Annotated in this window: 45 protein-coding genes and 1 pseudogene (1 of these 46 running past the window's edge); 29 read left to right on the forward strand and 17 right to left on the reverse strand. The window is 66.3% G+C overall.

Features of this window, described 5'->3' with window-relative positions; translation table 11 throughout:
- The 11 genes and pseudogenes from AWC27_RS12355 to AWC27_RS12400 form a co-directional block, all read left to right on the forward strand.
- Positions 1 to 14961, forward strand: a pseudogene (locus tag AWC27_RS12355) (amino acid adenylation domain-containing protein); the annotation flags it as partial.
- 63 nt (positions 14962 to 15024) lie between these two features.
- Complete coding sequence (locus AWC27_RS12360) at positions 15025 to 15657, forward strand: ComF family protein (RefSeq protein WP_085670748.1); 633 nt, start codon at positions 15025 to 15027, stop codon at positions 15655 to 15657.
- Positions 15658 to 15985: 328 nt separating this feature from the next.
- Positions 15986 to 16663 carry a ribosome hibernation-promoting factor, HPF/YfiA family gene (hpf, locus tag AWC27_RS12365; RefSeq protein WP_085670749.1) on the forward strand — a complete coding sequence of 226 codons (678 nt, stop codon included), beginning with the start codon at positions 15986 to 15988 and terminating at the stop codon, positions 16661 to 16663.
- A 179-nt stretch (positions 16664 to 16842) separates the two neighbouring features.
- Positions 16843 to 19656 (forward strand): preprotein translocase subunit SecA, encoded by a 2814-nt coding sequence (gene secA / locus AWC27_RS12370; RefSeq protein WP_085670750.1) that lies wholly within the window; start codon positions 16843 to 16845, stop codon positions 19654 to 19656.
- 18 nt (positions 19657 to 19674) lie between these two features.
- Positions 19675 to 20043, forward strand: coding sequence for a hypothetical protein (locus AWC27_RS32000; RefSeq protein WP_245847015.1), 369 nt, complete (start codon positions 19675 to 19677; stop codon positions 20041 to 20043).
- A 124-nt stretch (positions 20044 to 20167) separates the two neighbouring features.
- Complete coding sequence (locus AWC27_RS32005; protein WP_245847017.1) at positions 20168 to 20326, forward strand: hypothetical protein; 159 nt, start codon at positions 20168 to 20170, stop codon at positions 20324 to 20326.
- Between the two features lie 7 nt (positions 20327 to 20333).
- On the forward strand, positions 20334 to 21884 hold the full coding sequence (locus AWC27_RS12380) for an HD domain-containing phosphohydrolase (protein WP_085670751.1): 1551 nt from the start codon (positions 20334 to 20336) through the stop codon (positions 21882 to 21884).
- A gap of 63 nt (positions 21885 to 21947) precedes the next feature.
- Positions 21948 to 22703 carry a methanethiol S-methyltransferase gene (gene mddA / locus AWC27_RS12385; protein ID WP_085670781.1) on the forward strand — a complete coding sequence of 252 codons (756 nt, stop codon included), beginning with the start codon at positions 21948 to 21950 and terminating at the stop codon, positions 22701 to 22703.
- 341 nt (positions 22704 to 23044) lie between these two features.
- Complete coding sequence (locus AWC27_RS12390) at positions 23045 to 24529, forward strand: SulP family inorganic anion transporter (RefSeq protein ID WP_085670752.1); 1485 nt, start codon at positions 23045 to 23047, stop codon at positions 24527 to 24529.
- A gap of 78 nt (positions 24530 to 24607) precedes the next feature.
- Complete coding sequence (locus AWC27_RS12395; RefSeq protein ID WP_085670782.1) at positions 24608 to 25090, forward strand: cation:proton antiporter regulatory subunit; 483 nt, start codon at positions 24608 to 24610, stop codon at positions 25088 to 25090.
- A gap of 4 nt (positions 25091 to 25094) precedes the next feature.
- On the forward strand, positions 25095 to 26252 hold the full coding sequence (locus tag AWC27_RS12400) for a cation:proton antiporter (RefSeq protein WP_085670753.1): 1158 nt from the start codon (positions 25095 to 25097) through the stop codon (positions 26250 to 26252).
- A 39-nt stretch (positions 26253 to 26291) separates the two neighbouring features.
- On the opposite strand, the gene AWC27_RS12405 is transcribed toward AWC27_RS12400, so the two are convergent.
- Positions 26292 to 26768: an Rv3235 family protein gene (locus AWC27_RS12405; protein ID WP_085670783.1), complete on the reverse strand. Its 477-nt coding sequence runs from the start codon at positions 26766 to 26768 to the stop codon at positions 26292 to 26294.
- Between the two features lie 211 nt (positions 26769 to 26979).
- Between AWC27_RS12405 and AWC27_RS31515 the strand changes: the two genes are divergently transcribed.
- The 6 genes from AWC27_RS31515 (at position 26980) to AWC27_RS12435 (ending at position 33753) form a co-directional block, all read left to right on the forward strand.
- Positions 26980 to 28401, forward strand: a complete 1422-nt coding sequence (locus AWC27_RS31515) for a WS/DGAT/MGAT family O-acyltransferase (protein WP_085670754.1) — start codon at positions 26980 to 26982, stop codon at positions 28399 to 28401.
- A gap of 50 nt (positions 28402 to 28451) precedes the next feature.
- Positions 28452 to 29288, forward strand: a complete 837-nt coding sequence (ppk2, locus tag AWC27_RS12415; RefSeq protein ID WP_245847019.1) for a polyphosphate kinase 2 — start codon at positions 28452 to 28454, stop codon at positions 29286 to 29288.
- Positions 29285 to 29782, forward strand: coding sequence for a DUF6912 family protein (locus AWC27_RS12420; protein ID WP_139836959.1), 498 nt, complete (start codon positions 29285 to 29287; stop codon positions 29780 to 29782). The genes ppk2 and AWC27_RS12420 overlap by 4 nt, the downstream gene beginning before the upstream one ends.
- 118 nt (positions 29783 to 29900) lie before the next feature.
- Positions 29901 to 31043, forward strand: a complete 1143-nt coding sequence (locus AWC27_RS12425) for a ferredoxin reductase (RefSeq protein WP_085670756.1) — start codon at positions 29901 to 29903, stop codon at positions 31041 to 31043.
- Positions 31044 to 31130: 87 nt separating this feature from the next.
- Positions 31131 to 32402: a fatty acid desaturase family protein gene (locus tag AWC27_RS12430; protein WP_085670757.1), complete on the forward strand. Its 1272-nt coding sequence runs from the start codon at positions 31131 to 31133 to the stop codon at positions 32400 to 32402.
- Positions 32403 to 32496: 94 nt separating this feature from the next.
- Positions 32497 to 33753 (forward strand): fatty acid desaturase family protein, encoded by a 1257-nt coding sequence (locus AWC27_RS12435; protein ID WP_085670785.1) that lies wholly within the window; start codon positions 32497 to 32499, stop codon positions 33751 to 33753.
- Here the strand turns inward: AWC27_RS12435 and AWC27_RS12440 are convergent.
- From AWC27_RS12440 to AWC27_RS12450, 3 genes are read right to left on the reverse strand one after another with little or no spacing between them, the layout of a single operon-like run.
- Positions 33750 to 34244 (reverse strand): DUF302 domain-containing protein, encoded by a 495-nt coding sequence (locus AWC27_RS12440; protein ID WP_085670758.1) that lies wholly within the window; start codon positions 34242 to 34244, stop codon positions 33750 to 33752. The genes AWC27_RS12435 and AWC27_RS12440 overlap by 4 nt on opposite strands.
- Entirely contained in the window at positions 34231 to 35187 is a 957-nt protein-coding gene (locus AWC27_RS12445) for a nitrilase-related carbon-nitrogen hydrolase (protein WP_085670759.1), read from the reverse strand. The genes AWC27_RS12440 and AWC27_RS12445 overlap by 14 nt, the downstream gene beginning before the upstream one ends.
- A gap of 11 nt (positions 35188 to 35198) precedes the next feature.
- Positions 35199 to 36377, reverse strand: coding sequence for a thiolase family protein (locus tag AWC27_RS12450; RefSeq protein ID WP_085670760.1), 1179 nt, complete (start codon positions 36375 to 36377; stop codon positions 35199 to 35201).
- An 88-nt stretch (positions 36378 to 36465) separates the two neighbouring features.
- Here AWC27_RS12450 and AWC27_RS12455 point away from each other — a divergent pair, with 88 nt between their 5' ends.
- Positions 36466 to 36951, forward strand: coding sequence for a winged helix-turn-helix transcriptional regulator (locus AWC27_RS12455; RefSeq protein ID WP_085670786.1), 486 nt, complete (start codon positions 36466 to 36468; stop codon positions 36949 to 36951).
- A gap of 53 nt (positions 36952 to 37004) precedes the next feature.
- Here the strand turns inward: AWC27_RS12455 and rsgA are convergent, their stop codons facing one another.
- The gene (gene rsgA / locus AWC27_RS12460; RefSeq protein WP_085670761.1) at positions 37005 to 37985 is read right to left on the reverse strand and encodes a ribosome small subunit-dependent GTPase A; all 981 of its coding nucleotides are present in this window, start codon (positions 37983 to 37985) and stop codon (positions 37005 to 37007) included.
- Between the two features lie 3 nt (positions 37986 to 37988).
- The gene (gene aroA, locus AWC27_RS12465) at positions 37989 to 39269 is read right to left on the reverse strand and encodes a 3-phosphoshikimate 1-carboxyvinyltransferase (protein ID WP_139836960.1); all 1281 of its coding nucleotides are present in this window, start codon (positions 39267 to 39269) and stop codon (positions 37989 to 37991) included.
- Positions 39270 to 39313: 44 nt separating this feature from the next.
- Between aroA and AWC27_RS12470 the strand changes: the two genes are divergently transcribed.
- Together AWC27_RS12470 and AWC27_RS12475 are read left to right on the forward strand one after the other, a co-directional pair.
- Entirely contained in the window at positions 39314 to 40072 is a 759-nt protein-coding gene (locus AWC27_RS12470; RefSeq protein WP_085670763.1) for an SOS response-associated peptidase, read from the forward strand.
- Positions 40073 to 40104: 32 nt separating this feature from the next.
- Entirely contained in the window at positions 40105 to 41616 is a 1512-nt protein-coding gene (locus AWC27_RS12475) for a long-chain-fatty-acid--CoA ligase (protein WP_085670764.1), read from the forward strand.
- Here AWC27_RS12475 and AWC27_RS12480 read toward each other — a convergent pair whose 3' ends face one another.
- Positions 41617 to 42477, reverse strand: coding sequence for an SDR family oxidoreductase (locus tag AWC27_RS12480; RefSeq protein ID WP_085670765.1), 861 nt, complete (start codon positions 42475 to 42477; stop codon positions 41617 to 41619).
- 186 nt (positions 42478 to 42663) lie between these two features.
- Here AWC27_RS12480 and AWC27_RS12485 point away from each other — a divergent pair, with 186 nt between their 5' ends.
- Together AWC27_RS12485 and rsrA are read left to right on the forward strand one after the other, a co-directional pair.
- The gene (locus AWC27_RS12485) at positions 42664 to 43314 is read left to right on the forward strand and encodes a sigma-70 family RNA polymerase sigma factor (protein WP_139836962.1); all 651 of its coding nucleotides are present in this window, start codon (positions 42664 to 42666) and stop codon (positions 43312 to 43314) included.
- Positions 43311 to 43613, forward strand: a complete 303-nt coding sequence (gene rsrA / locus AWC27_RS12490) for a mycothiol system anti-sigma-R factor (RefSeq protein WP_085670767.1) — start codon at positions 43311 to 43313, stop codon at positions 43611 to 43613. Before AWC27_RS12485 ends, rsrA begins: the two co-directional genes overlap by 4 nt.
- A 5-nt stretch (positions 43614 to 43618) precedes the next feature.
- On the opposite strand, the gene AWC27_RS33160 is transcribed toward rsrA, so the two are convergent.
- Complete coding sequence (locus tag AWC27_RS33160; RefSeq protein WP_011728008.1) at positions 43619 to 43693, reverse strand: 50S ribosomal protein bL37; 75 nt, start codon at positions 43691 to 43693, stop codon at positions 43619 to 43621.
- Between the two features lie 194 nt (positions 43694 to 43887).
- On the opposite strand from AWC27_RS33160, the gene AWC27_RS12495 reads away from it, so the two are divergent.
- Positions 43888 to 44103: a biotin/lipoyl-binding carrier protein gene (locus tag AWC27_RS12495; protein WP_073876250.1), complete on the forward strand. Its 216-nt coding sequence runs from the start codon at positions 43888 to 43890 to the stop codon at positions 44101 to 44103.
- 16 nt (positions 44104 to 44119) lie between these two features.
- Complete coding sequence (locus tag AWC27_RS12500; protein WP_085670768.1) at positions 44120 to 45622, forward strand: sensor histidine kinase; 1503 nt, start codon at positions 44120 to 44122, stop codon at positions 45620 to 45622.
- 157 nt (positions 45623 to 45779) lie between these two features.
- Here the strand turns inward: AWC27_RS12500 and whiB1 are convergent, their stop codons facing one another.
- Entirely contained in the window at positions 45780 to 46034 is a 255-nt protein-coding gene (gene whiB1 / locus AWC27_RS12505) for a transcriptional regulator WhiB1 (RefSeq protein WP_003874607.1), read from the reverse strand.
- A gap of 271 nt (positions 46035 to 46305) precedes the next feature.
- Positions 46306 to 47280 (reverse strand): diacylglycerol/lipid kinase family protein, encoded by a 975-nt coding sequence (locus AWC27_RS12510; protein WP_085670769.1) that lies wholly within the window; start codon positions 47278 to 47280, stop codon positions 46306 to 46308.
- Between the two features lie 201 nt (positions 47281 to 47481).
- Here AWC27_RS12510 and AWC27_RS12515 point away from each other — a divergent pair, with 201 nt between their 5' ends.
- Complete coding sequence (locus AWC27_RS12515) at positions 47482 to 47913, forward strand: hypothetical protein (protein ID WP_085670770.1); 432 nt, start codon at positions 47482 to 47484, stop codon at positions 47911 to 47913.
- Here AWC27_RS12515 and AWC27_RS12520 read toward each other — a convergent pair.
- From AWC27_RS12520 to AWC27_RS12530, 3 genes are read right to left on the reverse strand one after another with little or no spacing between them, the layout of a single operon-like run.
- A complete protein-coding gene (locus tag AWC27_RS12520) occupies positions 47865 to 48347 on the reverse strand; it encodes a GNAT family N-acetyltransferase (protein ID WP_085670771.1) in 483 nt (160 codons plus the stop codon). The genes AWC27_RS12515 and AWC27_RS12520 overlap by 49 nt on opposite strands.
- On the reverse strand, positions 48344 to 49444 hold the full coding sequence (locus AWC27_RS12525) for an isochorismate synthase (RefSeq protein WP_085670772.1): 1101 nt from the start codon (positions 49442 to 49444) through the stop codon (positions 48344 to 48346). Before AWC27_RS12525 ends, AWC27_RS12520 begins: the two co-directional genes overlap by 4 nt.
- Positions 49438 to 50040: an acid phosphatase gene (locus tag AWC27_RS12530; RefSeq protein ID WP_085670787.1), complete on the reverse strand. Its 603-nt coding sequence runs from the start codon at positions 50038 to 50040 to the stop codon at positions 49438 to 49440. Before AWC27_RS12530 ends, AWC27_RS12525 begins: the two co-directional genes overlap by 7 nt.
- 137 nt (positions 50041 to 50177) lie before the next feature.
- Between AWC27_RS12530 and AWC27_RS12535 the strand changes: the two genes are divergently transcribed.
- Positions 50178 to 50978, forward strand: a complete 801-nt coding sequence (locus AWC27_RS12535; protein ID WP_085670773.1) for a ParA family protein — start codon at positions 50178 to 50180, stop codon at positions 50976 to 50978.
- Between the two features lie 5 nt (positions 50979 to 50983).
- On the opposite strand, the gene AWC27_RS12540 is transcribed toward AWC27_RS12535, so the two are convergent.
- Entirely contained in the window at positions 50984 to 52198 is a 1215-nt protein-coding gene (locus tag AWC27_RS12540) for an Rv3212 family protein (RefSeq protein WP_085670774.1), read from the reverse strand.
- 27 nt (positions 52199 to 52225) lie between these two features.
- Positions 52226 to 53728 carry a DEAD/DEAH box helicase gene (locus AWC27_RS12545; protein WP_085670775.1) on the reverse strand — a complete coding sequence of 501 codons (1503 nt, stop codon included), beginning with the start codon at positions 53726 to 53728 and terminating at the stop codon, positions 52226 to 52228.
- Between the two features lie 255 nt (positions 53729 to 53983).
- Here AWC27_RS12545 and AWC27_RS12550 point away from each other — a divergent pair, with 255 nt between their 5' ends.
- Positions 53984 to 54679, forward strand: coding sequence for a ferritin-like fold-containing protein (locus AWC27_RS12550; protein WP_085670776.1), 696 nt, complete (start codon positions 53984 to 53986; stop codon positions 54677 to 54679).
- A 4-nt stretch (positions 54680 to 54683) separates the two neighbouring features.
- Here the strand turns inward: AWC27_RS12550 and AWC27_RS12555 are convergent, their stop codons facing one another.
- Complete coding sequence (locus AWC27_RS12555; RefSeq protein ID WP_085670777.1) at positions 54684 to 55439, reverse strand: hypothetical protein; 756 nt, start codon at positions 55437 to 55439, stop codon at positions 54684 to 54686.
- 205 nt (positions 55440 to 55644) lie between these two features.
- Here AWC27_RS12555 and AWC27_RS12560 point away from each other — a divergent pair, with 205 nt between their 5' ends.
- Positions 55645 to 55902: a DUF3107 domain-containing protein gene (locus AWC27_RS12560; RefSeq protein ID WP_083111088.1), complete on the forward strand. Its 258-nt coding sequence runs from the start codon at positions 55645 to 55647 to the stop codon at positions 55900 to 55902.
- Here AWC27_RS12560 and fasR read toward each other — a convergent pair.
- The gene (gene fasR / locus AWC27_RS12565) at positions 55889 to 56575 is read right to left on the reverse strand and encodes an HTH-type transcriptional activator FasR (protein WP_085670778.1); all 687 of its coding nucleotides are present in this window, start codon (positions 56573 to 56575) and stop codon (positions 55889 to 55891) included. The genes AWC27_RS12560 and fasR overlap by 14 nt on opposite strands.
- 177 nt (positions 56576 to 56752) lie before the next feature.
- Between fasR and AWC27_RS12570 the strand changes: the two genes are divergently transcribed.
- Positions 56753 to 57671 carry the 5' portion of a DUF3152 domain-containing protein gene (locus AWC27_RS12570; RefSeq protein WP_085670779.1) on the forward strand. Its footprint extends 95 nt past the window's final position, so 919 of the gene's 1014 nt are visible here — the first part of the coding sequence; the start codon lies at positions 56753 to 56755; its stop codon lies off the right edge, out of view.

Genomic DNA, 57671 nt, shown 5'->3' on the forward strand with positions numbered 1-57671 from the left:
GGGGTGGTGGCCGGCACGCCGATCATGGGGTGGTGGCGGGGTTTGGGGAGTTCGGCGGAGCAGTTCAACCAGGCGATGGTGTTGCAGGCTCCGGCAGGGGTGGGTTGGGCCGAGGTGGTGGCGTTGGTCCAGGCGCTGTTGGATCGCCACGCCATGTTGCGGGCGCGGGCGGTCGAGGACGGCAGTGCGGTGGGCCGGCTGTGTGTGCCTGAGCCGGGGGTGGTGCATGCCGGTGCGTGTGTGCAGTCGGTGCCGGTGTGGTGCGATGCGGCGTTGGTGGCTGCGCGTCGTCGGTTGAATCCGGCTGCCGGGGTGATGGTCAGTGGGTTGTGGGTGTGCTCGACGGCTCAGCTGGTGTTGGTGATTCATCATCTGGCCGTCGACGGGGTGTCCTGGCGGATTTTGCTGGATGATCTCAACACCGCTTGGGCGCAACAGCGGGCGGGGCAGCCGATGCGGTTGCCGTTGCAGGGCACGTCTTTTCAGCGCTGGGCGTCGGTGCTGGCCGAGCACGCGCTCAGTACGGACGTAGCCAAGCAGCTGGAAGCCTGGCAGCGGGTGCGCGCGGTCGCACCGGTGTTGCCCGCGGCGGATTCGACCGATACCTACGCCACCGCCGGGCAGTTGGCGCTGTGGGTGGATCGCGACACCACGCATCAGCTGCTCGGTGAGGTGCCGGCGGCCTTCCGCACCGGGGTGCACGAGCTGTTGCTGATCGCGTTCGGGCTCGCCTGGTCGCAGTTCCTGCAGCGTGCGGGGGCGATCGGCATTGATGTGGAGAGCCACGGCCGCCAAGAGGAGTTGGCCGCAGAGATCGATCTGTCGTCCACGGTGGGCTGGTTCACCGCCAAGTATCCGGTGGCGCTGGTGGTGGATCGGCTCGACTGGGCTCAGGTGCGCGCCGGTGCGCAGGTGCTGGGTTCGGTGGTCAAAGACCTCAAAGAACAGCTTCGCGCGCTTCCCGACGGCCTTGGCTATGGGCTGTTGCGCTACGGCAATGCCGAGGCCGATTTGGACGGGCCGGATCCGGTGATCGGTTTCAACTATCTGGGCCGTCTGGGGTCACCGGGCAACAGTGACAGTTGGCAGATCGCAGGCCCGGTGCCCGCCGCGGCCGCGCCGGTCGCCTTGCCGCACACCGTCGAACTCAACGCGCTGACCCTCGACACCGATGCCGGCCCGCGGCTGCAGGCCAGCTGGACGTGGGCGCCCTCGGTGCTGGATCGCTCCCAGATCGAGCGGGTGCACCGGCTGTGGTGTGAGGCGCTGGCCGGGATCTGCACGCACGTGAGCCGCGGCGGAGGCGGCCTTACCCCGTCGGATGTGCTGCCGTTGCACATCAGCCAGGACCAGATCGATGCGTTGCAGCGGCGCTACGCCATCGCCGATATCGTGCCGTTGACCCCGTTACAGCAGGGCTTGTTCTTCCACGCTCGCGCGGCATGCGACGGCGACGAGCAGTATGCCGTTCAGCTGCAGATCACTATCAACGGAGGTCTTGACGCCGACCGCCTGCACGCGGCGGTGCGTACGGTGGCGCAACGCCACCCGAATCTCGCGGCCCGCTTCGTCTACGACGAGCTTGACCAGCCCGTCCAAATCATCCCCGCCGATCCGCAAATACCCTGGAAATACCTGGATCTCACCGAGGCGGAGGTAGCCGCGCTCGTCGCCGGCGAGCGCGCGGCGGTCATGGACCTCGCGCACCGGGCGCCATTTCGTGCCGTACTGATCCGAACCGCACCCGAAGCGTACCGGCTGGTGTTCACTACCCATCACATCGTCTGCGACGGCTGGTCGCTGCCAATCCTGTTGCAGGAAATTCTGGCCGGCTATGACGGACTACCGCTATCCGCCCCGGTTGCGTTCCGCCGGTTTGTGTCCTGGCTGGACGCTCAAGACAAAGACGGCGCCCGAATGGCATGGCGCGAGGTGCTGGACGCAGTAGCGGCACCCACATTGGTGGGCCCCCCGGATCAGCTGGGGCTGGGTGGCAAGCACACGAAAACCATTGTGCTGCCCGCCGATATCACCCGGCAGCTCAGCGCGTTGGCCCGCGCACACCATGCCACCGTCAGTACGGTGCTGCAGGCGGCCTGGGCGCAGCTGCTGGCCTGGATGACCGGCCGGCACGACGTGGTGTTCGGCACCGTGGCCGCGCTTCGCCCCGCCGATGTGGCCGGGGTGGAGTCCATGGTGGGGCTGCTGGTCAACACCGTGCCGGTGCGGGCCCGGCTGACCGCGACTACCACCACCGCCCAGCTGCTGGACCAACTGCGCACCGCCCATCACGCCACCGTGGAACACCAACACCTGCCGCTGGACGAGATTCACCGAATCGCCGGCCACGACAGGCTGTTTGACACGTTGGTCGCCTACGAGAACTACCCGATCGACACCAGCGCGGCCGACGCCCACGCACTGAGCATCAGCGAAATCACCAACCGCGACTTCACCCATTACCCCTTGGCCCTGATCGCGATGCCCGGCCCGCAATTGCGGCTGAGGATGGATTACGCCACCGAGGTCTTCGACGCGGCCGGCATCGACACCCTGATTGACCGGCTCCATAAAACGTTGCAGGCGATGACCGCCGATCCGGCGCAGCCGGTGTCGGCGATGAATCTTCTCGACGCTGCTGAGCGTGCGCGCCTCGATCAAATCGGCAACCGGGCCGCGCTGACGGCGATTCCCGCCGCCCCGGTCTCGATTCCGGAGTTGTTTGCCCAGCAGGTGGCCCGCACCCCGCAGGCCGTTGCGCTGGTATGCGGCGGGCACCGGCTCAGCTACCGCGAGCTGGAAGCGGCGGCAAACCGTCTGGCGCGCAGATTGATTGGCAACGGCGTGGGGCCCGGTGAGGTGGTAGGCCTGGTGTTGCCACGCGGCGCGGGTGCCGTCGTCGCAATCCTGGCCGTCCTCAAAACCGGAGCCGCCTACCTGCCGATCGACCCCGCCGTCCCACCGGCGCGAATGCGGCTCGTCCTCGACGACGCCGCAGCGGTGGCAGTACTGACCACCGCCGAACTGGCCGAAGCAAACCCCTGCTTGGACGCCGGCACGCAGATCATCGACATCGACGACCCCGCCATCGACGCCTGCCATTCCAGCCGCCCGCTGCCTGCCCCGGATGCCGAGAACATCGCCTACATCCTGTACACCTCGGGCACCACCGGTACCCCCAAAGGCGTGGCAATGACCCATCGCAACATCACACAGCTTTTCGGTTCACTGCACGGGGATTTCAGGCCGGCCGGCGGCCAGGTGTGGAGCCAATGGCATTCGTATGCATTCGACGTCTCGGTGTGGGAGATATGGGGAGCGCTCCTGCACGGCGGTCGGCTGGTCGTGGTACCTGAGCCCGTCACCCGCAGCCCGGCGGAGCTGCATGCCCTGCTGATCTCCGAAGGCGTCACCGTGATCAACCAAACGCCTTCGGCCGCAGCGGTATTGCCGTACGAAGGCTTGGATGTGGCGGCGCTGGTGGTGGCCGGCGAGCCGTGCCCCGTCGAGCTGGTGGAGCGCTGGGCTCGCGGGCGGTTGATGATCAACGCCTACGGACCGACCGAAACGTGGTACGCGTCGATGAGTGGGCCGTTGACTCCGGGTTCGCCGACGGTTCCGATCGGTTCGCCGCTGCCGGAGGTTGCGTTGTTCGTCCTGGACGGGTGGCTGCGGCCGGTGCCGCCCGGGGTGGTCGCGGAGTTGTATGTGGCCGGTTCGGGGGTCGGGTGCGCGTACTGGCGACGGCCGGGGCTGACCGCGTCACGCTTTGTGGCCTGCCCGTTCGCCGGTGCTGCGGGCCAACGCATGTTTCGCACCGGTGACTTGGTGTCCTGGGATCCCGACGGGCAGTTGGTTTTTCACGGCCGCGCCGACGAGCAGGTCAAGATCCGTGGGTATCGCATCGAACCCGCCGAGGTGGCCGCTGCCCTGGCCGCGCTCGACGGGGTGGAGCACGCGGTGGTGATTGCCCGCGATGAAGCGCCCGGCGACAAGCGACTGGTTGGTTACTTCACCGGCACCGCCGACACGGTGTGGGCGCGCGCTCAGCTGGCCGCCCAGCTGCCGCACTACCTGGTGCCCGCCGCACTGGTCAGCCTGGCTGAGCTGCCGTTGACGCCCAATGGCAAACTCGACACCCGCGCTCTGCCGGCCCCCCAATACCGGGCAACCGATACCTATCGGGAGCCCCAAACCCCAGCCGAGCACATCGTGGCCGGCATCTACGCTGAGATCCTGGGCGTGGAGCGGGTTGGCGCACAAGACTCGTTCTTCGATTTGGGCGGCAACTCCCTGACGGCGCTGCGAGTGATCAATGCGGTCAACAGCGGCCTGAATACCGTTCTCTGCGTGCGGGATTTGTTCGAGGCCCCGACCGTGGCGCAACTGGCAGCACGGACCGGATCAGGTACGAGCGGGCGTCGGCCCGTGTTGCCCGCGCAGCGGCCGGCAGTCCTTCCGTTGTCCTTCGCCCAGCAGCGACTGTGGTTCCTGGACCAAATGGCGGGACCCTCGCCGGTCTACAACATGGCATGGGCGGCCCGGCTGACGGGCGAGCTGAATGTCGGCGCGTTGCGTCAGGCGTTGGCCGACGTGGTGAGCCGCCACGAGAGCCTGCGCACGGTGTTCGCCTCGGTGCGCGGCATCGCCCAGCAGGTGGTGCTGCCGGCCGACCAGGCAGACCTCGACTGGAATCTCGTGGATGCCACCGGATGGGATACCGGCCGGCTCCTAGCGGCCGTCGAGAACACCGCGGCGCACGCATTCGACCTGGCAAACCGGATTCCATTGCGGGCAAGACTGTTTCGCGTCGCTGAGCGGGAGTATGCAGTGGTGATCGTGGTGCATCACATCGCCGCGGATGGCTGGTCGCTGGCGCCGCTGGCAGCGGACCTGAGCGTGGCTTACGCCAGCCGGTGTGGTGGACGAGCGCCCGCGTGGACGGGGTTACCGGTGCAGTACGTCGACTACACGCTGTGGCAGCGCGAGCGGCTCGGCGATCTTGCCGACGCGCCCAGCGCCATGGCCACCCGGCAACTGGCCTACTGGGAGAAGGCGCTGGCCGGTCTGCCCGAACGGTTGCAGTTGCCGACCGATCGGCCGTACCCGCGGGTGGCCGAGCATCGCGGCGCGAGCATCGCGGTGGAATGGCCCGCGACACTGCAGCAACAGATCGCGCGAGTGGCCCGGGAGAACCATGCGACGAGTTTCATGGTGATCCAGGCCGCGCTGACCGCGTTGCTGTCGACGATGAGCGCCAGCAGCGATGTCTCGATCGGAGTTCCCGTTGCCGGCCGCAGCGACCCGGCTCTGGATGCGTTGGTGGGCTTCTTCGTCAATACCGTGGTGCTGCGCGTACAACTGGCCGGCGACCCCACCTTCACCGAGTTGCTGAATCAGGTACGCGCGCGCAGCCTGGAAGCCTTTGAGCACCAGGATATTCCGTTCGAAGTGTTGGTGGACCGGCTCAATCCAACCCGCAGCTTGACCCATCACCCGCTGGTTCAGGTGATGCTGGCGTGGCAGAACACCGCCGCCGCACAGCTCGTGCTGGGCGATGTGGACATCGCGATGATGCCGGTGCACACCCAGACGGCCCGAATGGATTTGGTGTTCTCCCTGGCCGAGCATTTCACCGATGCCGGTGCTCCCGCGGGGATCAGCGGAACCGCCGAGTTTCGCACCGATGTGTACGACGCATCCAGCATCGGGCTGCTCATCCGCCGATTGGAGCGGGTGCTGGAAGCCGCGATCGCCGACCCGCGGCGCCCGTTGTCGTCGATCGATGTGCTCGACGCCACCGAGCACTCCCATCTGGACGAAATAGGTAACCTCGCGGTGTTGAGCGCCGCACCGCCACAATTGATTTCGATCCCGGAGTCGTTCGCTATCCACGTCGCACGCACGCCCGATGCCGTCGCGCTGGTGTGCAACGGCGACCGGTGGAGCTACCGCAGACTCGACGAGGCCGCCAACCGTCTTGCGCACCTGCTGGTCGATTGCGGAGTGGGCCGCGGCGATGTCGTGGGGCTGTTGTTGGAGCGCTCGGACCAGGCCATCGCGGCGATCCTGGCCGTGCTCAAAGCCGGCGCCGCCTATCTGCCCATCGATCCGGCGTTGCCGCAGCCGCGGGTCGAGTTCATGATCAACGACGCTGCGCCCGTTGCGGTGTTGAGTACCACCGACCTGGCCCGGCGGCTAAGTGGCCACGATGTGGCGGTCGTCGATATAGATGACCCCGCCATCGACAACTGCTACCCGGCCCACGGGCTGCCGTACCCGCACGCCGACGACATCGCCTACATCCTCTACACCTCGGGCACGACGGGTGTGCCGAAGGGCGTGGCGATCGCGCACGGCACCGTCACGCGGCTGATGGACGCGCTGGATCCGGACCTGCCGCCGGCAGCCGTGTGGACGCAATGGCACTCCTATGGCTTCGACGTTTCGGTCCAGGAGATCTGCGGCGCACTGCTGCACGGCGGCCGGCTGGTGGTGGTGCCCGAGTCGATGGTGCGCTCGCCGAAGGACTTTCACGACTTACTCGTCGCCGAACAGGTAAATGTGTTGAGTCAGACCCCGTCGGCGCTGGGAATGTTGTCGCCGCGGGGGCTGGACTCGGTGGAGTTGCTGATCATGGGCGGTGAACCCTGCCCGGCCGAGCTAGTGGACCGGTGGGCCGGGGGGCGAGCGATGATCAACGTCTGCGGCCCGACCGAAACCTCGATGTTTGCCGCCATGAGTGCGCCGCTGGCGCCCGGTTCGGGTGCCCCGCCGATCGGGGCGCCGGTCTCGGGTGCGGCGTTTTTCGTACTGGACTCGCGGCTGCGTCCGGTGCCGGTCGGGGTGGTGGGGGAGTTGTACGTCGCCGGCCGGGTGGGGTGTGGGTATTGGCGGCGGCCGGGTCTGACGGCGTCGCGGTTTGTGGCGTGCCCGCACGGGACGCCCGGGATGCGCATGTACCGCACCGGCGACGTGGTGCGCTGGCGCGCCGATGACCAGATCGAATTGGTGGGACGCGCCGACGAACAGGTCAAGATTCGCGGGTACCGGATCGAACTCGGTGAAGTACGGACCGTGCTGGCCGGGCTGGATGGGGTCGAGCAGGCGGTGGTGGTCGCCCGCGAGGACCGTCCGGGGGACAAGCGTTTGGTGGGTTATGTGACCGGTTCGGTCGATACCGCGCGGGTGCGGACGGACTTGGCGGATCGCTTGCCGCCCTTCATGGTTCCCGCCGCGGTGGTGGGGATAGCGGAGTTGCCGTTGACAGTCAACGGGAAGTTGGATGTGCGCGCGTTGCCGGCCCCCGAGTATGGCGACCTGCGGCGGTACCGGGGGCCGGCTAATGCGGTGGAGGAGGTGCTGGCCGGAGTCTTTGCCCAGGTTTTGGGGCTGGTGCAGGTGGGGGTGGAGGAGTCGTTTTTCGATTTGGGCGGCGACAGCATTTCCTCGATGCAGGTGGTGGCGCGGGCGCGCGAGGCCGGGGTGGTGTGCCGGCCGCGCGATGTGTTCACCGAGCGCACGGTGGCGGGGTTGGCGCGGGTGGCGCGCATCGGGGTTTCTGGTGTGGCCGACGCGGGCACAGGGGCGGTGGCCGCGACGCCGATCATCGGGTGGTGGCTGGGCTTGACGGGATTGGTGGACCAGTTCAACCAGGCGATGGTGTTGCAGGCTCCGGCGGGGGTGGGTTGGGCCGAGGTGGTGGCGTTGGTCCAGGCGTTGTTGGATCGCCACGCCATGTTGCGCGCCCGGCTGGTTCCAGATGGTTCGTTGTGGGTGGCTGAGGCGGGCTCGGTGCACGCCGCTGCGTGTGTGCAGTCGGTGCCGGTGTGGTGCGATGCGGCGTTGGTGGCTGCGCGTCGTCGGTTGAATCCGGCTGCCGGGGTGATGGTCAGTGGGTTGTGGGTGTGCTCGACGGCTCAACTGGTGTTGGTGATTCACCATCTGGCCGTCGACGGGGTGTCCTGGCGGATTTTGCTGGATGATCTCAACACCGCTTGGGCGCAGCAGCGGGCTGGGCGGCCGGTGCAATTGCCGTTGCAGGGAACGTCTTTTCAGCGCTGGGCGTCAGTCTTGGCCGAGCACGCGCGCAGTAGCGATGTGGCCAAGCAGCTGGACGCCTGGCGGCGCATACAGCAAGTGGAGCCGGCCCTGCCTGCCCCGCAACCGGAAACGGACACGTTTGTCACGGCCGGCCAGCTGTCGGTGTCGTTGGATGCCGAGACGACGCGCATGTTGTTGGGCGCGGTGCCCGAGGCGTTCCACAGCGGGGTGCACGACATTCTGTTGATCGCGTTCGCGTTGGCCTGGCGCGAATACCTGGGCAGCAGTGGGCCTGTCGCTATCGATGTCGAGGGCCACGGCCGTCACGAAGACCTGGCACCCGACATCGATTTGTCATCGACGGTCGGCTGGTTCACCGCCAAATACCCCGTCGCACTGGTGATCGATCCGCTGCAGTGGCCCGCCGTGCGCGACGGCGGGTCACGGTTGGAGACGGTGGTCAAACAGGTCAAGGAGCAGCTTCGAGCCGTTCCGGACGGACTCAGTTACGGCTTGCTGCGCTATCTCAACCCCGATGTGGAGTTGGGTGGAGCAGACCCGTCTATCGGGTTCAACTATCTGGGCCGTCTCGGGGCTCCGGGCAACGGTGACAGCTGGCAGATCGCGAGCCCGGTACCGGGTGCGGCGGCGCCGATCGCGTTGCCGCACACAGTCGAAGTCAATGCGCTGACCCTCGACACCGATGCCGGCCCGGAGCTGGTCGCCAATTGGACCTGGGCGGCTTCGGTGCTTGACGAAGCGGCCATCCGACGGGTCAGCACGCTGTGGTTTGAGGCGCTGGGCGGGATCTGCGCGCAGGTGCGCCGGGGCGGCGGTGGCTTCACTCCGTCCGACCTGGCGCCCCTGCACCTGACCCAACAGCAAATCGACCAGTTCGACCGCCGGTACACGATCGCCGACATCTTGCCGCTGTCTGCCCTGCAGCACGGATTGTTGTTCCACGCCGGCAGCGCACCGGGGCCCGACGATGCCTACGCGGTGCAGGTCGACATCGGCCTCGCCGGGGAGATCGAACCCGAGCGGTTGCGCGACGCGGTCCAGGCAGTGCTGCGCCGCCACCCCAACCTGGCGGCCCGGTTCGTCTGCGACGGCGTATCGGAGCCGGTGCAGATCATTCCCGCGGATCCGCAACTGCCATGGCGTTACCTGCGGCTCGCCCATGACGAGCAGCTACAGCAGCTGGCCGCCGAAGAACGGGCCGCAGTGCTGGATCTGTCCGCCGGCACCCCGTTTAGGGCCGCGTTGATTCGCATCACCGCCGGCCGGCACCGGTTCGTCCTGACCAACCACCACATCGTGCTCGGCGGCTGGTCGCTGGCGGTGGTGTTGCGCGAGATCCTGGCCGGCTATGCCGGACAACCGCTGCCGGTTCCGGTCCCCTACCGCCGGTTTGTGTCGTGGCTGAACGCCCAGGATCGCCACAGCGCGCACAGTGCCTGGCGGGCCGTTCTGGAGGGCCTGTCCGCGCCGACGCTGGTCGGCCGGCCTGACGCGCTTGGGCCGGGCGACAAGCGGGTGCGGGCGTGCAGGCTGCCGGTGGCCACCACCGAGGCCTTGACCCGGTTGGCGCGGGCGCAGCACACCACGGTCAGCACCGTGCTGCAGGCGGCATGGGCGCAGGTGCTGGGCTGGTGGACCGGCCGGCACGATGTGGTGTTCGGCAGTGTGGTCGCGCTGCGCCCGGCCGAGCTGGCCGGGGTCGAGTCAATGGTGGGCTTGCTGGTCAACACCGTCGCGGTGCGGGCCCGGCTCACCCCGGCCATCACCACCGCCGGGCTGCTTGACCAACTGCAATCGGCATACAACGCAACCGTGGACCATCAACACCTGGCGCTGAGTGAGATTCACCGAATCAGCGGCCACGCCAAGTTATTTGACACATTGCTGGTCTACGAGAACTATCCGATCGACACCTCATCCGGCGTCCCAGAGGTCGGCATCACCGACATCGAAGGATACGAATTCACCCATTACCCGCTGGTACTCGTCGCCGCGCCCGGACCGCAACTGCGGCTGCACATCGAATACGCCACCGACGTGTTCGAGGCGGCTTGCGTCGACACCATCGTCGATGGCCTCAGCCGCGTCCTGACCGCCATGACCGCCGATCCCGCCCAGCGGTTGTCATCGATCAAACTGCTCGACGAACAGGCCCACGCCCACCTCGATCAGGTCAGCAACCGGGCCGCGGCCGCGGCCGTCCGCGCCGCGCCGGTGTCGATTCCGGAGCTGTTCGCCGCGCAAGTGGCGCGCACGCCCGACGCGATCGCCGTCGTGTCCGACCGGGACCGGATTACCTATCGTGACCTTGACTGCGCCGCTAACCGATTGGCGCACAAACTGATTGGTCAAGGCGTCGGTGCGGGTGCGGTGGTTGCGCTGCTCGCCCCACGTTCGGCTCAGGCCGTCGCGGCGATCTTGGCAGTGCTCAAGACCGGCGCCGGATATCTACCCATCGACCCGGCGCAGCCTGCGGCCCGGACGGCGTTCATGCTGGAAGACGCCGCCGCGGCAGCTGTGCTCACCACCGCCGACCTACGCTCCCGGTTGACGGGACACGCCCTGCTGGTGATCGATATCGACGATCCGCAACTGGCCGCCCAGCCCACCCAGGCGCCGCCGTCGCCGAATCCCGACAACATCGCCCACATCATCTACACCTCAGGCACGACCGGCATCCCGAAGGGCGTAGCGGTCAACCACCGCAACATCATCCAGTTGTTCGGCGCGCTACCCACCGGCCTCACCCCCGCGGCTGGACAGGTATGGAGCCAATGTCATTCATATGCCTTCGATTTCTCGTCATGGGAAATCTGGGGTGCGCTGTTGCATGGCGGACAACTCGTGGTGGTACCGACAACAATCACTCGCTCCCCGGCCGACCTGCACGCCCTGCTGATCGCCGAGCGCGTTAGCGTGCTGAGTCAAACCCCTTCGGCTGCCGCCGCATTGCCCACGCATGGCCTGGAGTCGGTGACGCTGGTGGTAGCCGGTGAGACGTGTCCAGCCGAAGTGGTGGACCGGTGGGCCGGCGCGCGGTCAATGGTCAATGCGTACGGTCCAACCGAGACCACTATCTATGCGTCGATGAGCGCCCCGCTACAACCTGGATCCGGGGCGCCGCCGATCGGGTCTCCGCTGTCGGGGACGGCTTTGTTCGCGCTGGACGGCTGGTTGCGGCCGGTGCCCGTCGGCGTTACCGCAGAGCTGTATGTCGCCGGCGCGGGGGTGGGTTATGGCTACTGGCAGCGATCGGGATTGACCGGAGCACGGTTTGTGGCCTGCCCGTTCGGTGCAGCGGGCAGTCGAATGTATCGCACCGGCGATCTGGTGCGCTGGCGCGCTGACGGGCAACTGGAGTTCCTCGGACGCGCCGACGAACAGGTCAAGATCCGCGGATATCGCATCGAGTTGGGCGAAATCAGCGCGGCACTGGCTGACCTTGATGGCGTCGATCAGGCCGCCGTGATCGTCCGCGAAGATCGCCCAGGCGACAAACGGTTGGTCGGATATGCCACGGGCACAATCGATCCGGCGGCAGCACGCCACGCCCTGTCTACCCGGCTGCCGGACTACATGATGCCCGCCGCGCTGGTGATGGTTCCCGAACTGCCATTGACCGGCAACGGCAAACTCGACACCCGTGCCCTGCAGGCACCCAGCTACGGCAGCACCAATTACCGTGCACCCGGTAGCGCAGCCGAAAAAGTTCTTGCCGCCATATACGCCGAAGTGCTTGGCGTTGATCAAGTTTCAGTCGACGACTCCTTCTTCGAACTTGGCGGGGACAGTATTTCGGCTATCCAGGTTTCGGCGCGGGCGCGTGCCGCCGGTGTGGTGTGCAAACCGCACGACGTCTTAGTTGAGCGGACGGTGGCCAGGCTTGCTCGCATTGCGGGCTCGTTGAGTGCCGAGCAGGGCCCGATCGACGACGCCGTCGGCGAAATGCCGGCGACACCGATCATGAACTGGCTGCACAGCCTGCAAGGCTCGGTTGAACAGTTCAATCAAATGGTTCTGTTGCGCGCTCCGGCCGGGGTGTGCGACGCCGACGTGGTCGATTTGGTGCAGGCGTTGCTGGATCGCCACGCCATGTTGCGGGCGCGGGTGATCGATCAGCCCGGCGGCCGCGGATGGTCGCTGTCGGTGCCCGAACCAGGTTCGGTGCGCGCACAAGCATGTGTGCAGCAGGTGGCGATGATTTCCGACGACGCGCTACTAGCGGCCCGGCGCCGGCTGGATCCCGCCGCCGGCGTGATGGTGAGCGCGGTGTGGGCGTCGGCGACGGCGGAACTGGTATTGGTGGTCCATCATCTGGCCGTCGACGGAGTGTCGTGGCGGATCCTGTTGGACGACATCAACGCCGGGTGGCATCACCGCCGGGCCGGCCAGCCGGTTGTGTTAAAGCCGCAGGGCACATCATTTCGTCGGTGGGCTTCGCTGCTGTGGGCGCAGGCCCACAGCAGCGACGTCGTCGATCACACCGCGACGTGGCGGCGCATTGAAGCGGTCCAGCCGGTGTTGCCGCCCCTTGACCCAACGGCGGATACGTTTGCCACCGCACAGCACCTTTCGCTGGCCCTGGATGTCGCCACGACCCGATCGCTCATTGGCGAAGTGCCCGCGGCGTTTCACACTGGGGTACAAGATGTTCTGCTCATCGCTTTCGCGCTGGCGTGGACGCGATTCCTGAATTGTGCGGGTACGCCGGTGTGCATCGACGTGGAGGGTCACGGCCGCGACGAAGGGTTGGCGGCCGATGTCGACCTGTCCCAGACGGTCGGCTGGTTCACCGCCAAATACCCGGTTGCCCTGCTCGTTGAAAACCTGGAATGGCCGCAGGTGCGAGCCGGCGGATCGGCGTTGGTCACGGTGATCAAAGGACTCAAAGAGCAGCTGCGTGCCGTCCCTGACGGGCTGAGCTACGGTTTGCTGCGCTACCTGAACTCCGATGTGGAGCTCGCCGGCTGTGACCCGTCGATCGGCTTCAACTATCTGGGCCGGTTGGCCACCACAGATCCGGACGCGCCCGCCCGTGCGTGGCGAATGGCAAGTGGCGAAACGCTTTTCAGCGATCATGCCCGCGCGGCGCTGCCCATGCAACTCATGCACAGCGTCAGCCTCAACGCGGCGACCATCGACAGTGGCACCGGCCCCGCGCTACACGCGAACTGGACGTGGGCGCCGTCGTCGGGCCTTGACGGCGCCCAGATTGCCCTCGTCAATCAACTCTGGTTCGACGCGCTGTCGGGCATCTGCGCGGTCGTACAACGCGGCGGGGGCGGGCTGACTCCCGCTGACGTGCCCCTGACCGGCCTGAATCAGCAGCAGATCGACCGACTTGAGAAGCGGTATGAGCTCGCCGACATTCTGCCGCTGACCCCGCTGCAGCAGGGGTTTTTGTTCCACACCAGCACCGGGCACGCGTACGGCCAGGGCCAGGCCGACCCGTACGTGGTGCAAATCAACATCGGCCTATCCGGTCGGCTGGACGCGGGACGGTTGCATGGCGCCGTACAAGCGCTCATTGATCGCCACCCCAATCTCGCGGCCAGGTTCGTTGTCGACCGGTCCCACCCGCCGGTACAAGTCATTCTGGCTGATGCTGTACTGCCATGGCGCTGCATCGATCTGGCCGGCGATTCCGGACAAGACAGCAAGATCGAGCAGATCTGTGCCGGCGAACGTCGCGAGGTCGTGGACCTGGCCCGCTGCTGCCCGGTGCGGGCGACCTTGATCCGCACAGGTGCCGAGCAATATCGGCTCGTGCTGACCAACCACCACATTGTGTTCGACGGCTGGTCGCTGCCGATCATGTTGCGGGAGATATTCGCCGGTTACGACTCGCTGCCGTTGCCCACGCCGGTGCCGTATCGGGGCTTTCTGTCCTGGCTGGCCGCCCAGGATCGCAATGCCGCTCAAGCGGCCTGGGGCCGGCTGCTGACCGGGCTGACGAACCCGACGCTGGTCGGCAAGTCCGATGTGTTCGGGCCGACCGACAAAGATGCCAAGACCTTTTCCTTGTCCGAGCCCACCACCGCTGCGCTCACCGCTCTGGCGCGCTCGCACCACACCACGGTCAGCACCGTGTTGCAGGGCGCCTGGTCGTGCCTGCTGACCTGGCTGACCGGGCAGCAGGACGTGGTGTTCGGCATGACGGTCTCAGGGAGGCCGGCCGATCTGGCCGAAATGCAATCGATGGTGGGCCTTTTCATCAACACCGTTCCGGTACGCGCCACCTTCACCGCGCAAACCACCACCGCGCAACTACTTCACCAACTGCAAAGCGCCCACAGCGCCATGCACGAACACCAGCACCTGTCACTGGTGGACATACACCGCGTTACCGGCCATGCCAGGCTGTTCGACACGCTGTTTCGCTACCAGAACTACCCCTATGACACCGGTACCCAGCCCGAGGGCCGGGAGCTGACTGTCACTGGCAGCACGGGCTACGAGTTCACTCATTACCCGCTGAACCTGATCGCCCTGCCAGGCCCCGAACTCGTGCTGCGGGTCGAATTCGCCACCGACGTTTTCGGGGTGGAGGGCATTCAAATGCTGATCGCTGCGTTGACGCGGGTGCTGGACGCAATGGTTGCCGACCCGGACCGCCCGTTATCGTCGATTGCGCGCACCGACGGCCCGCCCACCCCGGCGAATGGTCGAGCTGCGCCGATTCCGCAGTATCGGGCGCCGACGAGCCGCACCCAGGAGATTCTGGCCGGCATATACGCCGAGGTGCTCGCCGCGGGCCCGGTCGGTGTCGATCACTCCTTCTTCGACCTGGGTGGTGATTCGATTTCTGCGCTGCGAGTAGTCGCTGCGGTCAACGCATCTCTGGATGCCCGGCTGACTGTGCGCGACTTGTTCGAGGCGCCGTCGGTGCGAGATCTGGATTCGCTCGTGCACGCAGCCGGCTGAGGACAATCTGTCAGGGGTGCCGGCCACACTGCATATGTGCTGGATCTCGTTCTGCCGTTGGCCTGCGGCGGCTGCGGAGCGCCGTCGACCCGCTGGTGCGACGGGTGCGCCGGCGAGCTGGCGGCGGCCGCCGGCGAACCGCGCGTGGTGACTCCCCGCATCGACCCGCAGGTTCCGGTATTCGCGTTGGGCCGCTACGTCGGCGCGCGGCGCCAGGCGATCCTGGCGTTGAAGGAACACGGCCGTGGCGACCTCGTCGTGCCGCTGGCGCGCGCCCTGGCCCTCGGCGTGCACCGATTGCTGTGCTGGGGCATGCTCGACACCCCGCTGACCATCGTGCCGGCACCGACGCGGAGGTCGGCGGCGCGGCGGCGTGGCGGCGATCCCGTCGCCCGCATCGCGGCGACGGCAGTCGCCGACCACCCGAAGATCGCGGTCGTCCGGGCACTGCGGATGCGGGCGCTGGCCCGCGATTCGGTGGGCCTGGACACCTCGGATCGGGAACGCAACATCGCCGGGCGGGTGCTGCTGCGTGGTCCGCGGCCGCGCCACGAGGTGATGGTCGTCGACGACATCGTCACCACCGGGGCAACGGCGCGCGAGTCGGTGCGGGTGCTGCGGGCTGACGGTATTCGGGTTGCCGCGGTGCTGGCGATCGCGGCGGCATGAACAGATCAGCATGAACCAAAAACATCGAACCAAAGAAGTTGCCAAGAGAACGCCAAGAACTCCCAAACAGGTGTGCCAAATTGGTGGCACGGGACGGCGAACACGAGCTAACGTCGGAAACAACATTTACTGACTCACGGTCGCGATTTCGCAGGTTGCAGTACAAGTTGATGTACACCCGCGCAAGGAGGTGAGTATTCGAAATCTTGCTCCGGCGGGCAGCCTCGGCGATGACTTTCGCAGCACCGCTCCAACCCCGTCGGCGCGTAGTTGAATGCCGTGCACGCAGGGCGCGTGTGACGTGAGAAAGAGAAACGAGTAGTCACGTATGTCAAGACTTTCCGTGGGCTCCGGGCAGGCTCTGGACCAAGAACCGGCCGATTCTGAAGCGACGCCCAATGCCGAGGTCGTCGTCAAAGGCCGCAACGTCGAGATTCCCGACCACTACCGCGTTTACGTCTCCCAAAAACTCGCCCGGCTGGAGCGGTTCGACCGAACTATCTACCTGTTCGATGTCGAACTCGATCACGAACGCAACCGACGTCAGCGCAAGTCCTGTCAGCACGTGGAGATCACCGCTCGCGGCCGCGGGCCGGTGGTCCGCGGCGAAGGCTGCGCCAACAGCTTCTACGCCGCATTCGAGTCGGCGGCCGCCAAACTGGAAAGACGGCTGCGCCGCGTCAAGGATCGGCGCAAAGTGCACTACGGCGACAAGACTCCGGTTTCCCTGGCCGCCGCGACCGCGGTGATGCCGCCCCTCGATAAGGCGTTCGCCACCGAAAATGCCGAGATTGGCGAACATGACGGCTCCGTTGTGGACCACGAGCCGGGGCGCATCGTGCGAACCAAGGAACACCCGGCCAAGCCGATGACCGTCGACGACGCGCTCTATGAAATGGAGCTGGTCGGGCACGACTTCTTCTTGTTCCACGATAAGGACAGCGACCGGCCGTCGGTCGTCTACCGCAGGCACGCGTACGACTACGGCTTGATTCGCTTGGCTTAGCGGGGCGTCACCTCGTCCGATGGGTCGCGACCCGCGGCGCCCGGCTACGCCGCGCTAGCGATCGCTCCTAGGTCCGATGGTCGCGACCCGCCGCGCCCGGCTACGCCGCGCTAGCGATCGCTCCTAGGATGGGAGTCGCTTACCAAAGAAGAAGACTCCTACCCACAAGGGACATTGCTGTGCTGTCGAAGTTGCTGCGCCTTGGTGAAGGTCGCATGGTCAAGCGCCTCCGGAAGGTCGCCGACTACGTCAACACGTTGTCTGACGACGTCGAGAAGCTCACCGACGATGAGCTGAGGGCCAAGACCGGAGAGTTCAAGAAGCGCCTGGAAGACGGCGAAGACCTCGACGACCTGCTGCCTGAGGCGTTTGCAGTGGCCCGCGAGGCCGCGTGGCGGGTGCTCGACCAGCGGCCGTTCGACGTTCAGGTGATGGGTGCTGCGGCGCTGCACCTGGGCAACGTCGCCGAGATGAAGACCGGTGAGGGCAAGACCCTGACCTGTGTGTTGCCGGCCTACCTCAATGCGCTGAGCGGCAAGGGCGTGCACGTCGTCACCGTCAACGACTATCTGGCCAAACGCGACAGCGAATGGATGGGCCGCGTGCACCGCTTCCTGGGCCTGGACGTCGGCGTCATCCTCGCGCAGATGACGCCTGAGCAGCGGCGTGCCGCCTACAACGCAGACATCACCTACGGCACCAACAACGAGTTCGGCTTCGACTATCTGCGCGACAACATGGCCCACTCGCTCGAAGAGCTGGTGCAGCGGGGGCACAATTTCGCGGTCGTCGACGAGGTCGACTCCATCCTGATCGACGAGGCCCGCACCCCGCTGATCATCTCCGGCCCCGCCGACGGCGCCTCCAACTGGTACACCGAGTTCGCCCGGCTGGCGCCGCTGATGGAAAAGGACCTGCACTACGAGGTCGACCTGCGCAAACGCACCGTCGGCGTGCACGAAAAGGGTGTCGAGTTCGTCGAGGACCAGCTCGGCATCGACAACCTCTACGAAGCGGCCAACTCCCCGCTGGTCAGCTACCTCAACAACGCCCTGAAGGCCAAGGAGCTGTTCAGCCGCGACAAGGACTACATCGTCCGCGACGGCGAGGTGCTGATCGTCGATGAGTTCACCGGTCGCGTGCTGATCGGCCGCCGCTACAACGAGGGCATGCACCAGGCCATCGAGGCCAAGGAGCACGTCGAGATCAAGGCCGAAAACCAGACGCTGGCCACCATCACGCTGCAGAACTACTTCCGGCTCTACGACAAACTGGCCGGCATGACCGGTACCGCCCAGACCGAGGCGGCCGAGTTGCACGAGATCTACAAGCTGGGTGTGGTCAGCATCCCGACCAACAAGCCCATGATCCGCGAAGACCAGTCCGACCTCATCTACAAGACCGAGGAAGCCAAGTACATCGCGGTGGTCGACGATGTCTCCGAGCGCTACGAGAAGGGCCAGCCGGTCCTGATCGGCACCACCAGCGTGGAGCGTTCAGAGTATCTGTCGCGGCAGTTCACCAAGCGGCGCATCCCGCACAACGTGCTCAACGCCAAGTACCACGAGCAGGAGGCCGGCATCATCGCCGTGGCGGGCCGGCGCGGCGGTATCACCGTCGCCACCAACATGGCCGGCCGCGGCACCGACATCGTGCTGGGCGGCAACGTCGACTTCCTCACCGACAAGCGGCTGCGCGAGCGTGGCCTGGACCCGGTGGAGACGCCGGAAGAGTACGAGCAGGCCTGGCACGAGGAACTGCCCATCGTCAAGGAAGAGGCCGGCAAGGAGGCCGAAGAGGTCATCGAGGCCGGCGGACTCTACGTCCTTGGCACCGAACGCCACGAATCGCGACGCATCGACAACCAGCTGCGCGGCCGGTCTGGCCGGCAGGGCGACCCGGGCGAGTCGCGCTTCTACCTCTCCCTGGGCGACGAGCTGATGCGCCGGTTCAATGGCGCCGCCTTGGAAACCTTGCTGACGAGGCTGAACCTGCCCGACGACGTGCCGATCGAGGCCAAGATGGTCACTCGGGCCATCAAGAGCGCCCAGACTCAGGTCGAGCAGCAGAACTTCGAGGTCCGAAAGAACGTCCTCAAGTACGACGAGGTGATGAACCAGCAGCGCAAGGTCATCTACGCCGAGCGCCGCCGCATCCTCGAGGGCGAGGACCTGCAGAAGCAGGCCACCGACATGCTCGTCGACGTCATCACCGCCTACGTCGACGGCGCCACCAGCGAAGGCTATGCCGAGGACTGGGACCTCGACGCGTTGTGGACGGCGCTCAAGACCCTGTACCCGGTGGGGATCTCCCACGAGACGCTGATCCGTCACGACGACGACTCCGAGCGCGACGACCTCACCCGCGACGAGTTGCTCGACGCGCTGCTCAAAGACGCCGAACGTGCTTATGCCGCAAGGGAAGCCGAGCTGGAGGAAATCGGCGGCGAGGGCGCGATGCGCCAGCTGGAACGCAATGTGTTGCTCAACGTCATCGACCGCAAGTGGCGTGAGCACCTCTACGAGATGGATTACCTCAAAGAGGGCATCGGGTTGCGCGCGATGGCCCAGCGCGATCCGCTGGTCGAGTACCAGCGCGAGGGCTACGACATGTTCATGGCCATGCTCGACGGCATGAAGGAGGAATCCGTCGGCTTCCTGTTCAACGTCACCGTGGAGGCGGTTCCGGCTCCGCAGGTCGAGGTCGCTCCGGTCGAAGCGCCCGAAGGTCTCGCCGAACTGGCGAGTGCAGCCCCGGCTGAAACCAAGCGCGAAGAGGCGCCAAGCACGTTGCGCGCCAAGGGAATCGACGACGAGGCCCCTGCGCTCACGTACTCCGGTCCGTCGGAGGACGGTTCGGCGCAGGTGCAGCGCAACGGTGGCGCCAAGACGCCGGCCGGCGTGGCCGGCGGCGGCAGCCGGCGGGAACGGCGCGCGGCGGCCCGGCAACAAGGTCGCGGCGCCAAGCCGCCGAAGTCGCTGAAGAAGCGCTAGGACCGGCTCGCAGAATTTGTGAGGCACCCGCCTCATGTGCGGGAGGGCGCCAGGCGCGCACCATTCCGCCCAGCGGCTTCCTTCGCCCCGGCCTATCGATCGGTATGGCACCGTGATCCGAACGGCAGCTGGACGTTCTACGCGACGACACCGGGGCCGCAGAGCTGCTCGCGCTACTTCAGCGCGGTCACGCCCAATGCCGCCGTCCAATGCGATATCGACGTCGCGTGGGTCACGCCGTGGTCGCTGTTCGTGGAGATCGCCGGGCTGCTCGAATGGGAGATCGACATCCACGCCACGGCTTCGACGCGGCTGATGACCGCGCTCGGTGGATGGCTGCCGGCCAGAGCGTGGACGAACCGCCTAGAGCTGGGCGCGCTGGGCTGAGCCGCCGGGCCAATGCTGCGTGCGGGACAACTGCGCCTCGCCGGAGCCGCGCCCAACGGCCAGCGCTTCATGATCGCGCCCAGCCGGGTGGGTCGGTGGCGGGCTCGCGCGCGGTGCTGGCGACGTGGACCTCGGACCGGTGGGACCGCTGCCGCAGCAGGCGCGGCTCGCCGGGTTCCGGCCGCCACAGCGTGGTCTGTTCGTAGTGGGCTCGGGACACTTCGAAAATTTCGACGCGGCTCGTCATCATGCCGTCGACAGCGCCGTCAGCTGGGCACAATAGGTTGGTGATGTCCGGCACTTCAGAGTTGCCCACGCGCGCCGAGTTGCTGGCGGCGCTGTCGGTGGCGATCGACCTGGGGTTGGGACAGCCCGCCGAACACATGCTGCGCTCCGCACTCATCGCGACCCGGCTCGCCGATCGACTTGGGCTGAACCGAGAGCAGCGTGATTGCGCTTACTACACGACGCTGATCATGTGGATCGGATGTCACGCCGACTCCCACGAATACGCGCGGTGGTTCGGCGATGACATCGCCGTGCGCCACGACTCCTATCTGATCGACTGGTCCGGCCTGCCGTACTGGCGCTTCCTGGCCGGCAATGTCGGCCGTGGGCAGTCGCTGATGCAGCGGCTCAACGTCATGGCAACGCTGTTCGTCAACGCGCGCGGCCAGCTGTCCCAGATGATCCACTCGCACTGTATGTCGGCTGCACTGCTGGCCGATCGAATTGGCTTGGGCCCCAACGTGCAAGCCGCGCTGGCCTTCACCTTCGAGCGCTACGACGGCGGCGGCTTGCCTACCGGCGCGCGCGGCGATGCGATCCCCGTTCAGATGCGAGTCGCGCAACTGGCGGAGATGGCCGAGGTGCATCACCGCACCTACGGCGTGGAGGGCGCCGTCGCGATGGTGCGCGGCCGCCGCGGCGGGCAGTTCGATCCGGCGGTGGCCGACACGTTCCTCAGCGACCCCGAGGCGATCCTGGCCGGCCCGCTGACCGGCGACGCGTGGGCCGCGGCTCTACAGGCGGCCCCCGATTACCGTCAGCGCCTCGACGACAAGTCGCTGGACGCACTGCTCGTCGCGCTCGGCGACTTTGTGGACCTCAAGTGCCCGTTCACCCTCGGGCATGCGCGCGGTGTGGCACGCCTCGCCGGTGACGCGGCCTCGGCAGCCGGGCTGGATCCCGATGCGGCGGCACTCACCAGGCGGGCCGGTCATGTGCACGATCTGGGTCGCATCGGGGTGTCGAATCAGATCTGGTCCAGGCCGGGGGGATTGACCGCGGCCGAGTTCGAGCGCGTCCGCCTGCACCCGTATTTCACCGTGCGGATCCTCAATCAGGTTCCGGGGCTGCGGAAGCTGGCCGAGGTCGCCGGCAACCACCATGAGTGCCTCGACGGGTCGGGATATCCGCGCGGTCTGGCCGGCACCGCGTTGAGCCTGCCCGACCGCCTCCTGGCCGCTGCCGTGAGCTACCAATCCGGTTGCGAGCCAAGGCCATACCGCCAGCAACTTACACCGGAGTCCGCGGCGCAGCGGCTTCGCGCGCGGGCGCAGGCGGGTGAGCTCGACTCGGCCGCCGTCGAGGCGGTGCTGCATGCGGCGGGACACCGCGCGCCGCGGCCGAAGCTGCGTCCGGACGGGCTCACTCCCCGAGAGGTGGAGGTGCTGTGCCTGGTTGCTCGCGGCGCGTCCAACAAAGAGATCGCGGCACAACTGGTGATCAGCGAGAAGACCGCCCGCAACCACGTCGAGCGAACCTACGCCAAGATCGGCGTCTCCAACCGCATCGGCGCCAGCATGTACGCGCTCGCCAATGGCCTAGTTAGTGCGTAACTCGTCCTGAATTGAGGCATCCGCCCCATGTTCGGAGGGGACTTTCCGGCGGACAATCGCACCATGAAGCGTTACTTGACAATTGGCTACGGCGCGGCGGCCTACCTGATCTTCGTCGTCTCCTTCCTGTATGCGATCGGTTTCATCGGGGGGCTAGTGGTGCCGCGCACCCTCGATCACGGGATCGCCGGGCCTTTGTGGCAGGCGGTCCTGATCAATACCGCGCTGCTCGGCGTCTTCGCGGTCCAGCACAGTGTGATGGCCAGACCGGGATTCAAAAAGTGGTGGACGCGATTGGTGCCGACCCAGATTGAGCGCAGCACGTACGTGCTGTTGTCGAGCCTGGCGCTGCTGCTGTTGTACTGGCAGTGGCGAACGATGCCGGCGCTCATCTGGGACGTGCGCCAGCCATTCGGCCGCTGGGCCATGTGGGTGTTGTTCTGGCTGGGCTGGGCGATAGCCTTCGGCACCACGTTCATGATCAACCATTTCGACCTGTTCGGCCTGCGCCAGGTATACCTGGCGTGGCGCGGAAAGCCTTACACCGAACTGCATTTCCGCACTCACCTGCTGTACCGGCTGGTGCGTCACCCCTTGATGCTCGGCTTCCTGATCGCGTTCTGGGCCACACCGACGATGACCGGCGGGCACCTGTTCTTCTCGATCGGCATCACGGCCTACATCCTGATCGCCCTGCAACTGGAGGAGCGAGATCTGGTGAGCCAGCTGGGTGATACGTACCGCGCCTACCGTCGCGACGTGCCGATGCTGGTTCCAGTGCCGCGCCGGCAGGGCGCCGAAACGGTTGGCAACAACTAGCTTTCGAGCAGGTCGGCGATTCGCTGGTGCTTGTCCTGTGGCACCTTCCGGGTCTCGCGGACCAGCGTTGCCCGTCAGCGACCTGAAGTTCTCCTCGCCCATCGCGCGGGACATCTGCGTTCCGTATGCACTCTGCCTTTCAGCTTGACCCCACTTTGGCTGCCCGCATACTGTCGGGGCAGCAGGTAGGTCAGCACTTCATGAGTAGCCGACCGAGGCGGTACCGACCCATTTTCGGACTGTGCCTCCCAATGCCGGAACGAGGAACGTTAGTGCAGCCCATCGAACGATGCGGCGGCAAGGCCCGAGGCCAGGGCTCGCCAGTGTCGCGAAGGGAGCGAATGCGATCCGTCGTCCGGCACGACCTGCCCGCGTCGATCGTGGTATTCCTCATCGCGCTCCCGCTGTCGGTAGGGATCGCCATCGCCTCGGACGCACCGGTGCTCTCCGGACTCATTTCGGCGGTCGTCGGAGGAATCGTCCTCGGATTCATCCGCGGGTCGCCGTTGTCGGTGAGCGGTCCCGCGAACGGGTTGATGGTCGTTACCGCCGGTCTGGTCGCTCAGTTCGGTTGGCGGGTCACGTGTCTGATCACCGTGGCCGCAGGTGTCCTACAGCTAATTTTGGGGCTCAGCCGGATCGCGCGAGCCGTACTGGCGATTTCACCGGTCGTCGTGCACGCGATGCTGGCCGGCATCGGAATCACGATCGCACTACAACAAACGCACGTTCTACTGGGCGGCGCGCCCCACAGCACGTCGTGGGAAAACGTCGTAGAGCTGCCGGCGCAAATTGTCGGTGCGCACAAGCCCGGAATGTTTCTGGGCGTGCTGGTGATCGTTATTATGGTCGCCTGGCGCTGGGCTCCGGCAAAAGTCGCTGCCGTTCCGGGTCCGCTGGTAGCCATCGTGGTAGTGACAATTATTTCGTTGGTGTTCCCTTTCGACTTGGCCCGGATCACGCTCGCCGGGTCGCCGCTGGATGCGTTCCAGCTGCCGGGCCTTCCCGAGGGCAAGTGGGGCGCCTTCGCGATCAGCGTTCTCACCGTTGCCTTCATCGCCACCGTCGAGAGCCTGCTGGCATCGGTTTCGATCGACAGAATGCACCCCGGGGCCGCCACCAACTTCAACCGCGAGTTGACCGGACAGGGGGTCGCCAACATCACCTCCGGGATGATCGGCGGCCTTCCGATCGCCGCCGCCATCGTTCGCAGCTCCGCGAACGTGCAAGCGGGCGCCAAAACCCGCGCCTCGACGATCATGCACAGCATCTGGATCCTGGTTTTCACGCTGTTTTTCGCGGGGTTGATCCAACAGATCCCCACCGCGGCGCTGGCCGGGTTGCTCGTGTTCGTCGGAATCAGGCTGCTCCAGCCCGCCCATATCGAAACCGCTCTGAGGAACGGCGACCTGGCCGTCTACCTGGTGACCGTCGTCGGTGTCGTGTTTCTCAACCTGATGCAGGGCGTGCTGCTTGGACTTGTTCTGGCTATCGCGCTGACCGCGTGGCGGGTGATGTGGTTCAGGATTCACTCTCAACCCGACGGCGACGAATGGCGCGTGGTTATCGAGGGGGCGTGCACATTTCTGACCCTGCCTCGGCTGACCCAAGTCCTGGCCTCCATCCCGGAGGGCACGACGGTCAACGTCACCATGTCGGTCATCTACCTCGACCACGGCGCGCACCAGGCGATTGCCGACTGGCAGCGACGACATCATGCAAAGGGAGGGGCGGTTCACATCCATGGCGGAGTCCACACGGGTCACCGTGCTCGCCGGGCGATGGACGACCTCATCGACGCCGACGGACCTGAATCGGCTGCCTAGCCTTAGCCGGGCTTAGCCGGTATGAGGTTGGCCGATGCCACTTTGATCTGGTTGGCGTTTCGTCAAGTATGGAACGGTATGGACGTCAAAGAGGTGTTGCTGCCCGGCGTCGGTCTGCGGTACGAGTTCACCAGCCACCAGGGTGAGCGAATCGGCATCATCGCACGGCGAAGCGGCGATTTCGACGTGGTGTTGTATGCCGCCGATGACCCCGACGAGGCGCTGCCGGTTTTTCGCCTCAGCGACGAAGAGGCCGACGCCGTTGCCCAGATTCTCGGCGCACCGAGGATTGCCGAGCGGTTCGCCGAGCTGACCCGCGAAGTGCCCGGACTTGAGGCGGGCCAAGTTCACGTCGCGCCCGACAGCCCGTTTGTCGATCGGCCGCTGGGCGACACCCACGCGCGAACCCGCACCGGTGCGTCGATCGTCGCAATCGTGCGCGGTGAAGACGTGCTCGCCTCGCCCGGCCCCGCGGAATCCTTGCGGGCGCGCGACGTGCTGGTAGTGATCGGCACCGAGGCGGGCATCGCCGGAGTCGAACAGATCGTCGACAAGGGCTGAGCGCGTGGAAGTTTCGAGGGCGCTGCTACTTGAGCTCGGCGCCCTCCTGAGCGCGCTCGCCGTACTGGGCGCCGTCGCGCGTCGATTCGGGCTGTCCCCGGTGCCGGTGTATCTGATGACGGGTTTGGCGCTTGGCAAGGGCGGCATTCTGCCGGTGCCCGACGCCGACGATTTCGTCATCACCGGTGCACCCATCGGCATGGTGTTGCTGCTGCTGACCTTGGGTCTGGAGTTCTCCGCGACAGAATTCGCCAGTAGCTTGCGCCACCACCTCCCGTCAGCCGGTGTCGACATCGTCCTCAACGCCGCGCCCGGCGCGGTGACCGGCTGGGTGCTGGGGTTGGACGGCGTTGCCATGGTCGCCTTGGCCGGCGTCACCTATATCTCTTCGTCGGGTGTAATTGCGCGGCTGCTCGAGGATCTGGGCCGGCTCGGTAACCGGGAAACGCCGGCTGTGTTGTCGGTCCTGGTGCTCGAAGACTTCGCGATGGCGGCCTACCTGCCGCTTTTCGCGGTGTTGGCGGCACGCGGCAGCTGGGTCGATGCCGTCGGCGGCATGTTCGTTGCGGTTGGTGCACTGCTAGCGGCCTTTGTCGCGTCCTATTACTGGGGGCATCATGTCGGCCGGTTGGTGGCGCATCCCGACTCAGAGCAATTGCTGCTCCGAGTTCTGGGCCTCACGTTGGTGGTCGCGGCGGTCGCTGAGACCCTCAATGTGTCGGCCGCCGTGGGCGCATTCCTGGTTGGTCTCATCCTCACCGGCGACACCGCTACCCGGGCACGCGAGGTGCTCGGTCCGCTACGTGACCTGTTCGCCGCGATCTACTTCCTTTCGATCGGACTGTTGGTTGATCCGAAGGAGCTGCTTCCGATGCTTCCGGCGGCCATCGCCCTGGCGGTGATCACCGCAGCGACCAAGGTGCTCACCGGGATGTTCGCCGCCCGGCGAGACGCAGTGGCACGGCGCGGGCAACTACGCGCGGGCACGGCACTCATCGCGCGGGGCGAGTTCTCCCTGATCATCATCGGGTTGGTTGGCGCGTCGATCCCCGCTGTCGCGGCCTTGGCGACGTCATACGTCTTCATCATGGCGATCGCGGGCCCGGTACTGGCCCGTTACACCGGAGGCCCACTGCCCAGTGGCGCCCGACGAGACAGGTGAGGGGGCTTCGCCGGATCTAGCCTGGCGAGCGGCGTCCCTTCAGCCGATGTGCAGGGCGACGACCAGCCAACCGCCGGCGGCCGATTGCTCCACACGGCAGGCGATCGCGTGGATCCGGCCGCCGCGGCTATAGGTGCCGAAGACTTCGGCCGCGCTGTCTCCTACCTCACGTCCGGCCGGTTGTAGCCGCATCCGGCGCAGAGTCGCCGTGCCCGCCGACGCTGTCATGGCGCGGCTGACCGAGCGCACCGATTCGACGAGGCTGGGCGCCAGCACCGCGCGCAACTGAGCCGCCGGACGGCGACGGTCGATGACTTCCAGAACGCGGCGCAGGGCCGCGTCGGCGAATATCGACGCCTGGCGCATCTGCGCCGACAGCACCGTCTCGGCCGGGGTAGCCGGCGGCCGGAGAGAAAGTTGGCGAACACTGGGAGTGTGCAACCGCGCCGGCGCGTGGGATGATGGCGCGCACTGCGGGAGGTTTCGCGTCGGGGGTTCGTAGTCGACCACGGGCATGACGGCGCGGGTCTTGCGGCGGGGCGGGCCCACGATGGGAGCGGTGATCACCGGGCGCTCTCCAAACTTCACTACCGGGACGGGGAAGGCTGCTGGAGAGTGGCAGACGATTGTTCAGGGTTTCCTGACCGCGGGAAATCATCGCACAAATGAGCCCGGCGTGTTTTCGCGCAGGAACAGCCGATGAATTGACAAGGAGGACAGCACCGTAATGGTGACCCGGTTGTCCCCGGCGGACGCGTCCTTCTATCGGCTGGAGAACACCGCGACCCCGATGTACGTGGGATCGCTGTCGATCCTGCGCCGCCCGCGCGCCGGTTTGAGCTATGAGACGCTGTTGGCCACGGTCGAACAGCGGCTACCGCAAATACCGCGCTACCGGCAGAAGGTCCGCCAGGTCAAGATCGGCTTCCCGGTTCATTTGGCCCGGCCGGTCTGGCTCGACGATCGCGACTTCGACATCACCTACCACGTCCGGCGATCGGCGCTGCCCTCGCCCGGCAGCGACGAACAACTGCACGAGCTGATCGCGCGGCTGGCCGCACGACCGCTGGACAAGTCGCGGCCGCTGTGGGAGATGTACCTCGTCGAAGGGCTGGCCAAAAACCGCGTCGCGCTCTACACCAAGTCCCACCAGGCGTTGATCAACGGCATGAGCGCGCTGGAGATCGGCCACGTCATCGCCGATCGGACGCGGCGGCCACCGGCCTTCCCCGAAGACATCTGGATACCGGAACGCGACCCCGGCGACACGCGATTGGTACTCGGCGCAATCGGCGACTGGGTGGTGGGGCCGGGCGCGCAGCTGCAGGCCGTCGGCTCCGCCGTCGCGGGGGTGGCGACCAGCTACAGCCAGTTCGTCGACGCCGGACGGCGGGTCCTCGACGTCGCGCGCACGGTCGCGCGCGGCACCGCCCCCAGCAGTCCGCTCAATGCCACCGTGTCGCGCAATCGGCGGTTCACGGTCGCCCGCGGCCGGCTCGAGGACTACCGGGCGGTGCGGGCCCGCTACGACTGCGACATCAACGATGTGGTGCTGGCGGTGGTGGCCGGGGCGCTGAGCAATTGGCTGATGTCGCGCGGTGAAGCGTTGGCACCGACGGCGACGGTGCGGGCAATGGCGCCGCTGTCGGTCTATGCCGATGACCAACTGGATTCCACCGGCCCCGGCCAGGCGATCAGCCAGGTCACTCCGTTCCTGGTCGACCTGCCGGTGGGGGAGGGTAACGCGGTGGTGCGGCTGTCCCAGATCGCGCACGCCACCGAGTCGAACCCGACGGCCGCCAGCCTGGTCGACGCCAGGACGATCGTCACGTTGTCCGGGTTTGCACCACCCACCCTGCACGCCATGGGGATCCGGGTTGCCACCACCTTTTCGGCGCGATTGTTCAACCTGCTGATCACCAACGCTCCTGGAGCGCAGTCGCAGATGTACGTCGCCGGCACCAAGTTGCTCGAGACCTATGCCGTGCCGCCGTTGCTGCACAACCAGGCCCTGGCCATCAGCGTGACGTCCTATAACGGCATGCTGTATTACGGGATCAATGCCGACCGCGACGCGATGAGTGACGTCGATCTGTTGCCGGGACTGCTGAACCAAGCACTGGAAGAGCTTCTCGAAGGTACCCGTTAGCTTCTCGGTAGCGGCGTGAAAACCGCTGCGTACGGATAACATCCGATGATGTGAGTGCGGTGAAGAAAACGAAATCAGGCGGATCCGCCATACCCAAGATCTCCAATAAAGTCTATGCAGCCGAATTGTTCCGGCTCCAAACGGAATTCGTGAAGCTGCAGGAGTGGGCGCGGGCCACCGGCGCCCGTATCGTCATCCTCTTCGAGGGTCGTGACGCGGCGGGCAAGGGCGGTGCAATCAAACGGATCACCGAATACCTCAGCCCGCGCAGCGCCCAAATCGCCGCGCTGCCGGTGCCCACCGATCGTGAACGCGGCCAGTGGTACTACCAGCGCTATATCGCACACCTGCCCGCCAAGGGCGAAATCGTGCTGTTCGACCGGTCCTGGTACAACCGGGCGGGAATTGAAAAAGTGATGGGATTCTGTACGCCGCAAGAGTATGTGCTGTTTTTGCGGCAGACGCCGATCTTCGAGCAGATGCTGATCGACGACGGCATCCTGTTGCGCAAGTACTGGTTCTCGGTGTCTGAAGCCGAACAGCTGCGCCGATTCAAGGCCAGGCGCAAGGACCCTGTCCGGCAATGGAAACTCAGCACGATGGACTTGGAATCGGTGTATCGATGGGAGGACTATTCACGCGCCAAGGACGAGATGATGGTGCACACCGACACACCCGTCAGCCCCTGGTACATCGTGGAATCCGATATCAAGAAGCATGCGCGGCTGAATATGATGTCCCACCTGCTCTCCACGATCGACTACTGCGAAGTGAAAACGCCGGAGGTCAAGTTGCCCGAACGACCGGTCGCCAGCGATAACTACCAGCGGCCGCCCCGGGAGCTGTCGCACTACGTCGACGACTACGCGGCCACGTTGCTCAGATGATGCAGGTCTACATCCCGGCCACCCTGGCGATGCTGCAACAACTCGTCGCCGAAGGCTCGCTGTGGCCGGTCAACGGCACCGCGTTTGCGGTTACACCCGCATTGCGCGAGTCCTATGCCGAGGGGGGCGACGACGAACTCGCCGAGGTGGCGCTGCATGAGGCCGCGCTCGCTTCGTTGCGTCTGCTGGCCGGTCAGGAAGGCGAGACGTTGCCGCGACGCGCGGTAGTAGCCGCCGAGGTCGACGAGGCCAAGTACCGACCCGATCTCGACGACGCCGTCGTCAGGTTAAGCGCACCGGTGGCGATGAACCGGGTCGTCGCCGCCTATGTCGACAACGTCGGCGCGGAGCCGGCGGTGACGGCGGCTATCGCGGTCATCGATGACGCTGACCTGGGCGACGAAGACGCCGAGCTGGTGGTCGGTGATGCCCAAGACCATGACCTGGCCTGGTACGCGACCCAGGAACTGCCCTTCCTGCTCGACCTGCTCTGACTGCGCCGTGTGACGCATTCTCAGCATTTCGGTCTAGATACGCCACCGTAAGTTACGGTACCGTAGCTTCATTGGATGGGCGTAGAACTCGCCCCCGAGCTGGGCGGAAGCCGAACCTATGAGCAAAAAATCCGCGGCGGTCAACGCCAACGTCGTCGATACCAAGCGACCCACTGTCGCCGGGGCGGACAAGCACCCGGGCTGGCACGCGCTGCGCAAGCTCGCCGCGCGCATCACCACGCCGCTATTGCCCGACGACTACCTGCACCTGGCCAATCCGCTGTGGTCCGCCCGGGAATTGCGCGGCCGCATCCTGGAAGTGCGCCGCGAGACCGAAGACTCCGCGACGCTCGTCATCAAACCGGGCTGGGGTTTCAGCTTCGACTATCAGCCCGGCCAATACATGGGTATCGGCCTGCTGATCGACGGCCGCTGGCGCTGGCGGTCGTATTCATTGACGTCGAGCCCGGCGACGTCGGGTGCCGACCGCACTGTCACCATCACCGTCAAGGCCATGCCCGAGGGCTTTTTGTCCACCCACCTGGTGGGTGGCGTCGCGCCCGGAACCATCGTCCGGCTGGCCGCGCCGCAGGGCAATTTCGTGTTGCCCGACCCGGCGCCGGCGTCGGTCCTGTTCCTGACCGCAGGGTCCGGGATCACACCGGTGATGTCGATGCTGCGAACGTTGGTGCGCCGCAACCAGATAACCGACATCGCGCACGTACATTCGGCGCCAACTGCGACGGACGTCATGTTCGCCGACGAGCTGGCCGCCTTGGCGCAGGATCACCCCGGCTATCGCTTGGCGGTGCGGGAGACCCGTGCCGAGGGCCGGCTCGATCTGTCCCAGATCGGGCAGCTGGTGGGGGACTGGCGGGAACGCCAGACGTGGGCCTGCGGGCCTGAGGGCATGCTCAACCAGGCGGAGAAGGTGTGGTCGTCGGCCGGCCTAAGCGACCGGCTGCACCTGGAACGGTTTGCGGTAACCAAGGCGGCTCCCGCGGGGGCCGGCGGCACGGTCACCTTCGCTCGCAGCGGCCGGCGCGTGGCCGCCGACGCCGCGACGTCGGTAATGGATGCGGGCGAGAGCGCCGGCGTGCAGATGCCCTTCGGCTGCCGGATGGGAATCTGTCAATCCTGTGTGGTCGAGCTGGTCGAAGGCCATGTCCGTGACCTGCGAACGGGCCAGGAACACGACCCCGGCACCCGGGTTCAGACCTGCATTTCGGCGGCCTCGGGCGACTGCGTGGTCGACATTTAAGGTTACTCACAGGTAACCTACGGAGTCGTAGGTTACGATGGCGTAGGTCAGTAGAAATCAACGACCGTACGACGCGAGGAGAGCATCATGGCGATCACAGACGTCGACGTATTCGCTCATCTGACGGACACCGACATCGAGAATCTGGCCGTAGAGCTGGACGCCATCCGTCAGGACATCGAAGACTCCCGCGGTGAGCGGGACGCCCGCTACATCCGTCGGACCATTGCCGCACAACGCGCCCTAGAGGTGAGTGGCCGATTGATGCTGGCCGCGGGCTCCCGGCGCTCGGCGTGGTGGGCAGGCGCGGTGACCCTGGGCGTGGCCAAGATCGTCGAGAACATGGAGATCGGCCACAACGTCATGCACGGCCAGTGGGACTGGATGAACGACCCCGAGATTCACTCCTCGAGCTGGGAGTGGGACATGAGTGGGTCGTCCAAACACTGGCGCTACACGCACAACTTCGTGCACCACAAATACACCAACATTCTCGGCATGGATGACGACGTCGGCTACGGCATGCTGCGCGTCACCCGAGACCAGCGCTGGAAGCGCTACAACATCTTCAACCTGGTGTGGAACGCGCTGCTCGCCCTGCTTTTCGAGTGGGGAGTTGCGCTGCAGCACTTGGAGATTGGCAAGATCATCAAGGGCCGGCTGACCCGCGACGAGGCGCGGGCGCGATTGCGCGAATTCTCCGGCAAGGCCGGCCGCCAGGTGGTTAAGGACTACATCGCCTACCCGGCGCTCACCTCGTTGTCACCGGGTGCGACCTACCGGTCCACCGTCACGGCCAACGCGCTGGCCAACGTGATCCGCAACGTGTGGTCCAACGCCGTGATCTTCTGCGGTCACTTCCCCGACGGCGCCGAGAAGTTCACCAAGACGGACATGGTCGGTGAGACCAAGGGGCAGTGGTATCTGCGCCAGATGCTGGGCAGCGCCAACTTCGAGGCCGGCCCCGCGCTGCGGTTCATGAGCGGCAACCTCTGCCACCAGATCGAGCACCACCTGTACCCCGACCTGCCGAGCAACCGGCTGCACGAGATCTCGGTGCGGGTGCGCGAACTGTGCGACAAGTACGACCTGCCGTACACCACCGGCTCATTTTTGGTGCAGTACGGCAAGACCTGGCGCACCCTGGCCAAGCTGTCGTTGCCGAACAAGTACCTGCGCTACGACACCCACAACGCACCCGAGACCCGCAGCGAGCGGATGTTCGCCGACCTGGGGCCGGGTTTTGCGGGCACCGATCCGCAGACTGGGCGCCGGCGCGGGCTGAAGAGCGCGATCGCCGCCGTGCGGGGTTGGCGGCGCGACAGAACGGCGAGCCGGCCGGAGGACCTGGCGGCCTAGCGCGGCTACTGTTTCATAGGCGCTCAACAAAAATTCATGGCATCGTCGTTACCGTTTGTTGCGGTCAATGGCTGCACTGCAGGAAGGTAAGACGATGGCGATCACTGACGTCGACGTGTTCGCGCACTTGACGAGCGCCGACATCGACGCCCTGGCCAACGAGCTGGACGCGATCCGTCGCGACGTCGAAGACTCCCGCGGTGAACGGGACGCCCGCTACATCCGCCGCACCATCGCCGCGCAGCGTTTCTTGGAGGTGGCGGCCCGGGTGTTGTTGGGCGCCAGCTCACGGCGGTGGGCGTGGTGGACCGGCTCGGTGACCCTGGGCGTGGCCAAGATCGTCGAGAACATGGAGATCGGCCACAACGTCATGCACGGCCAGTGGGACTGGATGAACGATCCTGAGATTCACTCCTCCACGTGGGAGTGGGACATGCTGTCCACGTCCAGACACTGGCGCTACACGCACAACTTCGTGCACCACAAGTACACCAACATCCTCGACATGGACCACGACGTCGGCTATGACATGGTCCGGGTGACCCGCGACCAGCCCTGGAAGCGGCGCAATGGCTTCAACCTGGTGATCAACACCGTGCTGGCGCTCGGCTTCGAACTGGGAATCGCGTTGCGGCACTTAGAGGTCCACGAGGTCTTCCGGAAGGATCCCACCGAGCGCGACGCGGCTCGGGCGCGGCTGCGGGAGTTCTCCGGCAAGGCCGGCCGGCAGCTGGCCAAGGACTATGTCGCGTTCCCGGCGCTGACCTCGTTGTCTCCCGGCGCCACGTACCGGTCCACGTTTAAGGCCAATGCGATGGCCAATGTGATTCGCAACGTGTGGTCAAACGCCGTCATTTTCTGTGGCCATTTCCCCGACGGCGCCGAGAAGTTCACCAAGACGGACATGGTCGGCGAGACCAAGGGGCAGTGGTATCTGCGCCAGATGCTGGGCAGTGCCAATTTCAACGCCGGGCCCGTATTGCGCTTCATGAGCGGCACCCTGTCTCATCAGATCGAGCATCACTTATATCCGGACCTGCCGAGCAATCGGCTTGCCGAGATCTCGGTGCGGGTGCGCGAGTTGTGTGACAAGTACGACCTGCCGTATACGACCGGCTCATTTTTGGTGCAGTACGGCAAGACCTGGCGCACCCTGGCCAAGCTGTCGTTGCCGGACAAGTACCTGCGCGACGACGCTGACGACGCGCCGGAGACCCGGAGTGAGCGGATGTTCGCCCAGCTGGGGCCGGCTTTTGCAAGCACCGACCCTGCGACCGGGCGCCGGCGCGGGTTGAAGACCGCGATCGTCACCGTGCGCGGGTGGCGGCGCGCCAGGCGCGCCTCTGTCTAAGCCGTCACCTTTTGGGCCAGCGCAGCCAGCTTGGCATCGAGTTCCTGTGCGGCACTAAGCAATTCGGGATTGTCCTGGACCACCATGAGTGACGACGGCTTGACGTAGGTCAAGCTGCTATGCCCGTGGGTCTGGTCGAGAAGCAGCAGCTCGACGGGGGCGAACAGACCAGCACTCACATCGTGGCGCAGCATCGTGATCGCGATCAGCGGGTTTCCCAGGATGACCCGTAACGCCTTGCGGTCGATGCCGGCTTTGGTGATCCACCCGCCATGGTCGATCAGACCGAACAACATGAATCCGCTTGGCCCAACGTAGGATTCGACAGCCGCCCGGTAGGACTCCCAGCTGCCGGTGGCGGCCGCAATGTCGTTGATGGGTACCGGCTGCTGGCCGATGTCGGCCAGCAGCGCGGTGGCTAGTTGCTCGTAGTCCTTGGCGCTGTCGTAGTGCACCCGTACGCCGCCGAACGGAATTTCAGACGCTGACATGCTCGGCTTCCTCATCGATGGTTTCGTGTACGTGGGCCGCAGGGATGCGATCCACCCGCAGGCTCAGCAACTCGGGCCGGCTGTAGTGACCGCTGGCATCCATCAGGATCTTGCGTGCGTCGATCAATGAGAAGTCGAGGTCGGCGATTACCTCACCCTCGCCGGAACGCAGCGGCTCGCCCAGGTACTCGCCCTGCGGTGTGATGATCGCGGTAAAAAAGCCGCCGGAGATGGGCCCGATAGGGCCCCCGGTGTCCGCGGCGATCTGCGCCTGCTGATCGGTATCCAGCCACGCGGTTGCGTTGACGACGAAGGCGCCCGACTCGAGCGCGTGGTTGCGCACGCTGATCTCGGTTTGCTCAGCGAACAGGTCACCGCCGAAAGATCCGGGGAACATTGCGGAGTGGATCTGCTCGCCGTCGGCGATCAGGGCGTAGCGGGCCAGCGGGTTGTAATGCTCCCAGCAGGCCAACTGGCCGATCCGCCCGACCGCGCTGTCCACGGCCCGCAGCCCGCTGCCGTCGCCCTGACCCCACACCATCCGTTCGTGGTAGGTCGGTGTGGTCTTGCGCCGACGAGCAATCAGGGCGCCGTCGGCGTCGAAGAGCAACTGCGTGTTGTACAGGGACCCGCCGTCGCGTTCGGTCACTCCTATCGACACCACCATGCTGGCCGCGCGTGCCGCCGCACCGATCGCGTCGACCTCGGGCGAGGGTATGGTGACCGCCTGATCCATGAGCTGCAGGTGTTGCGATCGCATCTCGAACGGGCGCTGGACAAACGAGAAGTACGGGTAATAGGGAATCACCGTCTCCGGAAAGGTCGCGAACTGGACGCCCCGGGCGCCCAGCTGCGCGATGTTGGCAATCACCTTCTGGACCGTGCCCTCGCGGCTGTACAGCACCGGGCTGAGTTGCACTGCGGCGGAACGGATTACGGTCATTGCCCTGTCCTTCACCAATCGAGGCGCTCGATGATGGTCGCGTTGGCCATTCCGCCGCCCTCACACATCGTCTGCAACCCATAGCGTCCTCCGCGCTGATGCAAGGCGTTCACCAGGGTGGTCATGATGCGTACCCCGCTGGCACCCAGCGGGTGGCCGATGGCGATGGCGCCACCGTTGACGTTGGTCTTGGCCAGATCGGCGCCGACGTCTCGAGCCCAGGCCAGCACGACGGGCGCGAACGCCTCGTTGACCTCGAACAGGTCGATGTCGGCTAACGTCAGTCGGGCCCGCGCCAGCACCTTCTCAGTGGCCGGAATGACGCCGGTCAGCATGTAGAGCGGGTCGGAGCCCACCACGGTCGTGGTGTGAATTCGCGCCAGCGGGCGCAGCCCCAGCTGCTTGGCCACCTCGCTGCTGGTGATCATGACCGCTGCGCTGCCGTCCGACAGAGGTGACGAGTTGCCCGGCGTGATCGACCAATTGATCTGCGGGAAACGCTCTTTCATCGCCTCGCTGTAGAACGCCGGCTGCAGTGCCGCAAGGGTCTGCATCGTCGTGCCGGGCCGGATGATCTCGTCGGTGGCAAGCCCGGCGATGGGCGCGAGCTCGTTGTCGAAGAGACCGTCTTTGGTCGCGCGGGCGGCCTTGTCGTGGCTGGCCGCGGAGAACTCGTCCAGCTGGGTGCGCGAGAAGCCCCACCGCGCGGCGATCAGTTCGGCGCTGATGCCCTGGGGCACCAGGCCGTCGGGGTAACGCTGCGCCATGTCAGTGCCGAACGGGTTGCTGCCCGGCAACACCGAGCTGCCCATCGGGACCCGGCTCATCGATTCCACCCCCGCGGCCACCACGATGTCGTAGGCGCCGGCGAGCACGCCCTGGGCGGCGAAGCTGATCGCCTGCTGGCTGCTGCCGCACTGCCGGTCGATGGTGACGCCGGGCACCGACTCCGGGAATCCGGCCCCCAGCAAGGCATTGCGGGCTATGTTGACCGCCTGATCGCCCACCTGGGTGACGGCGCCGGCAATGACATCGTCGATCTGCACCGGGTCGACGCCGGTGCGGTTCACGACTTCGCGCAAGCTGTGTGCGAGCAGGTCGGCAGGCAGCACGTCGTGCAGCGCGCCGCTGGCCTTGCCCTTCCCGATGGGTGTGCGCACTGCGCCGACGATCACGGCGTCACGTGTCATGGCTCCTCCTTGAGCTGGGTATTTATCGCTATACTCAGCTATAACACCTAGGTATAGTGAAAGCAACCCAGACCGGGAGGTGATATTGATGACAATGCTTCAGGGCCGGCTCGCCGATCGCGAGGCCTGGTCTGCAGTCGGCGAGTGTGCGATCGAGAAGACCATGGCCGTTGTCGGTACCAAATCCGCGATGCTGATCATGCGCGAGGCCTACTACGGCACCACCCGATTCGACGACTTCGCTCGCCGGGTGGGCATCACCAAAGCCGCCACCTCCGCGCGGCTGGCCGAATTGGTCGCCCTCGGGCTGCTGACCCGCAGGCCCTACCAGGAGCCCGGGCAACGCAGCCGCGATGAATATGTGCTCACCAGCGCCGGCATGGAATTCATGCCGGTGGTGTGGGCGATGTTCCAGTGGGGCCGGCGCCATCTGCCGGGCCGCGACCGCCTGCGGCTGACCCATTTGGGCTGCGGCGCCGATGCCGAAGTCGAAATGCGGTGCAGCAAAGGCCATTTGGTGCCTCCCGACGAACTCGGCATGCGGTTGGCGCCCACTCGGCGCGAACGTGCGTAGATGTACACACGTAGCGGCGTGTCGTTGTGCCAACACCCACGCCGGGCGGCTGGTTAAGTCTCCCTGAGGGTCGCGAGCAACCGCCGGGCGGCGGCGACGCGCCGCATGGCCGTGCCGGTCAACGTGTCCAGTGCGCATTCGGGGTCGGCCGGTGGCCCCATGTGCCCGCAGCCGCGTGGACAATCCTCGATCGCCTCGGCCAGGTCGGAAAATGCCATCAGTACGTCGTCGGCGTGGATATGCGCCAGACCGAACGACCGGATGCCGGGCGTGTCGATCACCCATCCGCCCGAGTCCAAGGGCAGCGCGACAGATTGCGTGGAGGTGTGTCGTCCCCGCCCGATGTCGGTCACCTCGCCGACCGCCCGATCCGCTTCAGGCACCAGGCGATTCACTAGCGTGGACTTGCCCACGCCGGAATGCCCGAGCAGCACGGTGATCTTGCCTTCGAGCAGATCGCCCACTGCGAGTAGCGGATCGTCGACGCCGGCGGCGATCACGGTCAGGTCCAGGTCGACGAACTGCTCGGCGAACGGTTCGGGCGGTGCGAGATCAGTCTTGGTCAGGCACAGAATCGGGGTCAGCCCGCCGGCGTAGGCGGCGATCAGCGCACGGTCCACCAGGCCGGTGCGTGGCGGGGGATCGGCCAGCGCCACCACGATCAGCAGTTGATCGGCGTTGGCGACCACCACCCGCTCGGTGGGGTCGGTGTCATCGGCGGTGCGCCGCAACACAGTTCGCCGCGGCGCCCGTCGCACGATACGGGCCAGGGTGTCCACCCGGCCGGACAGATCGCCGACGACGTCGACGTCGTCGCCGACCACGATCGGGGTGCGGCCCAACTCGCGCGCCCGCATGGCGGTAACCCGCCGGTCGACATGTCCGGCCAGCACACAGCCCCAGCGGCCGCGGTCCACGCTGACCACCATGGCGGCCTCGGCGTCGGCGTGCCGGGGACGGGTCTTGGTCCGCGGTCGCGAACCTCGCCCGGAACGGACCTTGACGTGGGACTCGTCGTAGTCACCGGGCCGCAACCGCTAAGCCCCTTTCACCATGTCGGCCCAGAGCTGCGGGAACTCCGGCAGCGTCTTGGTGGTGGCGGCTATGTCGTCGACCTCGACCCCGGCCACCCGCAGCCCGACGATCGCGCCGGCCATCGCCATCCGGTGATCGGCATAGGCGCGCCACATGCCGGGCCGCAGCGGTGTCGCGGTAATCACCAGGCCGTCGGATATCTCCTGGCAGTCACCGCCCAGCCGGTTGATCTCGGTGCTCAGCGCGGCCAGTCGATCGGTTTCGTGGCCGCGCAGGTGTGCGATGCCGGTCAGCCGGGATACCGCTCCCGGAGCGGCCAGTGCCGCGAGCACCGCGACCGACGGAGTGAGCTCCCCGACGGCGCTCAGGTCGACGTCGAACCCGCCATAGCCCGCCGAACCCTGCACCTCTAGAGACGAATCAAATTGGCGCACAACGGCGTTCAGCGTATCCAAGATGCTCAGAATGTGTTCGGCCGGTTGCACGCTGTCCGCCGGCCAACCGGTGATTCCTACCGTGCCGCCCGTCACCACCGCGGCTGCCAGGAACGCGACCGCATTGGTCAGATCCGGCTCGACCTCCCAGTGGCGCGCCTTGATCGCACCCGGACGCACTTGCCAGCGATAGGGGACCGAGTCGTCGACGTCCACGCCGGCTTGGCGCAGCATCGCCACCGTCATCTCGATGTGCGGTGCCGACGGCAGCTTCGACCCGGTGTGTTGCACCGTCAGGCCGTCGCGCAACGCTGCCCCGGACAGCAGTAGGCCCGAGACGAACTGGGACGAGGCCGACGCGTCGATGTCGACCGTGCCGCCCGCGACGGATCCATTGCCCTGCACGCGAAACGGCAGTCCGGTGCCGTCGACGGGGACACCGAGCCCGCGCAGCGCATCCAGCAGCGGCGCGATGGGCCGAGCCCGGGCCTGCTCGTCGCCGTCGAAGGTGACCGGGACGGCGCTCAGCGCGGCCAGCGGCGGAACAAACCGCAGCACCGTGCCAGCCAGACCGCAGTCCACCCGTGCGTCGGGGCCCGGCTGGATGCGTCCGCTGACGACCAGTTCCGGGCCGTTCCCGTCGACCTGCAGGCCTAGCGTGCGCAGCGCTCCGATCATCAGGTCGGTGTCGCGGCTGCGCAGCGCGCCGGCGATGGTCGAGTCGCCTTGTCCCTGGGCGGCTGCCAGTGCGGCCAGTATCAGAGTGCGGTTGGTCTGCGATTTCGAGCCCGGAACGGTGACGGTCGCGTGCACCGGTGTCGGTGCGAAGGGGGCCGGCCATGCGTTCACCGGTCCATCATCGCCTGTCGCATGGTTCTGCCACCATGGGAGTTATGTGCGGACGGTTTGCGGTCACTACCGACCCGGCCTTGCTGGCCGAGAAAATCAAGGCGATCGACGAGGCCACCGGTACCGACGGCGCGTCGGCGCCGAACTACAACGTGGCTCCCACCAACATGATCGCCACGGTCGTCAGCCGCCACAGCGAGCCCGACGACGAGGTCACCCGCCGGGTTCGTCTGATGCGCTGGGGGCTGGTCCCGTCCTGGGTCAAGGCCGGACCCGACGGTGCCCCGGATACCAAAGGGCCGCTGCTCATCAACGCCCGTGCCGACAAGGTCGCCACGTCGCCGGCCTTTCGGAATTCTGCCAAGAGCAAGCGTTGCCTGGTGCCGATGGACGGCTGGTACGAGTGGCGCGCCAACGAGGCCGGCCCCGGCAAGAAGGCCGCCAAGACGCCGTTCTTCATGCACCGCGACGACGGCGGGCTGGTGTGCATGGCCGGGCTGTGGTCGGTTTGGAAGCCCGCCAAAGACGCTGATCCGCTGCTGAGCTGCACCATCATCACCACCGATGCGGTTGGGGAGTTGGCCGCCATCCACGACCGGATGCCGTTGCTGCTGGGCGAAGAGAACTGGGATGCCTGGCTGAACCCGGACGCCCCGCTGGATGAGGAGCTGCTGGCCCGCCCGCCGGATGTGCACGGCATCGAGCTGCGTCCGGTCTCGACGCTGGTGAACAGCGTGCGCAACAACGGACCCGAACTGCTCGCCCCAGCCGAGCCCGAGCCCGAACAGATCACACTTCTCTAGCAACCAGCCCCCACTACCTCCTGGAGTAACCCGTGACCGCTTTGAGTGCCAACCTGCTCGCATCCAAGGATCGCCATCCCGAGCGCATCGCGCTGCGCCATGACGACCTGGAGCTCACCTTCGCCGAACTCGACGCCGCAGCCGCACGGGTGGCGACGCTGCTGGCCCGCGCCGGCGTCGACCCCGGCGATCGGGTGGGGATCATGCTGCCCAATACGCCGGCATTCGTCATTGTTTTCTTCGGGATCATCTATCGCGGCGCGGTGGCGGTTCCGATGAACCCGCTGCTCAAGGCCCGCGAGATCGCTTACTACCTGTCCAACAGCGGCGCCAAGGCGTTGTTCGCCACACCCACCTTCGCTGATGAGGCCGTCCCCGCTGCTGCCGAAGAGGGCGCCCAGTGCTGGCTGGTCGACGATGCCGGCCTGGCCGAGTTGACAAGAGAACTGCCCGTTGCGGATGCACCGGTGGAGCGCGCCGACGACGATGTCGCGGTCATCCTGCATACGTCGGGAACCACCGGAAAACCCAAGGGCGCCATGCTCACTCACGCCAACCTGCGGCGCAACGCCGACGTCAGCGTGCGCACCCTGCTCAAGATCGGGCCCGACGACGTGGTGATGGGCTGCCTGCCGCTCTTCCACGTCTTCGGTTTGACCTGCGGGCTCAACAGTTCCATTCTGGCCGGCGCGACCTTGACGCTGATACCCCGGTTCGACCCGCGCAAGGCGCTCGAGGTGATCGAGCGCGACGCCGTCACGCTGTTCCAGGGGGTGCCGACGATGTATTCGGCGCTACTGGCTTTGGCGGACGACGCCGCGGCGCAGGCTACCCGCAGCCTGCGGGCCTGCGCCTCCGGCGGTGCGTCGTTGCCGGTGCAGGTGCTCAACGACTTCGAGAAGGCTTTTGGCTGCATCATCTTGGAGGGCTACGGGCTCTCGGAGAGCTCACCGGTAGCGTCGTTCAACCATCCGGACCGGCCGCGCAAGGCCGGTTCGATCGGCACCCCGGTGGAGGGCGTCGAGATGCGTGTGGTCGACCAGAACGGGGCCGAGGTAGCCCCGGGCGAGCCGGGCGAGATCCAGATCCGCGGCCACAACGTGATGAAGGGCTACTGGAATCTGCCCGAGGCGACCGAGGCCACGATCACGCCCCAAGGCTGGCTGGCCACCGGCGACGTCGGACGCATCGACGAGGACGGTTATTTCTTTATCGTCGACCGCACCAAGGACATGATCATTCGCGGCGGCTACAACGTCTATCCCCGCGAAATCGAGGAAGTGCTCTACGAGCACCCCGCGGTCGCCGAAGCGGCCGTGATCGGTTTGCCGCACGACTCGCTGGGCGAGGAAGTCGGCGCCGCGGTGGCGCTCAAGAAGAACGCGGCGGTCGAGCCCGATGAACTGCGCGATTACGTCAAAGCCCGCGTGGCGGCCTACAAATACCCGCGCCGGATCTGGCTGGTCGATGCCCTGCCCAAGGGGCCGACCGGCAAGGTGCTCAAACGCGAAATCACCGTTCCGGCAGCCGAAGACACTCGATGACTAGGGCTGCACGTATCCCGGCGGGTTGACGCCGTCCACCCAGAAGTCGACGCCTAGCTGCCCGCCCGGCACGCAGTCGTACACCGACAGGTCGGTGACGCCGGATTCCAGCAGTACGTCCTCACACAGCAACGTGTTGCCGGTGTAATCGCGGGAGTTCTTGGTGAGGATGACGTAGGCCGCGTCGGAGTACACCTCGGGCTTGCGCGCCCGTCCCATTGCCTCGTCGCCGCCCAGCAGGTTCTGCACCGCCGCGGTGGCCACCAGGGTGCGCGGCCACAACGTGTTCGACGCGATGCCGTCGGCGCGCAGCTCCTCGGCAATTCCCAACGCGCACAACGTCATTCCATATTTGGCCATCATGTAGGCCGTAGGCTTCAGCCACTTCTTTTCCAGCAGCACCGGCGGCGATAGCGTCAGGATGTGCGGGTTCTCCCGGCCCTTCAGGTGCGGTATGCACGCTCGCGACACCGCATATGTGCCGCGCACCTGAATGCCGTTCATCAGGTCGAAACGCTTCATCGGCACGTCGCTGATAGATCCCAGGTTGATCGCCGAAGCGTTGTTGACGCAGATGTCGATGCCGCCGAATTGCTCGACGGTCTTGGCTACCGCGGACTCCACGGACTCCGGATCGCGCACGTCCCCCACGATCGGCAGCGCCTGACCGCCGGCTTCCTCGAGCTCCTTGGCCGCGGTGTATACCGTCCCCGGCAGTTTGGGGTGGGGCTCGGCGGTCTTGGCGATCAACGCGATGTTGGCGCCGTCCTGTGCGGCACGCTTGGCGATTGCCAGCCCGATACCGCGACTGGCGCCGGAGATGAACATGGTCTTGCCCTGGAGGGAGGTGGCGTGGGACATGGCGTCACACTAACGCAGCCGTCCCGGGAAATAGCGCGCTGGCCGATGCTGTTGATTGGTGCGGTTTCTACTGTCGGTTCCAGCCTCTATGTTGGGAGGAGGGGTCAGGTGTTGGCGACTAGCCTGCTAGCCGAGCAGCGGTTGGCGTTCGTCGATACCGCAACCGAAGGGACCGTGTTAATCGAGATGGCCGACATCGACGGTGTGACCGGGTCGCACGGGCCGGAGCCCGGTCCGCCTGGGGAGACGGACGAGGAACTGACGGCGCGTTTCGAGCGCGACGCGATTCCCCTGCTGGATCAGCTGTACGGCGGTGCGCTGCGCATGACTCGCAATCCTGCTGACGCCGAGGACCTGGTCCAGGAAACGATGGTGAAGGCCTACGCCGGCTTCCGCTCGTTCCGGGAAGGCACCAACCTCAAGGCGTGGCTGTACCGGATTCTGACCAACACCTACATCAATGGCTACCGCAAGAAGCAGCGGCAGCCGGCGGAGTATCCGACCGAGGAAATCACCGACTGGCAGCTGGCCTCCAACGCCGAGCATTCCTCCAGCGGCCTGCGCTCGGCGGAGGTCGAGGCCCTCGAGGCCCTGCCGGATACCGAGATCAAAGAGGCCTTGCAGGCGTTGCCAGAAGAGTTCCGGATGGCTGTTTACTACGCCGACGTCGAAGGTTTCCCCTATAAAGAGATCGCCGAGATCATGGACACGCCGATCGGTACGGTCATGTCGCGGCTGCACCGCGGCCGGCGTCAGCTGCGTGGTCTGCTGGCCGATGTGGCCAAGGACCGGGGTTTTGTTCGCGGCGAGCAGACGCACGAGGAGGTGTCGTCATGAGCGAGTTCTCCGGCACGTCCGATTCGTGCCCAGACGGCAACGAAATCGGGTACTACGGGTGCGCGGAGGTCATCGCCGAGGTGTGGACCCTGCTTGACGGTGAATGCACCCCCGAGACCCGGGAAAAGCTGCGCCGCCACTTAGAGGCGTGCCCGGGGTGCTTGAAGCATTACGGTCTCGAGGAGCGGATCAAGGCGCTGATCGCGACCAAATGCCAAGGCGAAAAGGCCCCGGATAGCCTGCGGGAGCGGCTCCGGCTGGAAATCCGGCGGACCACGATCATCCAGGGTGGACCGTAACTGCTTTACGCGTTGGGCCGCTTGCCGTGGTTGGCTTTGCTGTGCTTGCGGTCACGCTTCTTGCGGCCACGCTTGGCCATGGCAGAACCTCCGTAGGTCGTCATACGCGGGGCGGTTAGCGTCCACCCGATTGCTGAACAGTGTCTCACGCGACCCGTTCGGTGGCCTCGGTAGCCCGCATGCCGCTGTCCCGAGCGGTCTTATGGTTCGATATATGGCAGCCTGACGGACCAGCAGTCAGCGTGCGCCAGTGGTCGAAACGAGTGGGGTGAAGATGGCCGAGGATGTTCGAGCCGAGATCGTGGCCAGCGTGCTCGAGGTTGTCGTCAGCGAAGGCGATCAGATCGGCAAGGGCGACGTCGTGGTGCTGCTGGAATCGATGAAGATGGAGATTCCCGTCCTGGCCGAAGTCGACGGCACTGTCAGCAAGGTGAGCGTCTCGGTGGGTGACGTCATCCAGGCCGGCGACCTCATCGCTGTGATCAGCTAGGGCTTTTCCTACTTGCATGTCGACACTCGGTAACCTGCTGGCCGAACACACGGTGCTGCCGGGCAACGCGGTCGACCATTTGCACGCGGTAGTAGGGGAGTGGCAGCTGCTGGCCGACCTGTCGTTCGCCGACTACTTGATGTGGGTTCGCCGCGACGACGGGGTGCTGGTGTGTGTTGCGCAATGCCGGCCCAATACCGCGCCGACGGTGCTGCAGACCGACGCGGTGGGTAGCGTCGTCACCGCCGAACGGCTGCCCCTGGTAGCCGAGACCTTCGCCGCCGGTGCTGCCAGGCGCGAAAACGATGGAGGCCAAGGACATTCGTGGCAACTGCCAGGGCCCAATGTCGAGTCTTCCCCAGTGCGCTACCGCGAGCAGGTAGTGGCGGTGCTGACCCGGCATCAGACCGAAGTTGCTGCCCGTCGCGGTTCGGGAGGACTCGAGACGGCCTACCGGGAGTGCGCCACCGACCTGCTGCACATGCTGGCCGAGGGCACCTTTCCCGACGTGGGTGACGTCGCCATGTCCCGATCCACTCCGCGGGCCGGCGACGGCTTCATTCGCCTCGACGTCGACGGCGTGGTCGCCTACGCCAGCCCTAACGCGCTGTCGGCCTACCACCGGATGGGGCTGACCAGCGAGTTGGAAGGCCACAATTTCATCAGGGTGACCAGGCCGCTGATCTCCGACCCGTTCGAGGCGCAGGAGGTGGCCGAGCATGTGCTCGACCTGCTGGCCGGCGGGGCGAGCATGCGCATGGAGGTCGACGCCGGTGATGCGACTGTGCTGCTCAGAACGCTGCCACTGGTGGTACATAAGTCCAATGCGGGCGCAGCGATCCTGATCCGCGACGTCACCGAGGTCAAGCGGCGCGACCGCGCCCTGATCTCCAAGGACGCCACCATCCGGGAGATCCACCACCGGGTGAAGAACAACCTGCAGACGGTGGCGGCGCTGCTGCGACTTCAGGCCCGGCGAACGGCCAATGCCGAAGGCCGGGAGGCCCTGATTGAGTCGGTACGCCGGGTGTCTTCGATCGCGTTGGTTCACGACGCGCTGTCGATGTCGGTGGACGAGCAGGTCAACCTCGACGAGGTCATCGACCGGATCCTGCCGATCATGAACGACGTGGCATCGGTGGACAGGCCGATCCGGATCAACCGGGTGGGCGAGCTGGGCGTGCTGGACTCCGACCGGGCGACCGCGCTGATCATGGTGATCACCGAGCTGGTGCAGAACGCGATCGAGCACGCCTTCGATCCGGCCGCTGCGGGTGGATCTGTGACTATTCGGGCTGAGCGTTCGGCGCGCTGGCTTGATGTCGTGGTGCACGACAACGGGCGTGGCCTGCCCGAAGGATTCAGTCTGGAGAAGTCCGACAGTCTGGGCCTGCAGATAGTGCGGACCCTGGTGTCGGCCGAGCTGGACGGCTCGCTGGGCATGCGGGAAGCACCCGATCGCGGCACCGACGTGGTGTTACGGGTGCCGATCGGCCGGCGCGGCCGGTTGGTCTTGTGACGCGGTACACAGCAGTGCGGCCCCGACGATGGGGCGGGGCCGCTTATGGAGCTGTACAGCAGTGCGGCCCCGACGATGGGGCGGGGCCGCTTATGGAGCTGTACAACAGTGCGGCCCCGACGATGGTCGGGGCCGCACTGTGCGGAGATTGAGTTGTTCAGACTCCGCTTCGGGCCTTCGTCCGGGCATTGCGGCGCTTGAGTGCGCGCCGCTCGTCTTCGCTCATGCCGCCCCAGACACCCGAGTCCTGGCCGGTGTTCAGAGCCCAGCCGAGACACTCTGTGGTCACCGGACACCGATTACAGACCAGTTTCGCGTCAGCGATCTGCGCGAGCGCCGGACCGCTGTTCCCAACCGGGAAGAACAGTTCCGGATCCTCGTCACGGCAGACCGCCTTGTGGCGCCAATCCATTAGTAGTTACTCCTCACTATGTGCGCAGCAGTGCGCACGGGCGATTTCTCTTGGCGTGTTAACGCGTGCACAAGAAAGGTTTCCGTACCTCTACATATTTCTGCATGCAACCTTTTGATCGTTTCACAGGCTCATCGGATGTCAATAGTGTTACGGGAGCCCGTGGGCTATCTCACTTTCACGATCTGTTCCCGAACCCCTTACTCCGTTGTACTACACTACCGGCCGAATTGCGCCCTACATTTGCGTCGCAAGCTTGTCACAGCTTTGATTATCCCAGGTCAGAGCGTTCTTTTGCGGGCGGGGCGACGACGGGTAGCACGTCGGCAACCGCGCGGAACGTCATGGTTTCGCGCTGGCCGAGGTAGTCCCCGTCGAACTGGCAGGCGGCTGGACCGGCCGTGGCGGTAACCCGCACCCAAGGTACGTCGTCGTCTGTTACCAGATGTTTGAACTCGAACCGCGGCCGCTTGGCGAACATCTGCCGGACGATGCGCAGGGTGGGGATCAGCTTCATGGTGGTCGGGGCGAAGACCCCCAGACCCCGTTCGAAGGAACAGGTGGGGTTGGTCCATACCGGTCGTTCGTTCGCGTATGTCCACGGGCTCGCGTTGGATACGAAAACGAAGCTCACTCCCGTAATCGGCTCTCGCCCAGGAAGTTCCAGTGTGAGCGCCGGTTCGCGGCGGGTGTAGCCGTACACGAGGGGCACGGCGGTGCGGATGTAGCGCCACGCCGAGACCTTGCCGCCCTTATCGCGCTCCGCCTCGACTCCGGCGACCACCTCGGCGTCCACGCCCATCCCGGTGTTGAACACGGCCCAGCGCTCGCCGCAGTCGATCAACCCGATCCGGCGCCATTGCCGGTGCTGGTCGTACTCGTCGAGCAGCTGGATGAGCTGGTTGGTGGCGGCGATCGGGTCGCGAGCGATTCCCAGGACTCTGGCCAGCACATTCGCCGAGCCACCCGGCACGATCGCCACCGCGGGTATGGGTCCTTGCGGAGGCGTGGCGGGGCTGCCGAGCATGCCGTTGACGACTCCGCTCACGGTGCCGTCGCCACCATGTACGACTACCAGGTCCACTCCGTCGGCAACGGCTGCCTGGCCGAGTTCAGCCCCGTGACCACGGTGTTTGGTGTGTTGGATAGTGAGTTCGACACGGCTCTTGAGCGCGTGTGCGACCAGGTCGCGTGCGGCCGGTGTGATGGTGGTGGCGGTGGGGTTCACGATCAGCACGGCACGCATGAGCCATGAGCTTAGGCGGCATGCTTCGGCGCGCCGCGCAGCAGCGTGAGGTACGGCCCGTCGACTGTGTGCTCGCGGCCTCGAGTGTGCTTGCAGGGCGGGCAGATCGCGATCTGGCCGCCCTGGCGACACAGTCAAAGCCGCCAGCGCACACTCGACGGGCCGTAAGGTCGCTACGGCCGCCATGACTACGCTGACGCTGTGACTGGTAGCGCCCCGCCGACCGTACGTGCCGCGGGAGTGATCGTCGCTGTTGAGGGCGCGGCGGCCCTGGTGATCGCGGCGGTTCTGGTGGTGCGCGGGCTCGCCGGTGCCGACCAGCACATAGTCAACGGGCTGGGTACCGCGGTCTGGTTCGTGCTGGTCGGCGGTGGGGTCCTCGCCGGGGGATGGGCTTTGATTGTCGGTAAGCGATGGGGCCGCGGGCTTGCGGTGTTCGCCCAGCTATTGCTGCTGCCGGTGGCGTGGTACCTGGCCGCGGGTTCGGGCCAACTGGCGATCGGGATTCCGGTGGGGGCGGTGGCGCTGTGCGCGCTGGCACTGCTGTTCAGCCCGCCCGCCGTGCGCTGGGCCGCGAGCGGCCATCAGCGCGGGTCTGCTAGTGCCGCCAACTCCGGGCCGGACAACCTGTAGGTAGTCCACTCGCGCTGCGGCTGCCCGCCGATCCCGTCATACAGTGCGATCGCATCGGCATTCCAGTTCAGCACCGCCCAGGACAACCGCGTGTAGCTGTTGTCTAGGCATTCCGCCGCCAGCGTGGCCAGCAACAACCGGGCCAGGCCGCGGCGGCGAAACGGCGGCCGCACATATAGGTCCTCCAGATGGATCCCCGCGACGCCATCCCACGTGGAGAAGTTGAGAAACCACAGCGCCATCGCCGCGACCTGGCCGTCGATCTCAACGACGTGGCCGTGCAATGTTGGTGGCACGCCGAAAAGCGCCGTAGCTATTTGCTTTTCGGTGACGGTACATTGGTCGGCGGCGCGCTCGAATTCGGCGAGCTCGTGGATCATGGCCACAATATCGGCGACGTCGTCGCGAAGGGCCCGGCGGATGTCGTGGGTCACTGCGATACCCCCAACGCGGTCAATATGGTGGCGAATTTAGTTGTGGTTTCGTCGACTTCGTCGTCGGGGTCCGATTCGGCGACGATGCCACCGCCGGCGCGCGCGAGGGCGCTGCGGCGATCGGCCGACAGTTGCGCACAGCGAATCGACACCACCCAGCGCCCGTCGCCTCGCTCGTCGCACCAGCCCACGGCACCGGCGTAGAAGCCGCGGTCGCCTTCCAGCGCGGCGATGAGTTCGATGGCGTCTCGGGTCGGAACCCCTCCGACCGCGGGAGTGGGGTGCAAGGCCAACGCCAAATCGATTGCGGTGGTTGAGGTATCGCGGAGCCGGCCTTTGATGGGCGTACAGAGGTGCCAAACCGCCGCGGTGCGGCTCAACTGTGGCTCGGACGCGATCGTCAGGTCCTCGCAGAGCGGCTCGAGAGCTGCGCGCATGGTGTCGATCACCAACCGGTGCTCGTGGCGGTTCTTGGCCGACCCGGCCAATGCGGCACCGTTGGCTGCGTCGAGTTCGGGATCCGCTGCTCGAGGTGCTGAGCCGGCAAACGGCTGGCACACAACGCGGTCGCCGAATCGCGCAACCAGCAGTTCCGGGCTGGCGCCCACCAGAGCCGCTCCCGCGTAGTCGCCACCCGCGGCGGTCAGGTCGACCAGATAGGCGTTGGCCGTCGGGTCGGCGGCGACCAGTCGGCGCAGGATCATGCGCGCATCCAGCGGTCCGTCGGCGGTCAGTTCCAACGCCCGCGCCAGTACCACCTTGAGCAGCGGGTTGTCCGGTGCGGCGAGTTCGTCACGGGCGCGGCTGATCCGGTCGCGGTATTCGTCAAGCGGGGGGACGATCGCGCCGATGTGCACCGCGGGCAGCGGACCGGTTGGCCAGTTGGGCATCGCCTCGAGGCGGCGCACCCCGCCCGGTGTGATCAGTGCGACCGGACTGTTCGCGTCGAAAGGCAACGCGCCCAACACTATTGGCGCGGTTCCGGAGCGCAGTGCCGCCTGCGCCGCCCCGATGTCGCAGTACCGCGTCCGCACCCCGTCGGCAATCAGGGCCCCGCCCGGCCCGGCCAGCGCGAACGGTGGTTCGCCGGTTAACAACTGACCGGGTGACCGGTCAGCCCGAGCAGCCGAAGCTGTCGCATCCCATGCTCGAACCCGCAGACTGCGATCGACCCGGTAACCATGCCGAAGCGGCTGCCCTCGATGAGCGGCAGCTCCCCCCAACGGGTGATCACCGCACGAGAGAAGTGGCCGTGGCTGACAAACACCACGTCACGCGATTCCATATTCTCCAGGGCCAGAGCCACGGCGCGGTCAGCGCGATCGCTGACCGCAGCGACGCTTTCACCGTCGGGGCATCCGTGCGTCCACACCAGCCAATCCGGATCGGATTGCTGGATCTGAGGTGTGGTCAGGCCCTCGTACGCGCCGTAGTCCCATTCGGCAAGTAGCGGCGACACCTCGTCGACGTCAAGACGTGCGAGTTCGGCGGTGACCAGGGTGCGTCTACGTGGACTGCTGATCACCAGCGGGTCCTTGAGATTGAGCTGTTGGAGCACCTGCGCGGCCGACTTGGCCTGGGCCCGGCCGGTTTCGGTGAGTTCGATGTCGGTGCGGCCGGTGTGCTGACCAGATTTCGACCACTCGGTCTCGCCGTGGCGGAACAACAGCAGTCGATGGTTGTGCACGCTCATGTAGACCGATTCTGCCTGAGACACGCCGGAGCCATGCCGGGCCTGTCGCCCGAACCGGAGCGAGGAGAACATGCCAGGATGGGCAGTGTGCGCGCCGGCGACGATGCAGATGCCAGTGATGGGGAGGAGCGGCGCTTGTGGCTGAGATGAGGGTACTGGCGGTTGCCAACCAGAAGGGTGGAGTGGCCAAGACGACCACGGTTGCCTCGTTGGGTGCGGCGATGGTGGATATGGGACGGCGGGTGCTGCTCGTCGACCTGGACCCGCAGGGTTGCCTGACCTTCTCACTTGGTCAAGATCCCGACAAACTACCGGTGTCCGTGCACGAGGTGTTGCTCGGCGAGGTCGAACCCAGCGCCGCATTGGTCGACACGGCCGAGGGAATGACGCTGCTGCCCGCCAACATCGACCTGGCGGGCGCCGAGGCGATGTTGTTGATGCGCGCCGGGCGTGAGTATGCGCTCAAGCGCGCGCTGGCCAAACTCTCCGACCAGTTCGACGTGGTCATCATCGACTGCCCGCCGTCGCTGGGTGTGCTCACACTCAACGGTCTCACCGCTGCCGACGAGGTCATCGTGCCGCTGCAGTGCGAGACGCTGGCCCACCGTGGCGTGGGCCAATTCCTGCGTACGGTCGCCGATGTCCAGCAGATCACCAACCCCAAGCTGCGGCTGCTGGGTGCGCTACCCACGCTGTACGACTCGCGGACCACGCACACGCGCGACGTGTTGGTCGACGTCGCCGACCGCTACGAGCTGCCGGTGCTGGCGCCACCGATCCCGCGCACGGTGCGCTTCGCCGAGGCCAGCGCGTCAGGCTCCTCGGTGCTGGCCGGCCGCAAGAACAAGGGCGCGGTGGCCTACCGCGAGCTGGCGCAGGCGCTGCTCAAGCACTGGAAGTCCGGCAAAGCACTGCCCACCTTCGCCGTCGAGCTGTAGCGCGGTCAGCCCAGCACCACCAGGGTGTCGCCGCGCTGCTCGATGACCTTGGAGCCCGAGACGAGCGGGATCACCGCTGAGCCGCTCGGCGGCCGGTCAACCGGGATGTAGCGATTGTTCGCTCCGCTCACCGGGTCATAGACGCCGATCGCGCCCGTCACCGGCACCAGCAGCTGACCCGCCATCATCACGCCCGGCCCCAACGGAGCCGTCGTTTCGCCCGCGACGATGGTGTAGCGCGGCGTCAGGCTGCCGGCGTCGAAAACCATCAACGTGTCACCCGTCCACCAGGTCACCAGATTTCCGGACTGCGACACGACCGCCGAGGGCGACGGCGGCTTGGCCAGCAGAGTGCTCGACACCGTGGTTCCGGACTGGTCGATCACGTCGACCCGGGGCTGCGGCGCCGGCAGGTACACGGCGGTGTTGTTCTGCGAGACGACGAGTACGCGGGCCCCGGTGCCCGGCCGAATCCCGGGTTCGGGCACGAACTGCTGCTGCGGTTCGTCGTCTTCCTTACCCGGTCGAAGCAGGACGAGCCGCAGGTCGGCCTGATTAGCGCAGGCCTCCAGCACAGCTACCGCCGACGAGCTTGCCGTGGCCGATTCCAGCGTGCATCCGGAATGCAGTCCCCGATTCGACGGCTTCACCCGGGCGTCGGTCTCCCCATAGGCCATCATCCGCACCATGTCTGACCGCCACAGCTCCAGCCGGGTATTGCCGGCCGACAAGACCGTTGTGCCGTCGGAGGACAGGCGCACCTGCGGATCGGCGTAGCTGCTGCGGGCAGGCCCACGGTTCCCGGTGGATCCATCGATGGTGCTGACCTGGCCGCAGCCGCGGCTGTCCCGGTAAACGGCGACGGCGTAGTGGTAGACCCAGCTCACCCCGCACAAATCGGTGTCGCGGGTATAGCTCCACAAGGCCTCGCCGGTGGCCGGATCGCGTCCTTGCACCTGGCGCCCGCCAGCGGTGACCACTGTCCCGCCCACCGCCACCGGGACACGGGTGGCCGGGCTGGGAGCCGTCCACAACTGCTTGAGCGGGGCGGGCACTTCCCGGGCCGGAGTCGGGCTGGGCGCCGGAACGGCGGCCGGTCTGCTGATCGTGGCCCGCGCATCGCTGGTCCACCAGATCAGTGCAGCGACCGTGCCGATGACGATCGCGATCGCCGCGGCCGCCAGCAGATCAACCTTGGTCCGGCGTTCGGGTTTGACCATGCGCGAGCGTGGCTCAGTCGGGCCGGCTCAGTTGGCCGGCGCCGCGGTGTCTGCAGGTTTGCGGCGACGACGGCGGCGTCGAGCCGTACCGGCGCTGCCGGACGGTGCGTCCGACGCGCTGCAGGGGCCAGCCTCCGATGCGCCGTCGCCGGCGGCGGTGTTCGTGGCGGGATGCCCGGTGACCGGCTTACCGCCCCGCGTGCGCCGCCGCCCCCGAGAGCTGCGCGCACGCTGAGTCTTCGGACCGTCTTGGCTGGGCTCGCGGCGCTTGGCCGGCGATTTGGGGGGCGGGCCGACGTTGCCGGCGACGTCGTCCGGGATGGCCAGCTCGGTGTACAGGTGCGGTGAGTTGGAGTAGGTTTCCGCCGGATCGGGGGAGCCCAGGCCGAGCGCCTTGTCGATCATCTCCCAGCGTGGCAGCTCGTCCCAGTCCACCAAGGTGACCGCGACGCCGGTGCGCCCGGCGCGGCCGGTGCGCCCGATCCGGTGGACGTACATCTTCTCGTCCTCGGGGCACTGGTAGTTGATGACATGGGTGACGTCGTCGATGTCTATGCCGCGCGCGGCCACGTCGGTGGCGACCAGCACGTTGATGTCGCCGCCGCGGAAGGCCTTGAGCGCCTTTTCACGCGCGATCTGCCCGAGATCTCCGTGCACGGCGCCGACCGCGAAGCCGCGCTCGTTCAAATCGTCGGCGACCTTCTGCGCGGTGCGCTTGGTGCGGGTGAAGATCATCGTCGCGCCGCGGTCGCGGGCCTGCAGGATCCGGCTGACCAGCTCCACCTTGTCCAGCGCGTGGGCGCGGTAGACGAACTGCTCGGTGGTGTCGTGTACGGCCAGGGAGTGCGGGGCCTCGGCCCGGATGTGAGTGGGCTGAACCATGAACGTACGGGCCAGCGTGATGATCGGGTCCGGCATGGTGGCCGAGAACAGCATCGACTGCCGGTCCGCGGGAATCTGGCGCAGGATGCGCTCGATGTCGGGCAGAAAGCCCAAATCGAGCATCTCGTCGGCCTCGTCGAGGACCAGTACCGACAACCCGCCGAGCTGAAGGTGGCCCTGCTGGCACAGGTCGAGCAGCCGGCCGGGAGTGCCCACCACTACGTCGGCGCCCTTGTGCAGCGCCTCGATCTGCGGCTCGTAGGCCCGCCCACCGTAAATGGACACCACGGCAAGCGGACGCTCGTCTTCGGCGGTGAGGTACTTGGCCGCGGTGGCCAGGTCATTAGTCACCTGCAGACACAGCTCGCGGGTGGGCACCACGACCAGGGCGCGCGGCGTGCCGTTGAGTGGCCGTACTCCGGTTCCCGAGGAGACGCGGTGCAGCAGCGGCACGCCGAATGCGAAGGTCTTGCCCATGCCGGTGCGGGCCTGGCCGATGAGGTCCTCACCGTTCAGGGCCAGCGGCAGGGTGAGTTCCTGGATAGCAAACGGATGCTCAATGCCCTTTTCGGCCAGTGCGCGGACTATTTCGTCGCGAACTCCGAGTTTGGCAAACGTAGGTTCAGTTGTGCTTTTGAGTGCGGTCATACGCGGATGGAGAGCCTTTCGGTGACGGTATCGGTAATGTGTCGGTTTCTCTGTCGCGGTTCACGCGCGCACGAGTTCCGACTCCGATACGTCGCCGAGTCGCCGGTCCAACAACACCATCCGGGCGGGCCAGCTACGTGCACGCACATTTCTTCGGTAGAAGCAGCACAGAGACGCAGCCTCGACCTTTAACCATGATAACCCGTCGCCAGCAGGCACCCATTTGCTTTTGCTCGTGACGACTAGAGTGTTGCCATGCCCTCGCCCTCATCCGCCGATCAGGTGGCCGATTCGCCCAGGCCACGCCTAGCGGCGGATCATCCAGGCGTCAACGAATTGTTCGCGTTGCTGGCGTACGGCGAGGTGGCGGCTTTCTACCGGCTGACCGACGAGGCGCGCATGGCGCCGAACCTGCAGGGCCGCATCTCGATGGCGAGCATCGCCGCCGCCGAAATGGGGCACTACGAGCTGCTGCGCGATGCGCTGGTGAGTCGCGGCGTCGACGTGGTCCCGGCGATGGCCAAGTACGCCTCGGCGCTGGAGAACTACCACCGCCTGACGACGCCGAGCACTTGGCTGGAAGCCCTGGTCAAGACCTATGTCGGCGATGCCCTGGCCGCTGATCTGTACCTGGAGATCGCCGACGGGCTGCCCGACGAGGTTGCCGACGTGGTGCGGGCCGCGCTGTCGGAGACCGGACACTCCCAGTTCGTCGTTGCCGAGGTGCGCGCCGCGGTGACCAGCAGCGGCAAGCAGCGCAGTCGGTTGGCGCTGTGGTCTCGGCGCCTGCTCGGCGAGGCGATCACCCAGGCCCAGTTCCTGCTCGCCGACCACGACGAGCTGGTGGATCTGGTGGTATCCGGCACCGGTGGCCTGAGCCAGCTGAGTGCATTCTTCGACCGGCTGCAGAACACCCACGACAAACGGATGCGCGAACTCGGTCTGGGTTAGCCTTTCAGCGCGTGCAGGTCGCCATCATCCCGTCGCTGGTCGACGCCTTCACCAACTGACCCTGCGCGTTGACGATCGCACAGTTGAGATGACCGTGCAGGCTGGTCGCGATGACGGATTCGGTCTGCACCCCGGGGTTGAGGACCACCACCCGGGTCCATGGCAGCGCCACGTTGAACTCGGTCTTGGGGAAGCCCCGCTCGTCGGTGTAGACCACGGTCACCAGGTCGAGGAGCTGCTTGGTTCCGGACACGCTGTAGACGACGGCGCGAGGGTTCAGGGCGGCACCCGGGGGTAGGGCGACTTGCGGCGGAACGGCGTCCGGCGTTCGGGTCGGCAGCGTACTGGGCCAGGGGCTGGTGGGTGTCAGGGTGACCACGGTCTCCGGGGGGAGCTGGGGCCGCACGCTAGTGCTGGGCGGTGCCGTGGTTCCGGGTGCTGTGGCGCTGGGCGACGTGCTCGGGATCGGGTGCGGCGTAGTGGACAGCACCGGCCGCGGCGTCGGCGCCCCGATGGTCGCCTTGGTGGTGGCGCTGTCGCCGCTGTTGATGATGACCGCGGTGGCGATCGCGCCGATCGCGATCACGCCGCCGAGCAGCGCGGTGACCGGGCGCCAGCGCCGATCGGCCGGCCAAACCAGCTCTCCGTAGCCGTCCTCGAATTCAGAGTCGGCTTCGTCAGTGTCATAGGCCTCGTCATAGCCCTCGTCGTCCGGGTAGTCCCGGACGCCGTCGTAGAGGCTGTTAGCTGTGGTACTGATGTTGCCGATGGTATAGACGTGAAACCGCTGGCAGGACCGTCGCGCGGCATGTCAATCGGGCTGGGACCGAACCGTGATTAAGCCGTTTCGCTAAGCGCGAAGCGTCCTGGGGGGGCCGGGGCGCCATGCGGCCGGGGCGTGTCCACTAGCCTGCTGCTGACACCGCTGCGACGAAATGGCGCGATTTTTGAAGGAAGGGGCCAGCGTGGAGGTCAAGATCGGTATCACGGACAGTCCGCGTGAGCTGGTGTTCGCCAGCACACAGACGCCCGGTGAGGTCGAAGAACTCGTCAACAACGCGCTGCGCGAGGGTTCGGGCGTGCTGAGCCTGACCGACGAGCGGGGGCGTCGCTTCCTGATCAACACCACCAAGATCGCCTACGTCGAGATCGGCGTTGCCGATGCCCGCCGGGTCGGCTTCGGGATCGGTGCTGAGGCGGCGGCGAAGGCTACGAGCGGGTAAGGGGCACGTGCGACAGTCCGCCCCAGGCGAATTGCACGGTGCCGTCGACGGCGTCCGATTTGGAAATCGGACGGTCTGAGTCCAGCCAGTATCGGGCGCAGTCCACGCTGATGCCGACCAGGCCCACCGCGATCATCCGGGCGCGATGCGGATCCAGCCCGGAATCGGCGCTGATCAGAGCGAATACCGCGTCGGTGCAGGATTCGGTGGCCACCCGCACCTCCGCAGCGACCTCCGGCTCGGTCACATAGTCGTTCTCGAAGATCAACCGGTAACCCTGGCTGTCGTGCTCGATGAAGTCGAAGAACGCCTGCACCGCCGCGTGCAGACGCTGGCGGTTGTCGGTGGTGGTGCGCAGTGCCTGCTGCACGCCGGAGACCAGATTCTCCACATGCCGGTGCAGCACCGCCAGGTACAGCTCCAGTTTGCTGGAAAAGTGTTGGTACAGAACGGGTTTGCTGACGCCGGCACGGTCGGCGATCTCGTCCATGCCGGCCGCGTGATACCCGTGGTCGACGAAGACGTCGCTCGCGACGATAAGCAACTGGCCACGGCGCTCATCGCGGGGTAACCGGTTGCCGCGCCGGTTGGAGGGCGCCGACGCGTCGGTCGACCGGGTGCGTTCGGCCGATCTGACGGCACGCCTCTGCGCCGCCTTGACGAGATCGCTCATCGGTCCTCAATCTGATTCGCGCCGGATATCCATCCCCGCGGCCCGCATATTTGTCGCAACGACATTACTACCCGAGGTGCCGGTAACCGATGTTTCGGTGCCCACAGAAGTCAGTCAGAAGCCGTATTCGGGCGCGCCAGGGGTCGCCGTCGCGGTCGGCTGTGTAATCCTGGGAAAATGACGTCCCCACGCCCCGGGCGAGTGCCTGTGCTGCGTGAGGAGTGGCGTGAACCGTTGCGGGCCCAGCGCGACCCGCTGGCCTCCAGCGCCGGGCGGACCCGCGCCGACCGCGAACGCCCACGTCAATGGCGCAAACAAACCTGGCTGGGACGGTTCGTCTCGACGTACGGCTGGCGCGCGTACGCGCTGCCCGTTCTGGCAGTGATCACGGTGGCGGCGGGTTACCAGACGGTGAGCGGGATGGGTACGGCGAAGCCGACGACGGCCCACGCCGTCCACGACCCCCCGGCTATCGGTGTGGTGGGCACGGCGATCATCGACACGCCGCCCAAGGGCTTGTCCGCCTTCGACGCCAACCTGCCGGCCGGGACACTGCCAGATGGCGGTCCGTTCACCGAAGCCGGCGACAAGACCTACCGGGTGGTTCCGGGCGCTACGCCGCAGTTCGGTCAGGGCACCGCGAAGGTGTTCCGCTACACCATCGAGATCGAGAACGGTCTGGACCCCACCATGTACGGCGGGGACAACGCATTCGCCCAGATGGTCGACCAGACGCTGGCCAATCCCAAGGGCTGGACGCACAACCCGCAGTTCGCCTTCATCCGAATCGATAACGGCAAGCCGGACTTCCGGATTTCGCTCGTCTCACCGATGACGGTGCGGGTGGGATGCGGCTACGAATTTCCGCTGGAGACGTCCTGCTACAACCCGTCCTTCGGGCCGGACCGGCAGTCGCGGGTATTCATCAACGAGGCGCGCTGGGTGCGCGGCGCGGTCCCGTTCGAAGGCGACGTCGGGTCCTACCGGCAGTACGTGATCAGCCACGAGGTCGGGCACGCCATTGGCTACCTGCGCCACGAGCCGTGTGAGAGCCAAGGTGGCCTGGCTCCGGTGATGATGCAGCAGACGTTTTCCA

The sequence above is a fragment of the Mycobacterium szulgai genome (genome assembly GCF_002116635.1).
Lineage (GTDB): Bacteria > Actinomycetota > Actinomycetes > Mycobacteriales > Mycobacteriaceae > Mycobacterium > Mycobacterium szulgai.

Coding starts and splice junctions, on each gene's coding strand:
- hpf (WP_085670749.1), top strand. CDS start 15,986: ATGTCAAGACTTTCCGTGGGCTCCGGGCAGGCTCTGGACCAAGAACCG.
- AWC27_RS12380 (WP_085670751.1), top strand. CDS start 20,334: ATGTCCGGCACTTCAGAGTTGCCCACGCGCGCCGAGTTGCTGGCGGCG.
- mddA (WP_085670781.1), top strand. CDS start 21,948: ATGAAGCGTTACTTGACAATTGGCTACGGCGCGGCGGCCTACCTGATC.
- AWC27_RS12390 (WP_085670752.1), top strand. CDS start 23,045: ATGCGATCCGTCGTCCGGCACGACCTGCCCGCGTCGATCGTGGTATTC.
- AWC27_RS12395 (WP_085670782.1), top strand. CDS start 24,608: ATGGACGTCAAAGAGGTGTTGCTGCCCGGCGTCGGTCTGCGGTACGAG.
- AWC27_RS12405 (WP_085670783.1), bottom strand. CDS start 26,768: ATGCCCGTGGTCGACTACGAACCCCCGACGCGAAACCTCCCGCAGTGC.
- AWC27_RS31515 (WP_085670754.1), top strand. CDS start 26,980: ATGGTGACCCGGTTGTCCCCGGCGGACGCGTCCTTCTATCGGCTGGAG.
- AWC27_RS12420 (WP_139836959.1), top strand. CDS start 29,285: ATGATGCAGGTCTACATCCCGGCCACCCTGGCGATGCTGCAACAACTC.
- AWC27_RS12425 (WP_085670756.1), top strand. CDS start 29,901: ATGAGCAAAAAATCCGCGGCGGTCAACGCCAACGTCGTCGATACCAAG.
- AWC27_RS12430 (WP_085670757.1), top strand. CDS start 31,131: ATGGCGATCACAGACGTCGACGTATTCGCTCATCTGACGGACACCGAC.
- AWC27_RS12435 (WP_085670785.1), top strand. CDS start 32,497: ATGGCGATCACTGACGTCGACGTGTTCGCGCACTTGACGAGCGCCGAC.
- AWC27_RS12440 (WP_085670758.1), bottom strand. CDS start 34,244: ATGTCAGCGTCTGAAATTCCGTTCGGCGGCGTACGGGTGCACTACGAC.
- AWC27_RS12445 (WP_085670759.1), bottom strand. CDS start 35,187: ATGACCGTAATCCGTTCCGCCGCAGTGCAACTCAGCCCGGTGCTGTAC.
- AWC27_RS12450 (WP_085670760.1), bottom strand. CDS start 36,377: ATGACACGTGACGCCGTGATCGTCGGCGCAGTGCGCACACCCATCGGG.
- AWC27_RS12455 (WP_085670786.1), top strand. CDS start 36,466: ATGACAATGCTTCAGGGCCGGCTCGCCGATCGCGAGGCCTGGTCTGCA.
- AWC27_RS12470 (WP_085670763.1), top strand. CDS start 39,314: ATGTGCGGACGGTTTGCGGTCACTACCGACCCGGCCTTGCTGGCCGAG.
- AWC27_RS12480 (WP_085670765.1), bottom strand. CDS start 42,477: ATGTCCCACGCCACCTCCCTCCAGGGCAAGACCATGTTCATCTCCGGC.
- AWC27_RS12485 (WP_139836962.1), top strand. CDS start 42,664: ATGGCCGACATCGACGGTGTGACCGGGTCGCACGGGCCGGAGCCCGGT.
- rsrA (WP_085670767.1), top strand. CDS start 43,311: ATGAGCGAGTTCTCCGGCACGTCCGATTCGTGCCCAGACGGCAACGAA.
- AWC27_RS12495 (WP_073876250.1), top strand. CDS start 43,888: ATGGCCGAGGATGTTCGAGCCGAGATCGTGGCCAGCGTGCTCGAGGTT.
- AWC27_RS12500 (WP_085670768.1), top strand. CDS start 44,120: ATGTCGACACTCGGTAACCTGCTGGCCGAACACACGGTGCTGCCGGGC.
- whiB1 (WP_003874607.1), bottom strand. CDS start 46,034: ATGGATTGGCGCCACAAGGCGGTCTGCCGTGACGAGGATCCGGAACTG.
- AWC27_RS12510 (WP_085670769.1), bottom strand. CDS start 47,280: ATGCGTGCCGTGCTGATCGTGAACCCCACCGCCACCACCATCACACCG.
- AWC27_RS12530 (WP_085670787.1), bottom strand. CDS start 50,040: ATGAGCGTGCACAACCATCGACTGCTGTTGTTCCGCCACGGCGAGACC.
- AWC27_RS12540 (WP_085670774.1), bottom strand. CDS start 52,198: ATGGTCAAACCCGAACGCCGGACCAAGGTTGATCTGCTGGCGGCCGCG.
- AWC27_RS12545 (WP_085670775.1), bottom strand. CDS start 53,728: ATGACCGCACTCAAAAGCACAACTGAACCTACGTTTGCCAAACTCGGA.
- AWC27_RS12550 (WP_085670776.1), top strand. CDS start 53,984: ATGCCCTCGCCCTCATCCGCCGATCAGGTGGCCGATTCGCCCAGGCCA.
- fasR (WP_085670778.1), bottom strand. CDS start 56,575: ATGAGCGATCTCGTCAAGGCGGCGCAGAGGCGTGCCGTCAGATCGGCC.